The following is a 50,352-nucleotide window of genomic DNA, read 5'->3' as shown; positions in this document are numbered from 1 at the left end:
TCGTAGTACCTGACGATGTCGGTGCCGAAGGCGGCCCTCAGGTCGGGGTACTCGTTGTAGTAGCTCTGGACGTCGAACGCCTCGTTGCCGCGGCGGCCCTCGGCCATGCCGCAGCTGACGAAGTGGCCGATGACGCCCGTGTCATCGAGGAGGACGAGCGACCCGACTGACCTCGAATAGAAGGACCTGACGTCAGCGTTGTGCTCGAGATAGTACTCCGGGCCGTAGACGGCAGAGTAGTCCTTGCCGCCGAGGGACGTGCGCATGCCCTTGATCGACGCGCAGCCGGACGGGTGGCGGCCCTCCCCCTTGCCGAAGGTCGCGTAGTGCTCGTAGTACCTGACGATGTCGGTGCCGAAGGCGGCCCTCAGGTCGGGGTACTCGTTGTAGTAGCTCTGGACGTCGAACGCCTCGTTGCCGCGGCGGCCCTCGGCCATGCCGAAGCTAATGAAGTGCTGGAGGGCCTTGTCCTTATCGTTGTTGGCCCATTTAGCGACATCAGGATTATTCTTTAGGTAATAGTCAGCATCAAATACAGCGGAGTAATCCATCCAACTAGAACGCGGGAATTGAGCAATAATCGCATCGGCGTCCGCTTCGCCCAGACGTTTGCAACCGGCATCACTAAAATAATTCCAAGCATCGCCCGAATTAGAGATAAAGCCATGTTCAATCAAGATACCCGGAATCCCTTGCTCGCGCGCACAGCGAATAACGGCAAACTCATCACCGAGCTCCATCTGGAATACACCACGGTAGGTTAAGCCAAGAGCATGCAGGTTATTCATTACTTTCTGAGCGAGCTCAACAGACGCCTGGGTATAGCTCGTGCCATTGGCCGTAGGCGCGTAAACCTCAGCACCATGCGCCGCAGAACTACCAGAGTTAATGTGAAAGCTCACAAAAGCTTGTGCGCCCTGCTTTACGCATCGCTGAACGCGGTACAGATAATCGTTGCTGCCGTAAGATCCACTTTGCTCTCGAGACATCACAACCTTAAAACCGTATCGCTCAAGTTTGGCCTTGCAGGCAACAGCAATCTTCCAAGTTAGATCTGCCTCGCTCTTCCCATTGCCTTGAGCGCCGGGATCAACGCCGCCATGACCAGGATCAAGAGCAATAACATACGCACCGTTCACAGCAGTATCAGTAAGAGAGAGAGATTGCACCCCATTTGAGGCGTTAAGCGCATCGCCAATCGTGGCAGCCTGAATCGCATCGCCAGAATCGTCTGAATAGTAGACAGACGAATTGACACTGCCTTCGACGAGGTCATCGTCCACAGTGGCATTCGCATCAATGTCGAACGCATATCCGCATTGCATCAAATCGACACTGTGCTCCGTGGCATCGCCTTGCAGATGATAGGAGATCGAAATCAAATCATATCCGCACTCAGCATAATCCTTACCGAACTGAAATGCGGCAGCATTACCACTGACGGCCGTCGCACTAACAGAAAGGGAATGCCCAGTCGTGGATTCCAATTCAAGAGTCGCATCTGTGAGTACATCGGAATCGTTAGGGGTAGCAAAAGCAATCACCTGGTCCACACCGACTGGAAGCTGCGGATAGGCGATATAGAGGTACTGATACGAATCGGTTAAAACGTCGCCGTTCCCATCCGCCACAACGGAAGAGTCATTTTCTTCTGCGGCAAGATTGACAGAGTCGCCCTGATTCTTATTGGAGGGCGAGGAGGTAGGGTCGTTAGTCGAGTATGAATTGCTCTCAGAATCCGCGACTTCAGCAGTTGAATCCTGCTGAACAGGCTCCCCATTGGTTGCATAGGCAGTGGCAACCGGCCCGATCAACGGATTGAGTCCAATAACTAACGCTGCAACGAATGTCGCAAGAAGTTGCAGATGACGTTTCATGCCAGCCCCCGTCAGGAACAAGTTCAAATGATGCTCACAAGATTATATTACAGGTGAAACCCGAGGGAACTGCTGCGTCAAGTACCCAACAGTTACCGGAGCACAAAGAACCTAAAACGCTCATGTATCGATCCCTAAATCGACGTTAGCGCCCCGTCCTCAGCCACAGGACCTCCCTGGTGCCAACCCTTCTCGGCATATGGAACCTCCTCGTTCTCACGACTACATGGCAGTTCGAGCGCAACGGGAGGCCCGTTTAAACATACTTTGTAATCATTCCAAAATTCGAATCGAACAAATCTGTTCTTGATAACAAGATTTCATATCCAGGATCAAAACATGGTTGAGGGAATAGGTTATTTTGAGAAAGAAGTTCTCCGCTACCAAGCCATTTGGCGATGTAGTCCAATCGTATTTTTGCTATGCCTATCAACTGTGAGGCTACATCGTAAAAATTAGGGTTATTGCCATCGGGTCCTCTCCTACGCAGGACATAGGCATGCTGCGCATGCGGCCTAAGGAAGATAGAAGGGAGGGATCTTCTTAAATCAATAAACTCGAATCCATTGCCTCGATATAGCCCGTTACCCATCGGAGACTTAATTTCCGGCACGCACACCATTAACAAATAACCGAAACCTATTGGATCGTTATCCCCTCTAGCAATGTTTGATAGCAAATCATAGTTATCCAAATACCTACTCTTATAATGAGTATAGATTTCTATAGATTTAATAGTTTCCGACTCGTATAAACTCATCCATAAAGCAATCCAATGATTGTCAACCAAATCAATAAAATGAGTGCTTATGCCGTAGTGCTGCAGCGCTCCCTCAATAACAGAAGGATTTGAGTTACAACCAGCAGGAAGATTGAACTGTTTATTCAAAAGCGAGTCTGACATTATTGTATCAACAAGCGACTTGAGGTTATGCAGGCACTTATCGGAGTATTTCTTACCGCGCATCAAGGAGGGAGTTAGACTTCCATACAGTCGATTTTGACCTCGATATAAAACTTTCCCAACATCCTTATTCATAAATTTAGAATAACCGATCAAACGGTTTAAACCATGAATACTAGATATCTCATAAACCGGTATATCAAGCTCTCGATCAGCATCAGAATATGTTTCCATCTTGACAAACCGTACACCGGAAATTGTAAGTTTACTATTTATAATTGCCGGCCTGTTATTGCCCTCGTTTAATTCCGACGTCATTTTCAACTCCCTAAAAACAGATTTAGAAAAATGGCAACTTCAGCAACCGGCGTCACTAAACAAATAGCTAAATAAGACCGCAGAAGCCATTGCCATGAACACGCTTGCCAATGAGCCCAGCAAATAAACCTCAGCAAAATCCTTATCACTTTCCAGCTGCTTAAAGCGCGCAATACTTTTTGCGGTAAAAATAAATGCTATAGCCGAATATTGGCTCATCAGAGAAAGCGCCGCGACAATCAGCCTTTCAAATATTCCAATCCACTTGCCTGAATGTGCGGTTGTCGTATCCGCCGACTGCTCAACACCCGGGTTTCGAAGAAATTGGAGCACCTTTGCAATAACAATGCTACAAGGGCGTCCACAAAAGCACAGTGTCGAAATCCAAGAGAGCTCCGCTCCACGGGCGCCCAAGAGATTCAAAGCAATTGGCCGCATGGCCCACAAATGGCAACATAGAACGCTCAATATGAGCAGAATTATAATGTGCAGCACTTGATCGGCCAGAAAACTACCGACCGGCGAAAGGTCAAGTCTTGCAAACGCTCTTCTCAGGCTGCCATCGATAATCCAATGTGAAAGGGCAAATACTGTAAAGGACGCAGCAATGGCGGTTGCACTCGCCTCAAACAGAAGAGCTACTGTTGCTGCGGCGCCGGCCGCGTAAACTAAGCAGTGCATGGCAAGGGCAATTCTGCTGCATTCCTTCTCGCCTGCCATCTTATTCGACTGAAAATAAAAGTCGAACAGCATATGAAACAGAAGGAAACACCCGAATACCCTCATGCCATCTCCAGCTCATTAAGGAAATGAACGGCGAAAGCAGCCAGCTCTCTTTCTTTTACAACATTCGCGAGTCTAAGGCTTTTCTCGAGCCCCTGCCTCGTCTTCCCCATCGCAACGCCCATTTGCCCCGCAAGCCCTACATGACTAGCCCTGATGCTATCTACGTTGAGGTTGAGCGAGCTGCCCAACGCCACTGGCGCGCAATCGATCGGATTGCTTTTAGCGCCATACTTTTTGCCTATACGTGTTTCGAAGAGCTCAGTATACCTTTTGCTCAAAGTCGCGTCTGTGCCCTCGTGCAGCATTAGCGGCCGCAGTAACTCAACAACCTCGCAGTAATTACGCTGCGACTCGTTTCTGCGATCGATTATTTCCAGACAGCCCGCCGCGCACAGCTCTTTCTCACGCGAAACACCCGAAGCATCAATGATCTTCAAATTACTGTACTTATCTTTTTCGGACGCAGCAATTGCTCTGCGTGCACGATGGTATGCCGACCCGTCTTGCTCCGTCGACAATGCAGACTGCATCCGAGTTTTCCATTCTCCAACTCCGATACCGCCCCTAAGATCAACCGTCTGGACGAGTATCTTAATAAATCTATATGCCAAGAAAGCGCCAGCCGTACTACGAAATAGGCCCTGCAATTCATCGCCCGCACTAAACATTAGCGGCATTTCGAGCTCAGTTTTAAACAGCTCGTTTGTGCAGTCCATAGCGTTCGCAAGATCTTCCTGCGCGCTTTGCCTCCTACTGTCCGAAAGACATCTCGAATGTCTCATATCAACCATGAGGGCCGAATAGCTATTGTTCATCAGGCTTCCTTTCCTCATGGCGATTATAGCAACTATTTTAGTTGCTTTCGCTCATTTGCAACGGTTTTAGTTTCTTCATGGCGGATGCAACTGAAATCGTTGCATTGTAATAGGCTATAATTCTTCCAAATCGCCTAGAGAAAGTGTTTGAATGCTGACCGTAATCGTGCCTACTTACAATGCCGAGCCGTATCTTTCTCAGGCTATAGGCAGCCTATTAAAGGAAAAGAAAATCGAACTGGAAATCCTCGCCATCAACGACGGATCTACTGATAACTCCCTCGCCATTATGCAAGATTTCGCTGCGCTCGACTCACGCGTTCGAGTGATCGATAAGGCAAACCAGGGCTACGGCGCAACCTGCAATCTGGGCATTCGCGAGGCAAAGGGCGACTGGATTGCCATCCTCGAGCCCGATGACTGGATCGAGCCCGGAATGTACTCCGACATGCTTGCCTTTGCCAAGCGCGAATTTGGCGATCCGAACAAGCTCGATATTATTGAGACCCCGTATTGGATCATTCGCAACCCCGATACCCCCCAAGAGGTCAAACTACATTGCGCATATCGCGGTCGCATTAAACCGCCTCGGCAACCGTTCACCATTCACGACGCTCCACACCTGCTGGCCCATCATCCGTCCATTTGGTCGGCAATCTATCGTCGCGACTTCCTGTTGCAAAACAATATCTGGTTTAAGGAAATCCCCGGTGCGGGCTGGGCCGATAATCCATTCCTTGTCGAAACGCTCTGCCAGGCAAAGGCGATCGCTTACTGGCCCAAGTCGTATTACTGCTACCGCGAGGAAACACCCGAAAAGGCGTCCGCTCTGGCCAAGCGTGACCCCTTGATGCCGTTTAATCGCTGGAACGATATGGTCGATATTCTTGAGCGGCTCAACGTCACCGACCCCGCCGTTTGGACACCCCAAATCACACGTGGCTTCACCTATATGGGCATCATGATTGAGCACACCGGAATTGAAGGGCACCCCGAAATCGAGCAGGCCATCCACAAGATGTTCGAACGCATGCCGCAAGAGCTGGTATTTGCCAATTCTCGCGTTACTCCCGCGGCCAAAAAGCTCTATTCCGAGTATATGGGTATCGCCAACCCTAAAATCAGCTACTGCGCATACGCCAAGGACCTCGTGGGCGAGGGCTTGTATAACGTATGGAACAAGGGGCCCAAGCAAACTCTAAAAATGATCACATCGCACTTTAGCTCATACAACGCACGCGCTGGAAAATAGTCTGATGGGCAGCAAAGCAAGCAGAAATACCTCCATCGAGGCGCTGCGCATGGTAGCGGTCGCCGGTATCGCGGTGTTCCATACCTTTCAGTGGACCTTCCAAGCCGTCTGCACCAGCCTACCGGAATACGCGCCGCTCGCTGTGTTCCCTTACTCCGGCGCGCTCGGCTTTATCAACCTGCTGGGCTGCTGGGCCAACGAGGTCTTCTTTATGATCTCGGGATACTTCCTTATTCCCTCGGCGGTACGCGCCCTCCAAAACGGTTCATCCGCGCAGGGTCTCACGCTTAAATCGCTTGATCGCCTCAAAAAGATCGTCTTGCCCACGCTCTTTTATTGCGCCACCTGCCTGTTTGTTTCGATGTACGTCTATCCCCTACCAGAAATCTCGCTGCATGAGATTGGCTGGCTCACGTTGGGCATCGAGTTTATCTGGGTCTACGCCGTCTCCGTATTGTTTGTCCCAGTGATTGCGCTGATACGACAGCGAATCGGCAGCAAAAGAGCCCCGTTTGTCGTAGCCCTTCTTGTGCTCGCAACATTTGGAATCAACTGCTACATCGCGGCGACGGCAAACGAAGCGGCCGGTATCATTCTGTGGCGCAAACTCATGAGCGCAGTTACCTACCTGGTCGCGTTTATTGCAGCTGGAGAAATGCACTTTGTCCTCGAATGCCACGGCAACGCATCCGGCGCTCAAAAATCCAAGATCGTACTCATCGGACTCGTTGCCACCACCATCGCGCTCGAGCTTCTGCTATCGGCAAATAGCCAGTACGACGCGCTCTGGAAGCTCTCCTTCAAGTCCACTTCCGTCATATCCTTTATCTTGGCCGCCGCATCCGTTGCCGCCGCAGCGCTCCATCAGCCGCGCCACGAAACCTCAGCCGCAGACAAGACAATCGTGTCTCTCGCCGCAGGAACACTCGCTTTCTACGCCGTACAATCGTTTACCTGCAATGTCTGGCGCCCCATCTTCGACAAGGCAATCTACACCATGGCGACAGGCATCCAAACGGGAGAGCCCCGTCCAGCCGCCGCCATTTTGCTCGGAATCCTTATGAGCCTTTGCCTCGCGCTTGCCCTACTCCTCGTGGATATCGTACGCAGGGCCGTAGTCGAGGCCATCAAGGCCCACATGAACAGCTAGACGTCCTTCTGACTCCTCAGACCACGAAGCGCGCTTACACCTGAAACAAATAAAATCGCAAAGACAATCGCCCAATTCTTGCAGCCAAATACCGGAATATGAACGATCGCATGGTCATGCATAACAACGAAATAACCCAGAACAACAACCAGAGGCAGTGCCATGAGCAGCGACTGGATCAACACCTTTCGACGACGACCGCCTTGCGCGCCGCCCCGTATCGAGCAAACGAGCACGGCAACCCAAATCGCCAATACGGCAGCAAACGAAACAAGACAAACGACGTTCGAGATCATCGCATAACCAGCTGTTGAGCAAATGGCAAACAGCTGCGGGCTCATGTAATAAAACGCCTTCAAAATCTGAGGCCAGTCAGCCTGGGGCAACAGTGACGAAGTCCCATGCGCAGACCAAAGGCCCATCTCGCCCAGAACGTTCGAAAAGACCTCGTCCCAGCCCAGCACAAATGCCGCGACAACCCATTTCATCGCCCAGGTAAACACAAACGAAAGCCCAAACCCAAAGAGCGCCTGCAGCATCGTGACGACGCAACGCTTGGGGCGCTCACCCTTGGGGAGCGCAATGAAGGCGAAAAAGCAATGCAGGGCGACAACTGCGGCAGGAATCGTTAAAAAGTCAAGAAACGAAAACACGGCGCCCGTCGCTATCGACCAAAGGACAAGGCGGCTTGTGAAAACCCGTGCGTTCGGGGCCGAGCCCAAACGAAGGCTCATGCAAGACATCATGATGAGCGCCACAAAGAACGAGATGCACAGCAGCAGATCACCGATAAAATTGAAAAACAGGTTGGTCGAGAACAACAGGATTGCAAGGAACCCCAACGTCAATGGCTTTGAAATTCGCTTCCGCAAGGCAACGTAAGCGCAAGCGGAGCCGGCAATCGCCAGAGCGGCCGCAGGCACCACGACAACGTCGATACCACCAATAAACAGGCAGACATTCGTAAGTAGCTGCCATCCATGCCAATACCGGTAGTACTGCTGATGCGTAATCCCGCCGGCTTTCGTAACGTCATCGATCTCGGCAACAGTCATCGTCTTAAACGGAGAACCTTGGTCCTTTTGCTGTGCGACTTCAATGATAAAGCGATTGTTATCAAAGCAAACAGGACCAGCTGCAACACGGTGGTCGTAGATATACATGTCAGACAACAGGGCAGAGGACTCCGAACCCTGCGCATGTGACTCGACAACGGGCCTCGGCAGGCAATTCGCCGCGGTATTGCTCAGGACAAATGCGACCTGAAAAACCAAAAACAGCAACATGACCTTGACGGGAAGGCTATCGGCAAAGGAAGCTAAACGAGTTTTATTCACAGGGCATCCAAACAGAAAGATCGCGTCCACAGGAATCGGCACCTATGTAATACCACAATGCGCGCTTGCAATCTCGCCGCGCACTCACGTCAACCAGGCGTGTAGCAAACGTTCTTGGTGATTAGCGGAACATTACACGCGGGCGCCCGCCTACGCTTACAATAGTCGTGTCCCATGGGACACGTTGTTTATTCCGCAGGGCCGATATGCTGCCCACGCGAAAGGATATTCTCGTTCATGACTTCTACCCTCCCCGCCCCCATCGACAAGCTCGCCATCGTCGTCGTCACCTATAAGCGCCAGGAGCTTCTGGCCAACCTGTTCGACTCCATGACCGAGCTCACGGCCGCGCCGTGGCGTATCGTGATCGTCGACAACGAGAATTCGCGCGAGACCGAAGCCATGTGTGCCGCATTCAACGAGCGCCTCGCCAACCTGTGGGGCATCGACGCCGATCAGCCCGACGCGCAGGGCGGCACCGACCGCGTCATCTACGCCCCGCAGCTCGAAAACGGCGGCGGCGCGGGCGGCTTCTCCGCCGGAACCAAGTGCGCCTACGATCTGGGCGCCCAGTGGTTTTGGGTGATGGACGACGACGTGCTCGTCATCCCGGAGGGCATCGAGCGCCTGGCCAAGTGGACCGACCGCTACGACGTCATCCAGGGTTCGCGCCTGGACTTTGACGGCGGTGCCTTCTTTTGGCAGTATCAGCTCATCCTTTCGCTTGGCATCCCCAACCCCATCGCTAAGTGGGACCTGGGCCCCGAGGGCTACCGCGCCATGAACCAGTTGTGCTTTGAGGGAGGCCTGTTCTCACGCCGTGTTGTCGACAAGATCGGCCTGCCCGACGCTCGTTTCTTTATCTACGGCGACGATGCCTGCTATGGCTATGTCGCCAGCCAACACTTCCCTGCCGTCGTAGTCGCCGATGTGGTACTCAAGCGCGCCCGCGCCGTCTCCAACTGGGATATCGCCGGTAAGCGTCAGCTCAATTCCACCAGTGACACCAATCGCTACTACATCATGCGTAACCGCGGCTACTTGGCCCGCTACATGCAGATCTACGGTGATTACCACCCCATTTTGTTCCGTTTGGGCAATGTGGCGACCTTCTGCAAGGAGTTTATCCGCCTTGCCGCCGTCGACAAGTGCTTTAAGACCGGCATTCCGGCGCTGCGCCGTGGCATGAAGGATGCCCGCAAGATCGTACGCGACCCCAACTGGAAGCCCATGCCGCCCATGAAGGAAACCGAGTAAAGCCGGCCCTCCTATAACTTCTGACATGCGACGGCAACTCGTTGCCCATCAAAGCCAAACCCCCAGCGCATGCGGCCCACGGCAGGACGCGGCACGCGAATGTCGTCGAGACCGCTCCGCTCGATATCGAGCAATGCCTGCACTGACAGAAGCTCTAGGCCCAACGCATCGACATCGGGGTCGTACAGCATGCTGACCGAGATCAGCGGGCGGCTATCCAATATGCCAAGTGTATCCGCCGCATCAAAGGTATTGGCGGTCGGAAACACCTGGAAACCCCCAAGCTCCGAACCGTGCGCTCGTTTTGTAACGGGGTCGGCATACCCAGGCAACCCAAAACAAAGACCCTGCAGTGCCAAACGAAAAGCCAGCAGCAAATCCGACTCGTCTCCATTGACGCCCAAGTCATTAATAATTACGCCCAAAGCTCGCCTAACTGCACGCTCGTCTCCGCGGCAAAGACCCTCTTGGAAATCATCGATAGCCTCGGCACTCTCGGCAGCGCACTCGAACCATTCGACAATCACAAGACGCAGCGCATACCGGAGCTCGTTATTGGGAAGGCGCAGGGCGCGGGGCAGACTGCCGTCCGCCTGGCGATCAGTCGCATCTGTCGTCAGGAGTCCACTCAAATACAAATCGGTCCAAATACCTTCCGCTGTCCCGGCATCAGGCTTCACGGCGTCTATGCACAGCGGCGCCTCAACACAGCCATACGGATTAAGCAAATCAAACATTGCCGCAAGCCATCTCAAATCCCAGGCGCCCACAGTCTCGTTCAGACAATCGGCATAGCAACATACATCAAAGCGCGTTGGCGGCAGGCAGCCCCGAGCCAAGAACTCAACCACACGAGCCGGGTTCGAACAATAGAACCCGCCAAACCGGTAGCCTTCGAACCATTCACGCGCGCAAGCCAGTCTGTCGCTCTGACCAGTGTAATCTAGCAGCGCCCTGTTTTCGGCATCCGAAAAACCAAACCGACGATCGCACCAGCTCGATAAGGGCGAAGCCAAACAATACGGGCAGTTGCGATGCGCAAATGCCGCCTGTGCGGGGCCGGGTCGCTCCCCCATCAAGCAAACCAGCCGCAAAGAATCGACCGAGGAGACAATGCCCTCAAAGAGCAGGCGGTCAAGCAACTCGATAAAGCACGAGCCATAGGCGGCCTGCACCTGCATATGATTCGTAAACGCCGCGTCATACCCATCAACCAGCAGCACAACCTGTTCATCACATGCCATACGGAGGAGCTCGATTAACACGCCAAGAGCCGAATCGATTTCATCAGAACCGGCAACACCGCGCGCTACGCGCTCGATATGGCGCACGTCGCCGCGCGCTAAATCGGGAACTTCCAGCAGCGGCAACAGACGAGCGCACTCACGAGCGACGACATCGCGCATGGTGGCCTCGACATCGGCGCCTCGATAGGAGGAAGTGGAAAAATCCAAAGCAATGACCGGATAGCGTGCATACTCATCACGATAGATGCCATCTTCTGCGTCCCATATTTGGCTACCGATGAACAGATTCACGCTCGACGAGCCGGGCACAGGACGCTCCAGATAACATTTGAGCATGGAGAGGTTCATACTCTTGCCAAAACCATGAGGCCGACAACAGAGCGCCACAGTCGATTCGCAATCTAAGATATCGGCAATAAACATGGTCTTATCAACTAAAACACAATGATCGGCGGCGTCGGCAAAATCATGAATATCAATCGGCAGAACGGCATTTCCGCCGGGATTGAGCAACTTCACGTCAAAGGTGTTATCAATATCATACATTGCCTGTTCAGACACCGTTTTATCTCCCCTTTTAGAACAACGATGCCATTTTAGCGACCATCTTGATAACAATTTTATTGTTCAACAAATGATTCGGGTAACGGTAGAAATGACTCCATAAGGGGGGCATAACAAAACGATTCGCAACAAATAGGGGTCCGGTGCTATCGCATCGGGCCCCTATTTGAATCGCTAAGGCAAAACGCTCGCTGAGAGCCTACTTTTGGGCGTCTTTCTCCGCAGCGTCTTTGTTTTGCTGGTCAAGTTTATGCTTACCGCTCACAATAGACGTAGCGCCCAATGTGGCCAAGCTCGCGCTGGCAAGGCTCGCCATCAAAATCAAGTCACCCGTCTTGGGCATGCTGCCCTTAGAGGACTGAGTCGTCGTGGCTGAGGCAGTCACAACCTTGGTTTTACCCTGGTTCTGATCGGCGGCATCATCAACCAGGCCCTTGGACCCATTGTTATCCGCCTGCTTGCCATCCTTACCAAGGCGGGGATCCTTCGATTCCGCACCGTCTGATTCCGTGCCCTTGTCGGAATCGGACCCCTTAGAACCCTCGTCCTTCGAATCGCCCTTAGCGTACTCGGTCTGTTCCGTAGCGCCCTCGTCGGATCCATCCTTCTTGGAAGACGATCCGCTGTTGATGCCAGACATCAGCGAGAAGCCAAACATGGAGCCAAGCTGTTCGCTCGCAGAGGGTTTGTCATTCGTCGACGAGTCGCTCGAACCGGCAGTCGATCCACCGGCGGAAGAACCAGACCCTGCCGCAGCATCTGCGGAATTCGAAGGCGAGGCAGACCCCGCGCTGCCGGCCGAAGCGACATCGCCATTTCCATCGCTTGCTCCGGCATCGTTCGAAGGAGTATCGACGGTATCCTCGTCAGCACCATTGGTATCGGCACTAGACCCAGAGGGAGCAACGGGAGCGGCGGGCGCCGGAGTCACGGGCACGGGCTCGGGCTCGGGCTCAGGCTCGGGCTCGGGCTCAGGCTCAGGTTGAGGCTCGACCGGCGGCGTCGCCGCGGCCTCGTCCTCGGTAATATAGACCAGGCAATCCTTAAGCTCGTTCTTGTAACGGTTCTTCCAGCCCTCGTGATATTGCGGCTGGCTCGAGTACTTACGGGCAACGTTATTGACCACGCTGCTGGAAAGCGCCGTCACAAATTCACGGTCGGTCATATCGTTTGTAAGATTTGCCCAGCGGAAAAAGTCCTGGCAGCCATAGGTGCCGCACATGTTGGTGATGCTCCACACCATACCCTTGACGCAATCGGCGCGGCCAGAGATATCAATACCAAGCGCGCTCTTGAGCCAGGCCTCGGTCACCGCGTAATAGGAGTTGTATGCATATGAATCTTGCAGCGCCGAGAACTCAGCCGGATCGGCGTTATAGGCGCCTTGGAAGGCATCCTGCGCAATGCGACCCAGCTCCGTCAGCTGACCGTTCGAATACATGGGGTTGCTTGCGTTGGAGATATCGCCCCCGCGGTCAATTGCAGACTTAAGCATGCCGTACTTGGCAGGATTGTAGTTATAGACCTGCTTCATAAACGGGATGAGCGACCAGCGTCGATCGAACTGGTAGTAACCGAGAGCGTTGTAACCATCGCCGTACGAAAAGCCCTGGTTATAGTTGCCGTGGCTCTCATACTTGGTAAAGTACTTCATCTCGCTGGTCACATTGACAAACGAGACACCTTGGACCGACCTCAGCACGCCCGAGAAAGACTGCTGGGTATAAAGACCCTTATCGATATCGGTGGCATCCGAGGCAACGCCCGGCGTGGGCTCATCCGCAGCAGCGGGCGCGGGCGCGGCAACGGCGCCAAACGAAAGAGCCAGCGTCAATCCGGCAACAATCGCGGAATGCTTGGGCTGCATAAGATCCTCCTTGCATTGGTGTAGTTAAAGTGCAGTTTGCAAAGATAGATTTAAGTATCGCAGCAAGACCGATGTCGTACAACAACAACTCGACAAACGATAACGCCCTCCGCGAAATCTTAAGGAATTGTGCTCGAGTTACAGCTTGATATCGAAGTTAATCTCGGGCACGGCCGCCAAGTCGGCCAACGTCACGCCGTCGACGTACTTTTCAATCACGTCGTCCAGACCGCGCCAGAACTTCACAGTCGAGCACAGATCGCTGCGAGTGCAGTTGTTATCGATGCCATCGCATGCGACGGGCGCCGTGCTGCCCTCGACAGCACGCAATATATCGCCGGCTCGCACCTCGGCCGGGTCCACGGCCATCATGTAGCCGCCGCCCTTGCCGCGCACACTCTTGAGCAGGCCCGCCTTCATAAGCGGACGGACCAGCTGCTCCAAATACTTTTGCGAAATATGCTCACGGTCGGCAATCTCGCGCAGGGCGATTTTGCCCTCGGCGTCACCGAGCGCCGCGATATAAATCATCAAACGGAGGGCATAGCGGCCCTTAGAAGAAATGAGCATACCTACCCTCCCGGTGCGCTTGAGAAAAAATCATCAGCAGAGTTTGCCCCAGATGCCAAGCGTGTGGGACAGACGATCCCGACTATTATGTCCCACATCTGAAAAGTCGAGTGGATTAGTCGGGTTTTCCCTTGACTAACGCCGAACCCATAGTAACTTTATTCCGAGAAGATTCCTAGGGTTTAGTACACCTATGAGTACACCATATACAGAGAGGGACAGCATGAGCGCAAATCCGCTGCTTTCCATCGAAGGTCTGACCGCCTCCGTGGACGAGAAGACCATCCTCCACAACGTCAACCTCAACGTCGCCGCCGGCGAGACCCATGTGCTGATGGGACCCAACGGCGCCGGCAAGTCCACCCTCGGCCACCTGGTCATGGGCGATCCCGTCTATACCGTGCAGAACGGGCGCATCGTCTTTGACGGCCAGGACATCACCGAGCTCACCACCGACAAGCGTTCGCGCGCCGGCCTGTTCCTGAGCTTCCAGGCTCCGGTCGAGATCCCGGGCGTGCCGCTGTCGAGCTTTTTGCGCGCCAGCATCGCCGGCCGCCCCGGCCTGGAGATGAAGGGCAAGGAATTCCGCCGTCGCGTCAAGGAGCTCGCGGCCGAGCTCAACATGGACACCGCCTACCTCAACCGTGAGCTGGGCGTAGGCTTCTCGGGCGGCGAGAAAAAGAAGGTCGAGATGCTCCAGCTTCTGCTGCTGCAGCCCAAACTCGCCATCCTGGACGAGACCGACTCCGGCCTGGACGTCGACGCCCTGTCCACCGTCAGCCACGGCATGGACGCCTACCGCAAGAGCTGCAACGGTTCCATGCTCATCATCACGCACAACACGCGCATCCTGGAGCACCTGGATGTCGACCGCGTCCACGTTATGGTCAAGGGCCACATCGTGCGCGAGGACGACGCCTCGCTGATCCCCTGGATCGACAAGAACGGCTTTGAGACCTTCGAGCGCGAGGCCGCCGAGCAGCGCGCCCAGGCCGAGGCAGCCGCTGCCGAGCAGCAGGCGTAAAGGGGCGACGCAATGACCAAGAACCGCACCGAGGTCGCGGACATCGACCGCAGCCTCTACGACTTCACCTATGGCGAGGAGGGATTCGAGCGTCTCGACGCCGGCATCACGCCCGACATCGTGCGCGAGATCAGCGCCAAGAAGGACGAGCCGCAGTGGATGCTCGACCTGCGCCTCAAGTCCCTCGAGATCTTCAACCGTTTTCCCGACCCGACGTGGGGCCCCTCCATCGAGGGCCTGGACATGGACAACATCGTCACCTACGTCAAGCCCAACACCGACCAAAAGCACGACTGGGAGTCGGTGCCCGACGACATCAAGAACACCTTTGAGCGCCTGGGCATCCCCGAGGCCGAGCGCAGCTACCTGGCGGGCGTCGGTGCGCAGTACGACTCCGAGCTCGTCTACCACAACATGCAGGACACGGCGTCCAAGATGGGCATCGTCTACTCCGGCATCGAGGAGGCCCTGCACGACCCGCGGTGGGAGCCGCTCATCCACGAGAAGTTTATGACGCTCATCCCGCCCACCGACCACAAGTTTGCGGCCCTGCATGGCGCCGTATGGTCGGGCGGCTCGTTTGTCTACGTGCCCAAGGGCACCAAGCTCGATTTTCCGCTGCAGAGCTACTTCCGCCTCAACGCCAAGGGCGCCGGCCAGTTTGAGCACACGCTCATCATCGTCGAGGACGACGCCGACCTGCACTTTATCGAGGGCTGCTCCGCACCCAAGTACAACGTGGCAAACCTCCACGCCGGCGCTGTGGAGCTCTTTGTGGGCAAGCGCGCACACCTGCGCTATTCGACCATCGAGAACTGGTCCAAGAACATGTACAACCTCAACACCAAGCGTGCACGCGTGGATGAGGACGGCGACATCGAGTGGATCAGCGGCTCCTTCGGCAGCCACGTGGGCTACCTCTACCCCATGAGTGTGCTCAACGGCCGCCGCGCCCGCTCGAGCTTTACCGGCATCACCTTTGCCGGCGCCGGCCAGAACCTCGATACCGGCTGCAAAGTCGTGCTCAACGCGCCCGAGACCTCGGCAACCGTCGAGACCAAGGGCATCTCCAAGAGCGGTGGCATCCAGACCTTCCGCAGCTCTATCGTGGCCACGCCCAAGGCCGAGGGCTCCAAGGCAACCGTGAGCTGCCAGTCGCTCATGCTCGACGACCAAAGCCGCTCCGACACCATCCCCGCCATGGACATCCGCGCCAAGAACGTCGACATCGGCCACGAGGCCACCATCGGCCGCATCGGCGACGACAAGGTGTTCTACCTGATGAGCCGCGGCATCTCGGAGGAAGAGGCCCGCACCATGATCGTCAACGGCTTTGCCAACCCGGTCTCCAAGGAGCTGCCGCTGGAGTACGCCGTCGAGATGAACAACCTGATCAAGCTCGAGATGGAAGGAGCGATCGGATAATGAAACAGACCATCAACACGCCGAACGCATTTACGTCATCCGAGCTTCTGCAGTGCGACGTATCGGGAGCGACGAGCCCGACGACGCGTACTAAAGGTACGCGAGGAGGGTCGGAGCCCCGAGACGGCGTGCTGCAGGAGATCGGGGGCGTCAACGCGATGCCGGCCGCCACATGGGGCTGGCTCAAGATGAACCAGACTAAGCTCGAGCTTTCGGACGAGCTTGCCGCCGCTCCCGCCGAGGCCATTGAGGTCGAAGGCCTGGACGAGCAGATCCATGGCGCGGCCGACGCCTTCGACGCCGCCATGGAGGCCATGGCCGAGCGCTTCCCCGAGCGACGCACCTCAGCCCCCGGCGACGCCGCCGACCGCGCCCGCATCACACCCGAGACCGAGCTCGACGTGCCTGCCACTTCCGTCTACCAGGCCGGCGCTATCAAGCTCGAGGAGGAGCTCTCCCCCGCCGAGGCCTTCGAGACCGGCATGGGCGAGGCCGCCTACACCTATCTGGCCGACCATGCCACCAAGCGTATCGTCATCGACGTGCCCGCCTACGGCCGTGCCACGGTCACCGTGCGCGTGAGCGGCGTCGATGCCGCGGCTGCCATCGCCGCCATCGATGTCGTCGCCCGCCCGCAGGCAACGCTCGACCTCCAGATCGCCCTGGACTCCCCCGTTACCGGCGAGGGCGTCGTGGGCTCCGTGCTGCGCGTGTGTGCTCACGAGTACGCCACCGTCAACGTTGCCTGTACGCAGACGCTCGACGACAGCTGGATCGCGCTCGACGACACCGGCCTGTTCCTGGACGAGGGCGCGCGCGTCAACGTGCAGCACACCGTACTGGGTGCTGGCGCCAGCGCCACCGGCCTTGCCGGCGACCTGCTGGGCGATACCGCCAAGGTGACCATCGATACCGATTACCTGGGCGCCCGCCAGCAGGTGCGCGACTTTAACTACGAGCTGCGCCACCGCGGCCGCAAGACCGAGTGCGAAATCGATGCCAACGGCGTGCTGACCGGCACGTCCAAGAAGGTCTACCGCGGCACCATCGACCTCGTGCACGGCTGCAAGGGTGCTGTCGGCACCGAGCGCGAGACGGTGCTCTTGGCCAACAAGGGCGTCGACAACAAGACCGTTCCCGTCATCCTCTGCGACGAGGACGACGTCGCCGGCAACCATGGCGCCACCATCGGCCACGTCCGCGACGAGCAGCTGTTCTACCTCGCCTGCCGCGGCCTTGACCAAAATGCCGCCGAGGACCTGTTCATCCGTGCCAAGCTGGAGGACGCCGCACTTTCCGCCGCCGACGAGCGCATCCGCGCCGCCGTCGTCCGCTTGGGCAATAACCTGATCGATAACTTTGAGGAGGAGCTCGCATGATTGACACCGAGCACGTTAAATGCGATACCTGTACTGCCCCCGAGCCCATGGAATTCGACGCCAGCGACGAGGCCTCGCGCGGCTGGCCTACCGTCGACATCGAGACCAACCCCTACAAGGCGCAGTTCCCGCTGTTCCAACAGCACCCCGAGATCGCCTTCCTCGATAGTGCCGCCACCGCGCAGCGCCCCGCCTGTGTGCTCGACGCCGAGCGCGATTTCTACCAGCGCATGAACGCCAACCCCCTGCGCGGCCTGTACTCGCTGTCCGTCGAGGCCACCGAGGCCATCGCGAAGGTGCGCCAGCAGATCGCCGACCTCATCGGCGCCTCCCAGGCTAATGAGATCGTCTTCACCCGCAACACGAGCGAGTCGCTCAACCTGGTCGCCAAGAGCTTTGCGCCCACGGTGCTCGAGCCCGGTGACGAGGTCGTCATCACCATCATGGAGCACCACTCCAACCTGATTCCGTGGCAGCAGGTCTGCCGCGAGACCGGCGCCAAGCTCGTCTACCTCTACCCCACCAAGACCGGTCAGCTCACGACTGAGGAGGTTCTATCCAAGGTGGGCCCCAAGACCAAGATTCTGGCCGTGGGTCAGATCTCTAACGTGCTGGGCGTCGAGAACCCGGTCAAGAATCTCGGCAAGCTCGTGCACAAGTACGGCGGCTATCTGGTCGTCGACGGCGCGCAGTCGCTGCCGCACATGCCGGTCAACGTGGCCGATCTGGGCGCCGACTTCTTTGCCTTTAGCGCGCACAAGGCCATGGGCCCCATGGGCATCGGCGTGCTGTGGGGCAAGATGGATCTGCTCAACGCCATGCCGCCCATGCTTACCGGTGGCGAGATGATCGATTCGGTCACCGAGCAGGACGCCGTCTGGACGCCCGTCCCCGAGAAGTTCGAGGCCGGTACGCAGGACGCCGCCGGTATCTTCGCCACGGGCGCGGCGCTTGATTACCTGGTCAACACGGTGGGCTACGAAAACATCCAGGCCCGTGAGCAGGCACTCGTCCACTACCTGATGGGCGAGCTCATGCAGCTCGACTTTGTCCAGATCATCGGCTCCATCTATTGGGACAACCACCACGGAGTCGTGAGCTTTAACGTCAAGGGCATCCACCCTCACGACGTCGCGAGCATCATGGACATGGACGGCGTCTGCATCCGTGCCGGTCACCACTGCGCGCAGCCGCTGCTCACCTGGCTGGGCGTCGAGAACCTTGCCTGCTGCCGCGCCAGCGTGGCCTTCTACAACGACAAGGCCGATATCGATAAGTTCATCGCCGGCCTGTATCACGTTTGGAGTACGTTCAATGGGTAATCTGTACACCTCCACCACGTTTATGGAGCACAACTCCCACCCCGACTACAAGTACGAGATGGATGCCCCCACGCACGAACACGACGGCATCAACCCCAGCTGCGGCGATGAGCTCACCCTGCAGCTGCGTGTCGAGAACGATGTAATCGAGGAGGCTTCCTTTACCGGGCACGGCTGCGCCATCAGCCAGGCCAGCGCCGACATCATGGCCGACCTCATCACGGGCGAAACGGTCGAGGAGGCTCGTCGTCTGGCAGAGCTTTTCCTCGCCATGATCCGTGGCGAGGAGCTCTCCGAGGAAGACTTGGAAGACCTAGACGAGGCCGCTCAGCTCCAGGACATCTCACACATGCCCGCCCGCGTCAAATGCGCCGAACTCGCCTGGCGCACCCTCGACGGCATGCTCGAGGGTCAGGCTAACCAGTAACGGATGCCCCGAATCCAAGGTTTTTGATTGCCGAGCCGCCCGATACGGGCGGCTCGGCTTTTTCATAACGAGCGCACGCGCAGCCACGCTTCCGGCGCCCAATCTGTCATTTATCGCACGGCCAACCGCAAGCACAAGCGTTTTTCACAGTACATAAGGCTTGCCACAGGGCCACGGGGCACGCCGAGCAAAGCGCCAGGCACCGTCCTACTAGGCTCCGGCTCGCCTCCTGCCTGCCGCAGACGGGTCCCATAGGGTGCGGCGTGCATTTTTGCGAGTATTCAGCACGCCAAGCTATGTGCATACAAATCACGAGCATAAATTAGCGCCTTCGGGCGCGTATATATTGCGTTTTAGAACAGGCATTACGGTCTACGGGGACGCAAACGCGTGCTTCGGGGCGTATTGGCAGACAAATAATTGTCTCGGGGCCCACAAGTTGCAAGGTTATAGTAGTTCCGACAGCACTACGATGCTGAAAACTCCGCTTTTTGCACGGCGTGGACGGGGGTAGGCACGGGCAAAACCGGACTGAGCTATTGTTTTATGCAAGACGGCAATCATTCTATGCATATTTAGAAGTGTAGCTAACGTCCAAGCATTTAGAATGATGGCCCCAGTGGGCAGACAGCCCTATCCCAGGCTGTCATCAGTCCGCACCGCCGTTCGAGCACGGGCGCGCACAATACGAGAAGCGGTACTTTTGCTTATCCCCGTATACCGCTCAATCTGGCGCACCGTAAAACCAGCATCGTGCAAGCCAAGAATAACGATATTGCGCTGCGCCGGCGGCGCCGCTTTAACCCCCTGGAGCGCAACCCCGCATCCCTTCGCCAACTCGTCGGCAAAGGCGCGCCGCTCCAACTCCATCTCTACCAAATCGCGCATCACCGGATCGCCGCCGTCGGGCGTCGAAAGCGAATAGGCAATAAAGGCTTTGGCAGAACCAAAAAGCTCAAGCACGCAAGAAGGATCGGAAAATCCCCTCCTAGCATCTGCCTCGTCACCGTCGTAAACGCGCAGATGCTCCGTAAAGCTGCTCCAGGGATACCGCTCAATTAGGTTGATGCCCGCATCCTGCGGATCGGCGTGAACGGAGCGAACAGCCTCCATCACCTGTCGGTCGGTATCGAGCGAGCGGCGCTCAAAACGTTCCCGGAACAGGCAGCCCAAACGCCCAGTACGCTTATTGAACCGACGAGCATACGTCAACAGCAGGCGTTGCATGGCTGCACTCATGTTGTCCTCATAATCCAGAAGTACCAGATCAACATGGTCGCCCATGAGGCACCACGCCACAATCGTTACCTGGGCATCGCGGCAGCAGTCGCGCATCAGCTCCAAAAACTCCCACCGGTCCTCGTCGCTCTCAAAGATCAGCTGACTGCCCATACCGCGGGCACAGACATGGTAAAAACCGGTGATCGTTTTCCAAACACGCTGCATGGCGCTCCCTTCGCCGGGACCTGCTTACCATCCAATACATCACGATTGAAACGTGCCATCAAAACATTCACGCAAAATGGCACCCGTCGACGGTAAAAGGCGGCAAACCGACGGCGAATGGCATCATAACCACAGGCTAGACACCGCAACAGGGGCAAGAACTAACCAATAACTTGACCAGAACTGACCCCCTAAAACGTATCGCATAACCGCAACCAAGCTTGTTAAATCGTTTCAATTGAAAGTTCCGCGCTTCTCGTTACGAAAACTGCGCCGTTCGCCGAATATTCCGTGCATTTCGCGGTATTATAGGGGCTGCATGTCATGTCCCTTTCGAAGGGTCGCCCGGCAATCACCAGCCACGACCTCCAGACGGGACGCCAATACGATAGAGAGGAGAGGCATGCAGTACTCACAGGAAGTGGAGAACATGTGCCCCGTTGCCAAGGGTGCATACCACGGCCCCGCACCCATCCCCGAGGAGGGCAAGTGGGTCCAGGCTAAGGAGATTTCCGACATCTCCGGTCTTACGCACGGTGTGGGTTGGTGCGCACCTCAGCAGGGCGCCTGCAAGCTCACGCTGAACGTCAAGGACGGCATCATCGAGGAGGCCCTCGTTGAGACCATCGGCTGCTCGGGCATGACCCACTCTGCTGCCATGGCTTCCGAGATCCTTCCCGGCAAGACCATCCTCGAGGCCCTCAACACCGACCTCGTCTGCGACGCCATCAACGTTGCTATGCGCGAGATCTTCCTGCAGATCGTTTACGGCCGCAGCCAGACCGCGTTCTCCGAGGGCGGCCTGCCCGTGGGCGCCTCCCTCGACGACCTCGGCAAGGGCCTTCGCTCTCAGGTCGGCACCATGTTCGGCACCAAGGCCAAGGGCGCTCGTTACCTCGAGCTCGCTCAGGGCTACGTCACCCGCATGGCTCTCAACGACAAGAACGAGATCATCGCGTTCGAGTTCCTGAACCTCGGTAAGTTCACCGACGCCGTCAAGGCCGGCAAGACCCCCGAGGAGGCCATCGCTGGCGCCATGGGCCACTATGGTCAGTGGGAGAACGCTGCCAAGTACATCGACCCGCGCACCGACGAGGAGACTCACTCCGTCGCCAGCGTGTTCCCGGTTCACGAGTAGAAAGGGAGGGAAATAACTATGACTGTTACGTTCGAAGGTTACGAGCGCCGCGCTGACAAGATCAACAAGTGCCTCGCCGACAACGGCATCGCCTCCCTCGAGGAAGCTCTGCAGATCTGCACCGACAAGGGCTTCAACCCGCGTGAGATCGTCAACAACACCCAGTCCATCGCCTTCCAGAACGCCGAGTGGGCCTACACCCTCGGTTGCGCTCTCGCTGTCAAGCGTGGCGCCAAGAACGCTTCTGAGGCTGCCGCCATCATCGGCGAGGGCATCCAGGCCTTCACCGTTCCCGGCTCCGTCGCCGAGGACCGCAAGGTCGGTCTGGGCCACGGCAACCTGGGCGCTATGCTGCTCTCCGACGACACTGAGTGCTTCGCCTTCCTGGCCGGCCACGAGTCCTTCGCTGCCGCTGAGGGCGCTATCGGCCTGGCTCTGAACGCCAACAAGGCTCGCAAGAAGCCGCTGCGCGTTATCCTCAACGGTCTGGGCAAGGACGCCGCCCAGATCATCGCCCGCATCAACGGCTTCACCTACGTGAAGACCCAGTTCGACTACTACACGGGCGAGCTCAAGGTCGTCGAGACCATCCCCTACTCCGATGGTCCCCGTGCTGCCGTTAACTGCTACGGCTCCGACGACGTCCGTGAGGGCGTTGCCATCATGTGGCACGAGAACGTCGACATCTCGATCACCGGTAACTCCACCAACCCCACGCGCTTCCAGCACCCCGTCGCTGGCACCTACAAGAAGGAGCGCATCGAGGCTGGCAAGAAGTACTTCTCCGTCGCCTCTGGTGGCGGCACTGGCCGTACCCTGCACCCGGACAACATGGGCGCCGGCCCTGCCTCCTACGGCATGACCGACACCATGGGCCGTATGCACTCCGACGCCCAGTTCGCCGGTTCTTCCTCCGTGCCTGCACACGTCGACATGATGGGTCTCATCGGCATGGGCAACAACCCCATGGTCGGTGCTACCGTCGCCTGCGCTGTCGCCGTCGAGGAGGCCCTCAAGGCCTAATCGCGCCCGCGCGATGCTCATATAGTTGAGCTTCGGAGCCGCTATCCACCCGGGTAGCGGCTCTTTTTGTCTGCACTGCCGCAGGGTTGCTAATGCCGATATATCGGTTGGGGCGAAATACGAGATGTGATGAGATGGAGCGTCAGAGCGTCCATAACGCCCATCTGCCATAGTTGCCCTTTACCGATTTACCGAGTCTTTTCGGCATCATTGCCGATCACCCATGCGAAAATGCGCCGGACGAGAAAGGAATCCGATGGAATCGACTGATGTACTGGTAATAGGATCTGGCATTGCGGGCCTTTGTGCCGCCATAGAAGCGGCGCGCGCGGGCACGACCGTTGCCGTCGCAAGCGCCGGCAAGACCATGAGCGGATCGAGCTTTTTCCCGGGCACCTGGGGCCTTGGCCTTATTGGCCCCATCGACGAAGACGACGAACAGGATCTCATCGACACCATCCAAGCCGTCGGCGGCGGTGTCGCCGACCCTACGCTCGTCCAGACGTTCGTCCACGGTATTCCCCAGGCCATCCAATGGCTCGAGCAGGATCTAGGTGTTGAGCTCCAGCGTCCGCAAAGCGCTGAGAGCGCTCAGCAAAAGCAGTTTATCCCCTGCTTTGACCATAAGACGCGCAATTGGCGCGGCCTCACCCGCAAGCCCCTTGAGGACGCGTGTGCGGCCCAGATCGAGTCTCTCGGCATTCGCCTGCTCCCCCGCCACGAGCTAATCGACCTTGTTGAGGACACGACCGGAAAGATTATCGGCGCCGTACTCTACGACCGCACAAACAAACATCTCGTACCTATGGCAGCCAAGGTCACCATCATCGCTGCGGGCGGCACGGGTGGCCTGTTCGAGCGCAGTCTCACTTCCGCCGACGTGCTCAGCTCCTCGCAGGCCATCGCGCTGGCACACGGCGCAACGCTCACTAATATAGAGTTCATGCAGATGATGCCGGGCTTCATCGAGCCCAAGCGCAACCTTGTCTTTAACGAGAAGACCTGGCGCTACGTACATGTAGACCAGCCGGTCGATATCGCCGATGACAAGCTGGACGATCTACTTGAGCAACGCTCCGGATATGGTCCCTTCACCTCGCGCTTGGCCTCCCGCGCCATCGATCTTGCCATCGATCAAGCGGGTGCCGAAGGTCTGGCGCTCCACTACGACTTCCCCCGCGAGGACGTCCCCGAGTTTGTGCAGACCTTTGCCACCTGGCTACAAGACGAGCACGGCATCGCGCCGACCGACGAGATGCGTGTGGCGATGTATGCCCACGCCGCCAATGGCGGCATCAAAATCGACAAGACCGCGTACACGGGCGTTGAGGGCCTCTATGCCTGCGGCGAGGCGACAGGCGGCATGCACGGGGCCGATCGCATTGGTGGCCTGTCAAGCGCCAACGGCATCGTGTTTGGGCGCATCGCGGGCGCCTCGGCAGCCCAAGCAGCACAGAATGCACCTGAGGTGGCCCCAAAGGCGGATGTCGCCCTCCCCCAGCATGGCATTGCCACAACAGACGCCGAGCGCCTGACCCGCGGCCTTAAGCACACGATGAGCACCTACTGCATGATCAACCGCACCGAAGGGGGCCTATCCAAGGCACTACACGAGCTTGAGGGCTTGAAGACGGAGGCAACGACCTTGAGCACACAGAAAGCTCAGGACAGCGAAATCGCAGCCCTCGCCCGCCTGCAATCGCAGATTCAACTAGCACAGGAAATGGTCAAAGCCATGCGCAAGCGAACCGAAAGCCTCGGATCGCACTATCGAGCGGACTAAACTGGACACTCATCTAAAGCAGAACACAACTAATCGATATCTATGGGCCCCGTGAGCTCAAGGTGGCACGGGGTCCATTCGTGTCCGCACGGCAGCGTATCCTTATTCTGAATAGGCAGGCAAAGCCCGCACAGACAATAGACCAGCGGGGAGGAGATATGGACAGTCGTGATATCGAGAAGTGGCGTGTCAAACTTGATAGCTCCGCCAATGTGGAAGACGGCGTTGAGTATTGGCTCGCACGCGATTTAATGGAACCCATGGGGTACACTCGATGGGAGAACTTCGCCGAAGTTGTTAAGAGGGCGAAAGTCTCGTGCGAAACAAACAAAACTCCAGTTGATTCCCATTTTCGTGATACCACGAAAATGGTAACAGCCGGTGTCGCCGCTCGCGCGGTTAAAGACTACAAACTTACTCGCTATGCATGCTATTTAATCGCACAGAACGGAGATTCAAACAAGCCAGAGATCGCGCTCGCCCAGGCATACTTTGCCGTGCAGACGCGCCGCCAAGAGCTCATAGAACAGCGCTTCGCAGAGATTCAGCGCTTGCAGGCGCGCCACTCGCTATCCGATTCAGAGAAACAGCTCTCGGGTATTGCGTTCAAACACGGCGTGGACTCCAAAGGATTCGCGATCATCAAGTCGAAGGGCGATGAAGCGTTATTCGGCGGCAGAAGCACGGCGGAAATGAAGCAGCAGCTCGGCGTACCCAAGAGCGCGGCATTGGCGGACAGATTAGCCGATGTCCTCATCAAAGCAAAGGACCTTACGAACTCGATGACGGCCTTCAACACCGAGGAACACGACCTGTACGGTCTGGACCAGATCAAGCAAGAGCACGTCGAGAATAACACAAGCGTACGTGGCAGCCTCATCGACCGTGGAATTGTCCCCGAGAATCTACCGCCTGCCGAGGATACAAAGAAGCTCGAACGTCGCGTGAAAGCAGACGAGAAAAAACTCAAGGAGGGCACAGACGGATTCACCGACCCCCAGGGCAGGCTCGACTTGTAAAGCGTCTGTGCCCTTTCGGGTTCGACCCCATGCGAGGTCAACAAAAAAGCGACTAGCCGAAGCCAGTCGCTTTAACATGCTTTGGTGGGCCGTCAGGGGGTCAGCCTGCTGCGCAGGCGGCTGCTGCGGCGCTTCGCGCCTTGCGCGCTGCGCTGGTAAATGCTCACGCATTTCCTCAGCTCCGCGCCCTTTCGGGTTCGACCCCATGCGAGGTCAACAAAAAAGACGGCCAACTTTCGCTGACCGTCTTAACATGCTTTGGTGGGCCGTCAGGGGGTCAGCCTGCTGCGCAGGCGGCCGCTGCGGCGCTTCGCGCCTTGCGCGCTGCGCTGGCAAACGCTTACGCGTTTCCTCAGCTCCGCGCCCTTTCGGGTTCGACCCCATGCGAGGTCAACAAAAAAGACGGCCAACTTTCGCTGACCGTCTTAACATGCTTTGGTGGGCCGTCAGGGGGTCGAACCCTGGACCTTGGGATTAAGAGTCCCCTGCTCTACCAACTGAGCTAACGACCCAAAGCTAAAGTCCGTAGTAGCGGACTTTAGTGGAGATATCGTGTGGTGGGCCGTCAGGGGGTCGAACCCTGGACCTTGGGATTAAGAGTCCCCTGCTCTACCAACTGAGCTAACGACCCGATATCAACACGAAGCAAGAACTGGGGTGGGTAAAGGGACTCGAACCCTCGACCTACGGGACCACAACCCGTCGCTCTAGCCAACTGAGCTACACCCACCGTGTCCTGTGCGCTTCGCGCTCGACTATTATTGCAAGGAACGCCACGCGACGCAAGCCCCAATTTTCAAGAATTTTGAAAAGAGTTTTTCGGATCCATTTCGAGCAAATCCCACCGGTTCCATAGGAGTAAACTTGCCCCACCCCGATGTTCGAAAGGACAAGCATGAAAGAACTCTCCAATCGCACGGCAACGTTTACCGATTCGGTCATCCGCCGCATGACGCGCATCTCCGATATGTACGGCGCCGTCAACCTCTCGCAGGGCTTCCCCGACTTTGATCCCCCAGCGCAGCTGCTCAAGAGCCTGAACACCATCGCCACCGATCCCAAACCGCTCTACCACCAGTACTCCATCACCTGGGGCTCCCAGGCCATGCGCGAGGCGCTTGCCGCCAAACAGGAGCACTTTATGGGCATACCGATCGACCCCAACCAGAACATCGTGGTCACTTGCGGCTCCACCGAGGCCATGATGGCTGCCATGATGACGGCCACCAACCCCGGCGACAAGGTCGTCATCTTCTCGCCGTTCTACGAGAACTACGGCGCCGACACAATCCTTTCGGGTGCCGAGCCCATCTACGTGCCGCTCAACCCGCCCACATTCGACTTTGACCGCGAGACACTCGAGGCGGCCTTCCGCGACAACGACCCCAAGGCCATCGTCCTGTGCAACCCTTCCAATCCCTGCGGCAAGGTCTTTACGCGCGATGAGCTCACCTTTATCGCCGATCTCTGCAAAAAGTACGACGCCTACTGCATCACCGACGAGGTGTACGAGCACATCGTCTACGCGCCCCACGAGCACGTCTATATGGCCACGCTGCCCGGCATGTTCGACCGCACCATCAGCTGCAGTTCGCTATCCAAGACGTACTCCATCACCGGCTGGCGTCTGGGCTACACCATCGCCCCGGCCCAGATTACCGAGCGCATCAAGAAGGTCCACGACTTCCTCACCGTGGGTGCCGCCGCTCCCCTACAGGAAGCCGTCGTCACCGCCCTCAACTTCGACGACAGCTATTACCAGGAGGTCCTCGATCTCTACACAGCCAAGCGCGATCTGTTCTGTCAGGGGCTCGATAGCATCGGTCTTGAGCATAACGTGCCGCAGGGCGCCTACTACGTCATGATGGACATCTCTGAGTTTGGCTATGACAGCGACCTCGACTTCTGCGAGGACCTCGCGTCTAAGGTGGGCGTGGGCGCCGTGCCCGGATCGAGCTTCTTCCGGGAGCCCGTCAACCATCTGATTCGCCTCCACTTTGCCAAGCGAGACGAGACGCTTAACGCGGCACTGGAGAACCTCAAGTCGCTACGCGATAAAATCAAGCCGCGCGGGTAAGGACGGCCCGGCAACTAAAGCACCCAAAGAAGCCCCGCACCGCACGCGCGTTGTGGGGCTTCTTTTTATAGCGCTTTCTTAATTTGTTTAAAGCGCTATACTTTAGTCACGGAGCAACTCGTCCCAGGGGGAGGAATACTATGGCAGAGCAGCAGCTTATCGGAGCGCTCGAGGCCGGCGGCACCAAGATGGTCTGTGCCACGGGCTATGCAGACGGTACGGTTCTGGAGCGTGAGCAGATCGCAACCACGACCCCGCAGGAGACCGTTGAGGCCGTCAACGCATGGTTTGCAAACAAGGGCATCGCCGCGCTGGGCATCGGCGCCTTTGGCCCCACCGCAGTCAACCCTGCCTCGCCCCAATACGGCAAGATCTTGGAGACGCCCAAGACGGCATGGCGCTACTTTGACCTGCTGGGCACCATCCAAAACGAGCTCAATATTCCCTGTGGCTACGACACCGACGTCAACGTCGCCTGCCTGGGCGAGGTCACCTTTGGTTGCGCCCAGGGCCTCACCGACGTGGTGTATCTGACCATCGGCACCGGTGTGGGCGCCGGCGTGCTCTCGGGCGGCCAGCTCGTGCACGGCATGATGCATCCCGAGGCAGGGCACATCCTGGTCACGCGCGATCCGCGCGACACCATCGGCGAGCACAGCGGCTGTCCTTTCCACGACAACTGCCTCGAGGGCCTCATCGCCGGCCCCGGCATTAAAAAGCGCTGGGATGGCAAAAGCGCCGGAGACATGGCCGATGACCCGGAGGCCATGGGCCTGCTCGCAGGCTACCTGGCACAGGCGCTCATGACCTACACGCTGTGCTATGCGCCGCAAAAGATCATCATCGGCGGCGGCGTGGCCGACCACACCCCCATCGTGCCGCTCGCCCGCAAAAAGTGCGCCGAGATGCTCAACGGCTATATCGTCACGCCCGAGGTCAACGACATCGATACCTACATTGTCAACAACAGCCTCGAGGGTAAGCAGGGCATCATGGGCTGTCTGGCCCTTGGCGCACAGGCGCTCCAGTAAAGGGTGCACCAACGACACACGGTATTGCCGGGCCCGTATAACGCGCAGACAACGCTATCGCGCCCTGCAGGGCCCCCAAACGCACAAGGCCGCTAGGACCAAGCAAAACGTCCTAGGCGGCCTTTCTGGTGCATACAAGCGATCGGAGGAGATATCGGAGCACAACGCCGGTAGCCGCTCCGCAGCAGTCAATCATCACGTCGGTGATCATACCGGCGCGCCCCGGCACAAATAACTGAATCGTCTCGTCGATTGAGGGGACCAGCAACAGAAAAACCACCGTGGGAAGCAGTCTGTCAAAAGTGCGTCGACCCTCGATATCAAAGGCATGTGTCACCAAAACACCAAGCACCATATACTCGGTAAAGTGTGCGCACTTGCGGACGACAAAGTTGGTTACCCATTCATACGGCAGGCTCAAGCTATGCAATAGCCCGCGGACGTCCTCCATGATCGCCAGGCTCAGTGAGCCGGACCCCGTGCCGGGAACCAGTGAATTGCCCCAGATCAGCAACACCATGACGCAGGCCGCAACCGCCCACTTACGATCGATCTTAATCATGCAGAACTAGGCCTCGGCACGAAGCGGCGTAAAACTGGCGGTACCGCCCTCGATAACACTCAAATAGGCACGGCCCGTACGCTTGGCGGTAGAGGACTGCAGGCGCTCGATCTCTTCCTCAAGGATCTGATTGACGCGCTCGTGGCGACGGTTTTCCATAACGCCGGCGGCGATAGCCTCGGCGCGCTCGATACTCTCGCGCGAGATACGCGCGGTATCCTCGGGAAACACGGAGCTGTGGCGGCCGACATAGACGGGAGCAACAGACACAGGCGAGGCCGCAGGCGTGGGCATCGGCGCGGGAGCGGGCTCGGCGACCTCGGCCATGATCGCCATAGCGGCGGCCCACATGTTCTCGTGGCCCGAATAATCGGCCATGGGGATATCTTCCTCGAGGGAGGCATCGGGGAGACTGTCGGCATCCACGCGATTCTGGGCATCGATAGAGGCAGTGATGGCGGCGGGCTCGTCCAAATCGGCGAGATCCACACCCTTGGCATCGGAAATGATGGGCATGCTGGCGAGCTTGGCGTTGTACGGCACCGCCTCCGCGGCCTGCATTTGGGCCGAAGCGCCCCAAAGCGAGCTTTCGGCAGCACGACGAGCGGCGATGGTCTCCTCGTCGACAACCAGGGGCTCATCGGCAAAGGGGTCGGCGACAGGAGCCGGCTGAGCTGCGCCCTGCTGGCCGGTCGAAGCGGCCGCCGCGGCAGAGGCGTACGCAGCCGACGAAGCACCGTTATAGGCGGCATTGTTGGCAGCGTTGGCCACAAGCGCCACGAAAGCTGCAGTGCTGCCCGCAGGGGCGGCATGAGAGCCCGAGACGGCACGTGCGGCAGCAGCGATGTCGTCTCGGTTATAGGAGCCAGTCTTTTCACCGTTTGTGAGCTCGTCAATTGCGACCTGGTAGACATCGCGCGAGCGAGCGGGATCGCAGCTAACCGGCGAATCGTCGTCGAGCATGCTATCGATCATAGCCCAGGCATCGGCCTCGTCCATGGCGTTGGCGGCACGGGCGATGGTCGGAACGCCATCATCGGCATGACGGCGCTGAAACGCGCCGGTCAGACCGGAGAGAAGCGAAGAGGATTGACCCTGCTCGTCCAAAGTGACAGGAGCAGCAGCCCGGGGAGCGGCCTCCTCTTGCTGAACGGGAATAGAGGCGGTCTTGAACTCGTTGTAGGTCCGACTAAACTGAGCGGCGCCGCCCACGGCATCGGGCTCAAACAGGCGGCCATCGTGCTCCGCACGATACTCAGAGATACCCAGCGAGGCGGCATAGATACCCACGCCGGCCACTGCGCCCACGGCAAAGGGAACAGCACCCGCGACGACCGTCTCGTTGATTGACGAAAACGGCAGTGTAGCGGCATACACGACCACGGGTGCGGCAAGGCCGATCCCGCAGGAAAGTCCGGCAAGGACTGCTCGTTGTGTTGCATCAGAAGAAGCCATGAGCTCTCCCCATCTTCCAGCACCCAAATCGCATCATTCAGTTGGCTGCGCGAGAGAAGATGAAGCGGGGCCTGAGCCCCAAAGCAACGGTATAAGGTTCGTTTCATCTGCGTTTTCCGTCGCGAAGCTTAACTGCTATTATGCGAAACCCCCTTGGGGATTGCAAGCGACGAAGCGGAATTGAAACGGGAAAATCGCTGCTTGCCGGTCGTGAGGTCAATAATCGTTGGCGAGCGGCTATACGAAAAGGGCCAGGATCTAAACCCCGGCCCTTCTGGCATGTCTATGGTTGCTGTCGCGTGCAGCGGACGGACTAGAACATCTGCTCGTAATCGCTGTGCTTTTTGGCCGAACGCACCAGGAACTCCTGGTTGGTATTAGTGCCCTTAAGGCCCTTGATAAACGACGCGGCCGCGCGCTCGGTATTGTTCATGCCGGCGAGGATGCGGCGCAGGCCAAAGACAAACGGGCGCATTTGCTCGTCGACCAACAGGTCCTCGTTGCGCGTGCCCGAGGCAACGGGGTCGATGGCCGGGAAGATACGGCGGTCGGCCAGATCGCGATCGAGCTTGAGCTCCATGTTGCCGGTGCCCTTGAACTCCTCAAAGATGACCTCGTCCATCTTGGATCCGGTATCGATAAGGGCGGAAGCAAGGATGGTGAGTGAGCCGCCGTTTTCGATATTGCGGGCAGCACCCAGGAAGCGTTTAGGCGGATACAGGGCCGCCGAATCGACGCCGCCCGAAAGGATGCGGCCCGAGGCGGGCGCCGCCAGGTTGTACGCACGGGCAAGACGCGTGATGGAGTCGAGAACCACCACGACGTCGCCGCCCAACTCCACGATGCGCTTGGCGCGCTCGATGACGAGCTCGGCCACGCGGGTATGGTTGTCGGCGGGCATATCGAAGGTGGAGGCCACGACCTCGCCCTCAATGGAGCGCTGCATATCGGTGACCTCTTCGGGGCGCTCGTCGACGAGCAGGCAGATGAGGTGCACTTCGGGATTGTTGATCGAGATAGACTGGCAGATCTTCTTGAGAATCGTGGTCTTACCGGCCTTGGGCGGTGACACGATCAGGCCACGCTGACCCTTGCCGATCGGCGACACGATATCGATGGCGCGACCGGTAATGGAATCCTTGCCATGCTCCATGCGCAGCGGCTCATTGGGGTAGACCGGAGTGAGGTCGCCAAACTTGGGGCGATTGCGAATCTGCTCGGGGTCCAAACCGTTGACGGTCGTGATTTTGGCGAGACCGGCACGCTTGTCGCCGCCGCGCGAGGGACGAAGCGAACCCTCGATCACGTCGCCCGTGCGCAGACGCGCGGAGCGGATGAGGTAGGCGGGCACGAAGGCGTCGTCATTGGACTTCATGTAGCCGTGGGCATGGATGATGCCGGAGCTGTCCGGGCGAATCTGCAGGATGCCCTTAATATCGCGGAAGCCCTCGGCCTTCGCGGCTGTGGTGTAGATCTCTTCGACGAGCTCGGCCTTCTTCTTGCCGGTCGTCTCAATCTCGAACTCCTTGGCCTTCTCGCGCAGCTCGGCGACCTTCATGGCCGCGAGCTCCTCGCGCGAAAGCGTTGGCTCGGTCGGAGCTGCGTTGCGCTCCTTGTTGCGCTGTTTGCGATCGCGCTGACGGCTGCGGCGGTCGTTGTTACGATCATCCTTGCGCTCGCTGCGCTCATCGTTACGCTTGTGCTGACGACGGTTGGGGCGGGAACCCTCTTCCGCCTCAGCGCTCTCGACGGCAGGCGTCGTGGGCGCATCGGCGGTCGCCGGGGTCTCGCCGTCCGACTTAGCGTCGGACTCGGGCTGTTGCTCAGCATCCCCCTGCTGTTCGGCAGACTTGGTCTTGGAAGATTTCTTGCGCGTGCGCTTGGGCTTCTCGCCTGCCGACCGATCGGCGCCCTCCGTCTCGGGAGTCGTGTCGACACTCGCCTCGGTAGACTCAGCTACCGCAGATTCGGCGCCGGACTTCGCCTCTGCCTTAGCTGGGCGTTTGGCTGCGGTGTGACGGCTGCGCCCGGGACGAACGTCGGCAGGCTCGGCAGCGGCAGAAACAGCGACCTCAGGAACATCAGCACCCTCGGCCGAAACCACGACTGCCGCTGTAGGCTCGACGAACGCCGGGGCATCTTGGACAGAAGCCGCGGCAGCGGCCGCCTTCTCCGCCTCGACAAATGCCTTGGGCTTGCGGCCGCGGCGATGCGGGCGCAAAGCAGGATCGACGACAAATGCACCGCCGGCCTCGGCAGGCACGACAGACTCAGCAGAGGAAGCGTCCTCCTCCGCCGCAGAGCGAACCGGGGTCTCGGCGGCATCGGACGAAGCCTGCTCGGCAGCCTGCTGGACCTTGGCCGCCGTGCGACGGCGCGTGCGCGGAGCCGGCTTTTCTGCTACCTGCTCGGGAGCCGGAGCCGAAGGCGCCTCGGGGGCGGACGGAGCCGCGAGTTCGGTCAGAGCCGCGGCATCGCGCTCGGCGGCACGACGGCGAGCACGAACAACCTGGGCTTCGCTGATCTGCGCAAGCGCGCGGGCCTGCGCAACCTCATCTGAAAGCGGCGCCGAAACCTCGGCGGAAACCGGACGCTTGGCACGCGTCGTGCGCGTGGTGCGGCGTTTGGGCTTTGCAGCCTCATCACCATCCGCAGCGGGCTTGGCCACACGACGCGTGCGCTTGGGCTTCACGGGCGCAGCCTCCTCCCCGGCAGCAGGCGCGACGGGAACAGGGTTCTCACTCGAAGCCGAGACAGCGTTCTGGTGTGTCTCGGGGACCGACGCCTGCGACGGTGCGGGTTTCGCGATCTGGTCCAACGCAACCGGTGCAGTGGAAGTGGTTTGTGCCGTGCTTATTTCATTTTCTTGCTGTTGATCAGACACAGTGTTTGCTCAACTTTCTTTTAAAGCCCTGTGATCACATGCTCCCTGCATAAACCTTCAGGGCGGCTAAACAGTCTAGCTCCGTTCAAAACACAACGGACATCATTGATCTGTATCGAGATGATTGCGTCAAATACGCAGCGTTAGTGTAACACAACCGCCACCACCTGCAACTTAGTCATTGGACGTTCTTATACAACTGGTCAAAAGGGACACTCTCCCTCAAAAGCGCTTCCTCTGTCGCACCAGAAGAGTGAAGCCGTGGCATCCGGAATAGCCGCGCCACGAATCGCGCCTATCTACTACGTTTGACCCGCGACCCCTGACCATCCCCTCGATCTTCCTAAAATCGCAAGCCCGCTACCTGCGGTTTTAATATCGTACTTTTCGGCATGGTTCGGGGTATGCGACTAAACGTAGTAGATAAGCCCGATTCGTGGCGGACGGTTTCGCACCGCTCTCCCACCGGACAAAAATGATCCGTTTTCCTCCGTCCCCAAGGGGTCGTTTTCAAAACGATCGCGGATTACGGTGCAAGAACGGCGTAAGCCAACCATACCCTGCATTTTTAATATTCGGCAAGCCGTCTACCTGCGATTTTATTTTCGCTGCTGTTGCTATGGTCGCCAGGCAGCGATTCAGCCCCGTAAACCGGTATAGTTGCGTTTTTGTAGCATTTTTCAACACGCCAAAAAGCCCCGCCAAACGCAAAAAGCCCGACCTCCGCATGGAGATCGGGCTTATAGGGCTCAGCAAAGCCAAACCTACACGGTCAAACGACCCGTAGATTACATCTGCTCGGGTGCAGAAACGCCAACCAGAGTGAGCACCAGGGCGAGCGTCACGCGGACGGCGTCGCAAGCGGCCAGACGGGCGCGCGAAAGCTCGGGATCGACGGGACGGCCCTCGCTCGGAAGCACCTGGCAGGCAGCGTAGAAGCTGTGGAAGTCGCCGGCGAGCTCCTCGGCAAAGTGCGTCAGACGGAACGGGGCACGGTCGCGAGCGCAGCTAGCGATGAGGTCGGTGAGCTCGTTGAGCTTACGCGAAAGGGCAAGCTCGGTGGGGTCGGTCAGCAGCGAGTAGTCGACGTTCTCGCCGATGGCCTTAGCGGCGACGGCCTTCATGCCCATCTCGTCAGCCTGCTCGGGCGTAACGTCAGCGGCACGGCGCAGAATGGAGCACACACGAGCGTGAGCGTACTGCACGTAGTAGACCGGGTTGGAGTTATCACGCTTCTTAACGGCCTCGATATCGAAGTCGACCATCTGGTTGGAGCTCTTGGAGATGAGCGTGTAACGGGCGGCGTCGGAGCCGACCTCGTCAACAAGCTCCTGCAGGGTCACCATGGTGCCCTTGCGCTTGGACATACGGACGGGCTTGCCGTTGCGCAGCAGGTTGACGAGCTGGCCCAGCAGAACCTCGAACTTGCCGGGATAGCCAAGAGCGTCGCAGACACAGCGGACGCGGTCGATGTAGCCATGGTGGTCGGCGCCCCAGATGTCGATGACGTGGTCGACGCGCTGGAACTTATCCCAGTGATAGGCGACGTCGGAGGCGAAGTAGGTGTACTCGCCGTCGGACTTGATCAGGACGCGGTCCTTGTCGTCGCCCAGGTCGGTGGAGCGGAACCACAGAGCGCCGTCCTTGGTGTAGAGGTAGCCCATCTTGTCGAGCTTCTCGAAAGCGCGGTCGACGGCGGAGGTGCCGGCGGTCTCGCCCTCGGTGTCCTTCACGTACAGCGAGCGCTCGGAGAACCAACGATCGAAGTCGCAGTTGACGGCGTGGCAGAGGTTGCGCATGTTGTCGACCATCTTTACGTAGCCGCGCTCGCGGAAGCTCTCCATACGCTCCTGCGGATCGGCGTCGACCCACTTGTCACCGTCGGTGCGCCAAAACTCGGCGGCCTCGTCGATGATGTAGTCGCCGCCGTAGGAATCCTTGCCCAGAGTCTCGGCAAAGTTGTCCTGATACGGATGGGTCTCGGGATGCTCGTCGTTCTCGTCGGCAACAAAGGCATCGCGGTCGGCAATCAGCAGCTTGTGAGCCTCGTCGATATCCACGCCCTGCTTGGCGATGATGTCGGCAAGCTGCATATAGCGCGTGCTGATGGAGTTGCCGAAGGTGTTCATCTGAGAGCCGTGGTCGTTGATATAGAACTCACGCTGGATATCGTAACCGGCATGGTCCATAACACGGCAGAGGGAGTCGCCCAGAGCGGCCCAACGGCCATGGCCAATATGCATGGGGCCGACGGGGTTGGCGGAGACAAACTCGACCTGGGTCTTCAGGCCGCCGCCGACGTTGGACTTAGCGAAGTCCATACCCTTCTCGCGAGCCTCGCCGAAGATGGCGTTCTTGACGGCGACGGAGAGGTAGAAGTTGATGAAGCCAGGGCCGGCGATCTCGACCTTCTCGATCGCGGGATCCTCGGGCATATGGGCAACGACGGCCTCGGCAATCTTGCGCGGGGCGCAGTGAGCCAGCTTGGCGGACTTCAGGGCCATGGTGGAGGTCCACTCGCCATGAGAAGTGTCAGCCGGTCGCTCGATAGCGCAATCGTCAAGTTCAAATGCGGAAAGGTCGCCGGCCTCCTGGGCCGCAGCAAGCGCAGCGCGTACCAGCTCTTCAATCTTCTCGGGCATAGATCCTCCTTGTGTTAAAGCCCCCGAGCTCTTGGTCACTCGTAGGGCAAAAGCCAGAGTTTGCAGCACTCTATCACAAGCGATAACTACTGTCGCAGGGTAAAGTCAATCGATATTGCATATGCACAAAATTGACCACAGTTGTCGCAAGGCCATTCAAAGATGGCGGTCTGCCTGCTGGTTGTGCACCCGCCGAAAATGCATAAACATCTGCATGGGCAGCTCAGAATATCGAATACTCTTACCTATCGGATTTGTGTGCTTTTCCTGCATAAAGTAAGGGTTTGCGCACGTCAGCGTGGTATTCTAGACATACGTAAATTCGTATAAGTTGGAGGTAGCATGTTCTCAATCGGTCAACACGTCATTCATCCGGGTCAGGGAGTCTGCACCGTCGTCGGTTTTAGGGAAGACACACCGCAGCCCATGCTGTTGCTCGAGACCAAGCAGGGACATGCGCAGACGATCCTCATGTACCCCGTGGCGCAGGCCGACCGTCTGCATGCCGCCATCTCCCAGCAAGATGCCGAGCACCTACTGAGCCATTACGACGAGCTGGAGTGCGACACCTTTACCGAGCGCAACAGCTCGCTCGAGGAGACGCACTTTAAGCAGCAGCTCAAGCTGGGTGCGCCCGAGACGGTCCGCGTGGCAAAAACAATGATGCACCGTATTCGCCAGGCCGAGGAAGCAGATAAAAAACCCAGCTCTTACTACATGCGCGTACTCAAGGAAGCCAAGCGCCGCTCCATCGAGGAGATTGCCGTGGCCTTGGGCGTCACCGAGGAGGACGCCGAAGCCCGCCTAGCCCAAGCCGCCCTCAACTAACCTGCCAAAAAGGGACAGGTTTATTTTGGCAGGTTTTATCTGGCCAAACGTCAACAAACAATTGGTAAATGGTCGGGTGCTCCGTTTTGTTTGTAAGCCCCGGCCATTTTTCTATTGCCGCGAAAATGCGTGAAGCCCATTTGTGATGACATCACGCGAGGGCCGTCCAGATCGACGCAACCAACGCCCGCATCCGCAACAAGCGCACCCGTCTTGCTCAATTACCATTAAAAAGCATCAATTTGAAAACGCAATAACATTTCGGCAGGTAGCAGCTATAGTCGGTAAACTGAATCTCGACAACCGAAGCCTCCGAATGAGGTATCTTCAGCCCATCCAAGCTAAAGGAGGGGCCATGCCGAGAAAACCTCGTTCAAAGTCACCAACCGGTTATTTCCACGTCACGTTGCGTGGAAACGGAGGGCAATTGCTGTTTGACGATGCCGAGGACCGAATCGCCATGTTTCAGATCCTCGATGCAATCCTCCCCAAACACAATATCGAGCTTATCGCTTGGTGCCTTATGGGAAACCATATTCATTTGGCACGGCAATCGTGCAGAGTGTCGCAGGATGTGCTCCGACGGAAATCAAATCCGTCTCCAAGCCACTTCGCAATGAGGCGATTCTCGCGCTTCGAAAACAGGGGCTAACCGTTAAGCAGGTTCAGCTACTGACAGGACTCGGAACATGGATTATCAAGAACGCGTCCTAGCGTCGCGTTTACCGAGTTACGGATACGGCGAAGCGCAGCTGCCTGCCGCGAGGCGCCGCCATTCGCCAACGTCACCAGGTCAAACAGAAAACGCTTCCGCTGAATAACGTTCAACGGGAGCGTTTTCCCAGATAAAACCTACCAAAATAAACCTGTCCCTTTTTGGCAGGTTAGGCCTGGAAGGTGTCGCGGTCGGGCGCGAAGGACTGCATGGCCGCGATGGTGCGGTCGAAAAGCTCGGGGAGCTCCCAGCCCAGCATCTCGGCGCCCTGCGAAATCACGTCGCGCGAGCAGCCGGCGGCAAAGCGCTTGTCCTTGAACTTCTTCTTGAGCGACTTGGTCGTAAAGTCCATGACGCTCTTGCTCGGACGCATGATCACGGCAGCCCCAATCAGGCCGGTAAGTTCGTCGCAGGCAAACAGGATCTTTTCCATCTGCAGCTCGGGCTTGGGCAGCGAGGTGTTGAAGTCCGAGGTATGCGTCTGGATGGCGCGGATGAGCTCGGGCGATGCACCCTCGCCCTCGAGGATCTCGGCCGCATAGATGGTGTGGTTCACGGGGTCGTCCTCATGCTCCTCCCAATCCAAGTCGTGCAGCAGTCCGACGATGCCCCAAAACTCCTCGTTCTCGGGGTCGAACTCGCGCGCAAAGTAGCGCATGGTGCCCTCGACCGTCTCACCATGGGTGATGTGGAACGGATCTTTGTTGTGCTCGTTGAGCAGTTCGAACGCACGGTCGCGGGTGATTCCGGCGGAAAGCGTCTGAGACATGGCAATACCTCCAGGTGAGTCGGTGCTAAGACACGGTGTCACTATCGTATATCGCCGCGGCTCAAGCCGAAAGGCAGAAAAGGCATACGGAGAAAAAAGCCGGGCGAACGCGTCGCCCGGCAAAACCGCAGATAAAACCTGCCAAAATAAACCTGTCCCTTTTTGGTAGGTTTAGGGGCGGACCTGGCCGGTGCCGCGGAGCTTGTATTTGTAGGTGGTGAGGGCCTCGGCGGCAAAGGGGCCGCGGGCGTGGAGCTTTTGGGTCGAAATGCCGATCTCGGCGCCCAGGCCAAACTCGCCGCCGTCGGTAAAGCGCGTGCTGGCGTTGGCATACACGGCCGAGGCATCGATCTCATCCAAAAAGCGCTCGCAGGCGTCCGCGTCCTCGGCGATGATGGCCTCGGAATGCATAGTGCCATAGCGGTTGATGTGCGCGATGGCCTCGTCCTCGTTCGCCACGACCTTTACGCTCATCTCGAGCGCCAGGTACTCGCGGCCCCAGTCCTCCTCGGTCGCGACCACGTAGTCATCGCCCTCGGCAAGACCGGCGGCGGCGCATGCGGCACACGCGGCCCCGTCGCCGTGAATCAGCACGCCGTGGTCGTGCAGCACGGCCACGACCGCCGGCAAAAACGAATCTGCCACGACGCGGTCCACAAGCAGCGACTCGGCGGCGTTGCACACACCCACGCGCTGGGTCTTAGCATTGACGATAATGTTGAGCGCTTTATCAAAGTCGGCCGACTCATGCACGTAGATGTGGCAGTTTCCCGTGCCCGTCTCGATAACCGGCACAAGCGACTCGCGCACGCAGCGCTGGATCAGGCCCGCACCGCCACGCGGAATAAGCACGTCGACGATGCCGCGAAGCTTCATGAGCTCGCCGGTGGCCTCGCGATCGGTGGACTCGATCATCGAGATAGCCTCGCGCGGGAAACCCTTGGCCTCGAGCGCATCGGCCAGCAGTTCGGCAATCATGGCGCACGAGTGATAGGCCAGCGAACCGCCGCGCAGAATACAGGCGTTGCCGGTGCGGATGCAGATGCCCGCGGCATCGGCCGTCACGTTGGGACGCGCCTCATACACCATGGCGACCAGGCCCAGCGGCACGCTCACGCGGGTGAGGTCCACACCACTTGCAAGTACGCGGTGGTCGAGCACGCGGCCGACGGGATCGGGCAGCTCAGCGAGCTTCTCCAGGCCGGCGGCCATGCCCTCGACGCGCTCGGGCGTCAGCAGCAGACGGTCGAGGAGCCCCGCCGAGGTGCCCGCATCGCGCGCAGCGGACATATCGAGCTCGTTGGCGGCGACGATGGAATCGACGCCATCGCGCAGCGCCGCGGCCATGGCGCGCACGGCCTCCTGGCGCTGCTCGTCGCTCGCCGTGGCAAGCGAGGCCGACGCTGCCTTGGCGGCAACGGCAAGATCGTGGACATACGTGGCTATATCGACCGACATGGACGGCCCTTTCTCTTAGTAGTTTGCCAACCATGGTAGCCGATTTGTGCATGCCCTCGCGCATGGCGGTAGAATTGGTCAACCCGAAACACCGCAACGAACGGAAGTACCGCATGGCCCTCATCACTTCGTACCACGTCCCCGGCCTCTATGTCGAGGACCACAGCATCGACGTCCCCTTGGATTGGCGCGGCCTGGAGCCAATGCTTTTGGCCTTCGGCAGCACCATGCGCCGCGGCGCCATGCCGGCGCCCATTGCCGGCGCACCCGAGAGCATCAAGCTTTTCTACCGCGTGGTTTGCGCTCCCGACCGTATCAACGACGACCTGCCACTCCTCCTCTTTTTGCAGGGCGGCCCCGGCGGTGAGAGCCCGCGTCCGCTGTCGCCCACAAGCGACGGCTGGATCGAGGAGGCCGTCAAGCACTTCCGCGTCGTCCTGCCCGACCAGCGCGGTACCGGGCGCAGCAGCTGTGTAGACGGGCGCACGATTGCCGCACTGGGCGAGCGCGCCGAGGCGGCAGGCTCCGATGCGGCCCGCTCACAGGCGGACTTCCTCAAGCGCCACCTCGCCAGCTCCATCGTGCGCGACTTTGAGTACCTGCGCCTGGTGGGCTTTGGCGGCAAGCCCTGGGTCACACTCGGCCAGAGCTACGGCGGCTTTTTGACGTTGAGCTATCTGTCGCTCTTCCCCGAGGGCGTGGCGGCGAGCTTTACCTGCGGTGGCATTCCGCACGTGCCGGCGAGTGCCAGCGAGGTCTACGCGCACACCTTCCCGCGTATGGCGGCCAAGACTCAGCAGTATTACGACCGGTACCCCGCCGACGTCGAGCGCGTGGCGGCCCTGGCAGATGCCCTCGAGGATCAAAAGCCCGCGCTGCCCGACGGCTCGCCGATGACGGTCGAGCGCCTGCAGCTCATGGGCAGCGACTTTGGCATGAAGCCGAGCTTTGAGCGCATGCACTGGATTATCGACCACGCGTTTGTTAATGGCGACGGTACGCTGAACTGCGGCTCCTCGGTATCCGACAGCTTTTTGATGCGCGCCTTCGAGCGCACCAACACGCGCACGAATCCGCTGTACTGGACGCTACAGGAATTCATCTACGCCGATGGCGACACGATGCCCATTGGCTGGGCAGCCGCCGAGGAAAAGGCCCATCGTGCCGAGTTCGACACCCTCGCGCGCCCACTCATGTTTACCGGCGAGGCCATGTTCCCGTGGATGTTTGAGCAGATGCCCGAGCTCAAGCCCTTCAAGCCCGCCATGGACCTGCTGATGGAAGACACCAGCTGGGACAAGATCTACGACCCGCAGCGCCTGGCCTGCAACGAGGTGCCGCTCCAAGCCGCGGTGTATTTCGACGACATGTACGTGGATTCGGGCCTGCAGCTCGACACGCTCAGCCGCGTGGGCAACTCACATGCCTGGGTGACGAACGAGTTCGAGCACGACGGCCTGCACGGCAGCGTGGTGTTCAAGCACCTCTTCGACGAGGCCCTCAACCGCGGAGACCTGCGCCAGATCTTCTAGCAAAGGAGTGTCCCCCATCAGCCGGCACATAAGAAACGTCCCCAAGTGCCGGCACGAGAAAGACAGCGCTGCGGGAAACGATCCGCAGCGCTGTCTTTCTTTATGCAAAGACGATCAAGTTGTCTCGGTGGATCGCGGGCTTCTCGGCCAAGTCTGCCAGCAAGCGGTTGCCGGCAATCTGGTCTTGGCGGCGTCCGGCTGCAAGCTCCAGCACGTCCGAATCGGCCTCGGCGATACCGCGCGCGACAACCATGCCGCTCGGGTCGCACACGTCGAGCACATCGCCCTCGGCAAACGTGCCATCGACCTCGCGAATACCCACTGCAAGCAGGGAGGAACCGCGGCTGACCAGCGCTTTCGCGGCGCCGTCATCGACCGTCACCGAGCCATGCGCCTTGTCGCCCAGTGCAATCCACAGCTTGCGAGGCGCAATGTCCAGGCGCTCCGCCGGCGGATCGAACAACGTACCCACGCTCTCGCCGCGGGCAAGGCGCACGAGCGCATCGGGCTCCTCGCCCGAGCAAATCACGCTCTGAATCCCTGCCGTCATCAGGATGCGGCTCGCGCGGATCTTGGTAATCATGCCGCCTGTGCCAACCGATGTGGAAGAATCGCCCGCCGAGGCAATGATCTTGGCATCGATCCTATGCACGACTGGGACGAACTCGGCCGTGGGGTCCTCGTGCGGATTGGCGGTATAGAGGCCATCGATGTCCGAGAGCGTCACGCACAGGTCGGCAGAAACCAGGCAGCCCACAAGCGCCGCCAGCGTGTCGTTGTCGCCAAACTTGATTTCGTCGACGGTAACGGTGTCGTTCTCGTTAACGACCGGCACCACGCCCAGTTCCACCAGACGCAGCAGCGCGTCGCGCGCGTGCAGATAGGACGTGCGACGGGCCGTGTCGTGACGCGTGAGCAGCACGAGCGAGGTAAGCAGGTCGCGCGCATGGAACTCCTCGTCGTAGGCCGACGAGATGATGCACTGACCGGCCGAGGCGCAGGCCTGCAGGCTCGGCAGGTCACCGACCGGTTTGCGGTCAAAGCCCAGCACGGGATAGCCACAGGCAATGGCGCCCGAACTCACCACGACCAGACGCCAGCCGAGTTTGCGCAGGGCAGCAGCCTGATCGGCAAGCCCGCCGATAAAGGCGCGGTTGACCTTGCCATCGGCGCCCACCACCGTGGACGAACCGATCTTTACCACCATCGTTTTATAAGAAGTCGTCATACGTCAAACCAATCAACTGTTGAGGGTTCGGGCGAGCTGACGGCCGAGGGAACGTAATTCCACCCTACACCCAACAAAATTAGCGAGCCCAGGGGAAAGCAGAAGCCGCGGCCATGTTCTTGCGCACGAGGTCGTCGCGCACCTGCGCCAGGCCCTGCTCCATGCCCACCACATAGGTCTGCGGGTACAGGAAGCGCTTGTAGACCGGATCCAGATGGTCCAGCGCCCAAGCGCAACGCTCGCGTGCGGCCTCGATGCTCTCGCGCGGGGCAACAGCACTGCCATCGCGCACGATCGGCGCCAGCAGCTCGCGATACTCAAGCTCGGACACGTCGGTCACCAGGGCGGCATCGTTCACGGCCACGAGGGTATTGCCGCGCGCGGCGCCCTCCCCCGCCAGATGGTCCTCGTCATAGATCATGTCGCAGACCGGGCCGCCAAAGCCGTCGTAATAGCGGCGCACGCGCTGCACGCCCGGAATCGTGCGCTTGTAGGGCTGCTCGGAGAGCTTGACCACCGGCGTCCACGGGTCCGCCTCGCTCGCACGGCGGGCGGAAAGCTTGTACACGCCGCCCAGTGCCGGTTGGTCGTAGCAGGTCGCGAGCTTAGTGCCCACGCCAAAGCTATCGATGGGCGCGCCCTGGTCGAGCAGCGACTGAATCGTGTATTCATCCAGATCGTTAGAAACCGAGATCCCCACATAGGGCAGGCCCTCGGCATCAAAACGGCCGCGGACATACTTGGACAGCTTGGCCAGGTCGCCTGAGTCGATGCGAATGGCCGACAGGCGCTCGCCCACCGCCTCCATCTCCTTGGCAACCGTAATGGCATGCTCGCAGCCCTCGCGCACGTCGTAAGTGTCAATGAGCAGCGTGCAGTTCTTGGGGCTCGACTTGGCAAAGGCACGGAAAGCCTCGAGCTCGGAATCGAAGCTCATCACCCAGCTGTGCGCATGCGTGCCAAAGACGGGAATACCGTAGCGGCGACCGGCGAGCACATTGGACGTAGAGGAACAGCCGGCAACGTAACTCGCGCGCGCGACGGCCAGGCCGCCATCGGGACCCTGGGCGCGGCGAAGGCCAAACTCGGCCACGGGACGGCCGTCCGCCGCCAACACCACGCGCGCCGTCTTGGTGGCGACAAGCGTCTGGAAGCCGACGATGTTGAGCAGCGCCGTCTCGAGCAGCTGGCACTCAAGCGCGGGGCCGGTGACGCGCACCATGGGCTCGCGCGGAAAGACGAGCTCGCCCTCGGGGACGGCGTCGATGTTTACATGCGCACGAAAACCGCGCAGGTAGTCGAGGAATTCAGGCTTGAACATCGCGCCGCCGGCCGGGGCCTGGAGCGATGCGAGGTAGTCGATATCCTCGGGCGTAAAGCGAAGGTTCTCGACCAGCTCGGGCAGCTCAGCGGTGCCGCACATGACGGCGTAGGCGCTGCCAAACGGATGGTCACGGTAAAACGCGGTAAAACAGCCCTGCTCATTGGCCTTGCCGCTCTCCCACAGGCCCTGGGCCATAGTGAGCTCGTACAGATCGGTGAGCATTGCGATGTCGGTGGGATGCGAGATGTCGGTCAAAGCCATGGGGCGACCTTTCGGATGCGTTGTGCAGAGGTTGAGGGTTGGACGAGAGCAGAGCATGCGGACATGACGCCCGATGCAAATCGGTTAGAGCAGGCCCATGCTGGTCATGATCGTGTAGCCCATAAAGACGACAAACGCGACCAAGGCGAGCGCGATGATGATCTTTTGAGCCGGAGCCATACCGGGGATCTCGCCCTCGGCCGTGGGCTCCTTAGAAGTGACCATGCGCTGGGCAAACGTCATCTCGTCACGGCTCGGCTTGGAATCGACGGGCTTGGGACGAGTGGGTTTCTTAGGCTGAGGCTTGGGTGCAGCAGGCGCAGGCTTCGCAGCAGCGGGCCTGGGCGCGGGCGCGGGCCTGCACTCGGATGCGGCGCTCGCGGCAGCCTCCTCGGCCTTCGCATGCTCGGCACGCAGGGCGGCCAGCTCCTCACGCTCGCGCCGGGCCTCTTCCTGGGCCTCGCGGCGGGCCTTCTCAGCGCGGAGCTCTTCCAACTCGGCGCGCTCCTCGTCGGACAATGGTTGGGAATCAAGCTCGGCCATAGTGCAGCCCTTTCTTTTTAAAAAAAGCCGCCGACACAATGTCAGCGGCTTATCAAATCCAAGGGTGGAGACGAAGGGAGTCGAACCCTCGGCCTCTGCCATGCGACGGCAGCGCTCTCCCAACTGAGCTACGTCCCCAGGACAAGTTGATATTTTACCTACGGCTCGCCAACTGTCAACGCCCAATAACCAGTCTTTTTGGGACGGGGCTTTTTTGACTACTTTTCGGATGGTAGCTCGACCCCCACCGGGAGCAGTCTTTTTGGGACGGGGCTTTTTAGCTACCCAGGCAGATAGCGAAAACGATTTGGACGATTAACGGCAGGGGCAGCTAAAATAGCCCCGTCCCAAAAAGACTGCTCAAAAGAGCTACTTTGCGCTGGTGAGGACGCCAGTGGTGTCGAACGCTGGGGTAAAGCTCTCGTCTACCGCGCCGCCCTCTTGCCAGAACATCGTCGTAAAGCCCAGGTCGTCGGCATGGTCGAGCACCCGCTCGTACTCCTCGCGCGTCACGGCTCGCGCCAAGTCGCCGCCCTGCTCACGCATGAGCGCATTGGGCGTGTACTGGTTCATGACCGAGATCGGCACATCACCCACCGTCTGCCACACCAGGTCTAGCACGCGACACGAATCGTCCGCATGCCCCGGCAACACCAGGTGACGCACGATCATGCCGCGCTTCATGAGCCCGTCCTCGTCCACCAGCTCTCCCCCACGGCGCTCAATCTCGCGCGCCATTTGCGCCAAACCCGACACGGCCACACGCGGGTAGTCCTTAATGTGGGAGAGCGACTGCGCAAGCCCCGCATCGGCATATTTAAAGTCGGTAAGCCACACATCGACCAGATCGCCGAGCGCCGCCACGGCACTCGCGCTCTCATAACCGCTTGTGTTGTAGACGATTGGGATGACCAGTCCGCGCGCCCGTGCCGCGGCAATCGCAGCCGGCAGCAGGTGCGCGTAGTGCGTCGCCGTCACCAAGTTAATATTGTTCGCGCCCTGGTCCTGCAGCTCCAACATAATCTCGACCAGGCGCTCGGGCATAATCTCAAGCCCAAAATTGCCCGTCGAGATCTCGTGGTTCTGGCAATAGACGCATTTGAGCGAGCAGCCGCTGAAGAAGATCGTGCCCGAACCGGCCTCGCCCGAGATAGGCGGCTCCTCCCACATATGAAGCGCCGCACGGGCCACCTTGAGTGTGTCGTTAGCACCGCATACGCCGCGCGCACCCTCATCGCGCGCCGCACCGCAACGCCGCGGACACAAATGGCAGGCGGGCGAAAAAAGTTCGGTCAACGACGTCGGCATAAAAACATGCTCCAAAACAACGATTCAGCAGCTCAAACGCAAAAGGACCAACCGCGCAGACGGCTCGAGCCCAAGGCGCCGTAATCGTCCGACACGATTTTTGTAATGTCAAGACTGGAATCGATAAAGTGCAGCTTTATGATGTAGGTATTCCGCCCCCCGCGGAGCAACTGGGTGAACCGTCGCGTTTATTTAGGGAGCCCACACAGTCGTACGTAGTACAGGTATCCTTCGTTGTTAAGGACGCTGGAACGGTCGATGAGGGCACCCACCTGTTTTAGGTGGGTTCATTTTCGTAACGTGGGGGGTGGTTTTCTTTTGCCGATTTTGCCAAAAATTGCCATCGCAGATCCCGTATGACACCCAACGGCACTCGGTAGAACCCCCGCCACCATCCCAATATCTGGTAAGCGCGTGATTATCGATCGGCGCGATTCCCCGCACCCCCTTTGGTCGAGTATCATGGGTCAGCTATACCCTTTGCGGCATGGCATCCTTTGACCTTTTCCTTCGACGCTTGGCGGTTTTTGATACATGGCTTCATCCACGAGCTACATACCGTTCCTTTGCGTGGCAGCCGCGGCATATATCACGACCTTCCTCACGGTGCCCCTGGTTAAACGTCTGGCAATCAAGCTCGACGCCGTTGACTATCCTTCAAAACGCCGTATCAACACCAAGCCCATCCCGCGCTTGGGAGGTACGGCGGTCTTTTTGGGCCTGGTCGTTGCCTGCATCGTTCAGATTATGGGCACCTGGCATCTGGGCTGGCCGCCCGTCTTGGTCCCGCATCCGCGCCTGCACATTAGCTACCCCATGCTGGCGCTTTCTTTTACCGTCATTTTTGCGACCGGCGCGATCGACGACGTCTTCCAGCTTAAGCCCAAGCAAAAGCTCGCCGGCCAGGTCCTCGCCGCGCTCATCGCCTGCGTGGGTGGCCTAAAAATCGGCGTCATCGTCAACCCGGTTGCCCCCGGCGAGATCATGCTCGGCTGGCTCGCCTATCCCATCACCGTGGTCTACCTGGTGGCGTTCACCAATATCATCAACCTCATCGACGGCCTTGACGGCCTGGCCACAGGCATCTGCGGCATCGCATCGTTCACGATGTTCTCGATGGCCGTTCTCTCGGGCCGCATCGATGCCGCCGCGCTCTCCATCGCGTTGTTTGGCGCCTGCCTGGCCTTCTTGCGCTACAACTTCAACCCCGCGAGCATCTTTCTGGGCGACTCGGGGTCGCTGCTGCTGGGCTTTGCGCTGGGCTCCATTTCGCTGCTTAATGTGAGCCGCACCGCCGCGCTCACCTCGCTTATCATTCCGCTCATCGTTGCCGGTGTGCCCATCATCGACACGTTTAGCGCCATCGTGCGCCGCAAGCGCGCCCACATTAGCATTGGGCAGGCCGACAAAGGCCACATCCACCACCGCCTCATTCAAGAGGGCTATAACCAAAAGCAGGCTGTGCTGCTTATCTATGCCTGGTGTATCCTGCTTTCGGCCGGTGCGGCCGCCATCAACCAGGTCGAAGTCCCCATGCGCGTGCTCATCTTTACCGTCCTTGGCATTGGCTCGGCAGCCTTCGCCAAGCACCTGCACCTGTTTGAGCCCGTGCTACGCCACCATTACAACAAGCGCACGCACGAAGACGAGCTGATAACCCCCGACGACCCCGCCTTTAAGCAGGAGGAGCAAGCGGCCGAGGAGCGTAAGGGAGAGCGCCACCACAGGCATTAAGGTTTGCTGCAGAAGGTCGCTCTGCCTACCGTCGGCCGCTCGTGACCGCGCCTCGACCGCCACGCATGTCTCGCCTTACCACCCCCTTGCCCACTTTCGCCCGCCCCTCTCAATAAACGCGTTATCATCTTGACCCATGAACATACGTTAGGAGCAATCATGCCAAACGAGAACAGCTACGAAGTCGCGCTGCAAAAGAGCAACGCCATTCGCGAGGGCCTGGCCAAGACGCCCGAGAAGTTCACCATGCTTACCGGCGACCGCCCCACCGGCCGTCTGCACCTAGGCCACTACTTTGGCACCCTCAAGGGCCGCGTGGAGTTGCAGAATATGGGCGCCAAGACCAACGTGCTCATTGCCGACTACCAGGTCATCACCGACCGCGACACCACCGAGCACATCCAGGACAACGTGTATAACATGGTCATGGACTACCTTGCCTGCGGCATCGACCCCGACAAGACCATGATCTACACGCACTCCGCCGTGCCCGCCGCCAACCAGCTCATGCTGCCGTTCCTGTCGCTGGTCTCCGAGGCCGAGCTGGCGCGCAACCCCACCGTCAAGGCCGAGATGGAGGCCTCGGGCCACGAGCTCACCGGCCTTCTGCTCACCTATCCGGTACACCAGGCTTGCGACATCCTGTTCTGCAAGGGTAACGTTGTGCCCGTCGGTCGCGACCAGCTGCCGCACATCGAGCTCACCCGTACCATCGCCCGCCGCTTTAACAACCGCTACGGCAAGGTGTTCCCCGAGGTCGACGCGCTGCTGTCCGAGACCCCGCTGCTGCCCGGCCTGGACGGCCGCAAGATGAGCAAGAGCTACGGCAACGCCATCAATATCTCGATGACCGCCGAGGAGACGGCCAAGCGCATCAAGAAGAGCCAGACCGACTCCGAACGCATGATTACGTTTGATCCCGAGAACCGCCCCGGCGTGTCCGGCCTGCTTTCGACCGCCGCCATCTGCACCGGCCGTTCCGAGGTCGAGATTGCCGAGGAGATTGGCATGGGTGGCTCCGGCCAGCTCAAGAAGTACGTGACCGAGGCCGTCAACGGGTACTTCGCACCGATCCGCGAGCGTCGCCAGCGCTACGAGAACGACCTGGACTATGTGAAGGACGTGCTGCACGAGGGCAACCGTCGCGCCAACGAGATTGCCGAGCAGACGCTGGCAGAGGTTCGGGACGCCATGGGCATGGTGTACTAGTCGAGAGCAATAAACAACACTCAAACTAAACCGCCGCGATTGGCACAATCCTCGTTGCGGCGGTTTTGTTTTCTTCAGAGGTCGTCGCCGAGATATTCAGCCGCTTGGCAGAACCCCTAAGTCGCAAGCACCTTGAGGCTATATCCTGTTAAGCAATGACACCCTATTGTTTAACATGCGGCAACTTTTACGGCAGACCCGACCGACCGGAAGGAGTCCCATGAGCTCAGTTGCGTTTTGTACCTGCAACGACCGGAAATGCCCATTTAACCCTGTCAACCACGAGAAGGGCTGCACACCGTGTATCGCTAAGAATCTGCACGAGCACGAGATTCCAACGTGCCTGTTCAACGCGATTTCTCCCGATCGGCTTGAGGCCGATAAAGACGAGTGGTCGTGGCAAGCGTTCGCGCGGCATGTAGAAGCATATCTGGGAAGCGACAGCCCAAGAATCCCCGCAGGCGAAGAAGCGCCGCAGGGATTTACCAAGATCGGTTGCTGTAAGCGGGACTAACAATCAAAGTTAGTGCCCCCCTAAAACCAAACGTCAGTACCTCATTATGGGATAACAGACCTGATGGGTTTGCCCCATGCTTACAGGAAAGCGCCCGCCGACCATGGCAGCCGACGGGCGCTTTCCTGAAGTACACCGTTGAATCGCACAGAGGGGAGGAATGCGAATCAAACTCAACAGGGCAGGCTTTTTCATCGCCTACGGCCTGCTCCGTTGTTGAATACAATATAGTTCGCCTTTGTTTACTTTACAGCGTCAAATCGTGCCGCCATACCTTCTCCATAAGTTAGCCAAGGTAAACCTACCAAATAGGGACTGATTTATTTTGGCAGGTTTTTTCTGGGGAAA

38 protein-coding genes and 4 tRNA genes are annotated in these 50,352 nt (G+C 58.8%); 19 read left to right on the top strand and 23 right to left on the bottom strand.

Features of this window, described 5'->3' with window-relative positions; genetic code table 11:
- The 4 genes from ACTQ0H_RS02970 to ACTQ0H_RS02955 form a co-directional block, all read right to left on the bottom strand.
- On the bottom strand, positions 1 to 1,877 hold a 1,877-nt coding region (locus tag ACTQ0H_RS02970), incomplete at its 3' end, for an N-acetylmuramoyl-L-alanine amidase (RefSeq protein WP_441547782.1).
- Positions 1,878 to 2,133: 256 nt separating this feature from the next.
- Complete coding sequence (locus ACTQ0H_RS02965) at positions 2,134 to 3,099, bottom strand: FRG domain-containing protein (RefSeq protein ID WP_441547781.1); 966 nt, start codon at positions 3,097 to 3,099, stop codon at positions 2,134 to 2,136.
- A 39-nt stretch (positions 3,100 to 3,138) separates the two neighbouring features.
- Positions 3,139 to 3,885: a DUF3307 domain-containing protein gene (locus tag ACTQ0H_RS02960; RefSeq protein ID WP_441547780.1), complete on the bottom strand. Its 747-nt coding sequence runs from the start codon at positions 3,883 to 3,885 to the stop codon at positions 3,139 to 3,141.
- Entirely contained in the window at positions 3,882 to 4,700 is an 819-nt protein-coding gene (locus ACTQ0H_RS02955; RefSeq protein ID WP_441547779.1) for a SatD family protein, read from the bottom strand. Before ACTQ0H_RS02955 ends, ACTQ0H_RS02960 begins: the two co-directional genes overlap by 4 nt.
- Positions 4,701 to 4,851: 151 nt before the next feature.
- Here ACTQ0H_RS02955 and ACTQ0H_RS02950 point away from each other — a divergent pair, with 151 nt between their 5' ends.
- Together ACTQ0H_RS02950 and ACTQ0H_RS02945 are read left to right on the top strand one after the other, a co-directional pair.
- Positions 4,852 to 5,952 (top strand): glycosyltransferase family 2 protein, encoded by a 1,101-nt coding sequence (locus tag ACTQ0H_RS02950; RefSeq protein ID WP_441547778.1) that lies wholly within the window; start codon positions 4,852 to 4,854, stop codon positions 5,950 to 5,952.
- A 4-nt stretch (positions 5,953 to 5,956) separates the two neighbouring features.
- On the top strand, positions 5,957 to 7,102 hold the full coding sequence (locus ACTQ0H_RS02945; RefSeq protein WP_441547777.1) for an acyltransferase family protein: 1,146 nt from the start codon (positions 5,957 to 5,959) through the stop codon (positions 7,100 to 7,102).
- Here ACTQ0H_RS02945 and ACTQ0H_RS02940 read toward each other — a convergent pair.
- Complete coding sequence (locus ACTQ0H_RS02940; protein WP_441071008.1) at positions 7,099 to 8,469, bottom strand: hypothetical protein; 1,371 nt, start codon at positions 8,467 to 8,469, stop codon at positions 7,099 to 7,101. The genes ACTQ0H_RS02945 and ACTQ0H_RS02940 overlap by 4 nt on opposite strands.
- A gap of 207 nt (positions 8,470 to 8,676) precedes the next feature.
- Here ACTQ0H_RS02940 and ACTQ0H_RS02935 point away from each other — a divergent pair, with 207 nt between their 5' ends.
- Positions 8,677 to 9,696: a glycosyltransferase gene (locus tag ACTQ0H_RS02935; RefSeq protein ID WP_427795378.1), complete on the top strand. Its 1,020-nt coding sequence runs from the start codon at positions 8,677 to 8,679 to the stop codon at positions 9,694 to 9,696.
- Positions 9,697 to 9,707: 11 nt separating this feature from the next.
- Here ACTQ0H_RS02935 and ACTQ0H_RS02930 read toward each other — a convergent pair whose 3' ends face one another.
- The 3 genes from ACTQ0H_RS02930 to ACTQ0H_RS02920 all read right to left on the bottom strand — a co-directional run bounded on the left by ACTQ0H_RS02930 (position 9,708) and on the right by ACTQ0H_RS02920 (position 13,944).
- Entirely contained in the window at positions 9,708 to 11,504 is a 1,797-nt protein-coding gene (locus ACTQ0H_RS02930) for an AAA family ATPase (RefSeq protein ID WP_441547776.1), read from the bottom strand.
- A gap of 202 nt (positions 11,505 to 11,706) precedes the next feature.
- Positions 11,707 to 13,374 carry a hypothetical protein gene (locus ACTQ0H_RS02925; RefSeq protein ID WP_441547775.1) on the bottom strand — a complete coding sequence of 556 codons (1,668 nt, stop codon included), beginning with the start codon at positions 13,372 to 13,374 and terminating at the stop codon, positions 11,707 to 11,709.
- Between the two features lie 138 nt (positions 13,375 to 13,512).
- Positions 13,513 to 13,944, bottom strand: a complete 432-nt coding sequence (locus ACTQ0H_RS02920; protein ID WP_154518293.1) for an RrF2 family transcriptional regulator — start codon at positions 13,942 to 13,944, stop codon at positions 13,513 to 13,515.
- Between the two features lie 223 nt (positions 13,945 to 14,167).
- On the opposite strand from ACTQ0H_RS02920, the gene sufC reads away from it, so the two are divergent.
- The 5 genes from sufC to sufU are packed head-to-tail and all read left to right on the top strand — an operon-like array spanning position 14,168 to position 19,521.
- Positions 14,168 to 14,968 (top strand): Fe-S cluster assembly ATPase SufC, encoded by an 801-nt coding sequence (sufC, locus tag ACTQ0H_RS02915; RefSeq protein WP_427794569.1) that lies wholly within the window; start codon positions 14,168 to 14,170, stop codon positions 14,966 to 14,968.
- A gap of 12 nt (positions 14,969 to 14,980) precedes the next feature.
- Positions 14,981 to 16,393: a Fe-S cluster assembly protein SufB gene (gene sufB, locus ACTQ0H_RS02910; protein ID WP_427794570.1), complete on the top strand. Its 1,413-nt coding sequence runs from the start codon at positions 14,981 to 14,983 to the stop codon at positions 16,391 to 16,393.
- Complete coding sequence (locus tag ACTQ0H_RS02905) at positions 16,393 to 17,772, top strand: SufB/SufD family protein (protein ID WP_441547774.1); 1,380 nt, start codon at positions 16,393 to 16,395, stop codon at positions 17,770 to 17,772. Before sufB ends, ACTQ0H_RS02905 begins: the two co-directional genes overlap by 1 nt.
- Positions 17,769 to 19,094, top strand: a complete 1,326-nt coding sequence (locus ACTQ0H_RS02900) for an aminotransferase class V-fold PLP-dependent enzyme (protein WP_441538868.1) — start codon at positions 17,769 to 17,771, stop codon at positions 19,092 to 19,094. The genes ACTQ0H_RS02905 and ACTQ0H_RS02900 overlap by 4 nt, the downstream gene beginning before the upstream one ends.
- Positions 19,087 to 19,521 carry a Fe-S cluster assembly sulfur transfer protein SufU gene (gene sufU, locus ACTQ0H_RS02895; RefSeq protein WP_441044703.1) on the top strand — a complete coding sequence of 145 codons (435 nt, stop codon included), beginning with the start codon at positions 19,087 to 19,089 and terminating at the stop codon, positions 19,519 to 19,521. Before ACTQ0H_RS02900 ends, sufU begins: the two co-directional genes overlap by 8 nt.
- A gap of 633 nt (positions 19,522 to 20,154) precedes the next feature.
- On the opposite strand, the gene ACTQ0H_RS02890 is transcribed toward sufU, so the two are convergent.
- Positions 20,155 to 20,967, bottom strand: a complete 813-nt coding sequence (locus ACTQ0H_RS02890; protein ID WP_441547773.1) for a transposase — start codon at positions 20,965 to 20,967, stop codon at positions 20,155 to 20,157.
- A 403-nt stretch (positions 20,968 to 21,370) separates the two neighbouring features.
- Between ACTQ0H_RS02890 and ACTQ0H_RS02885 the strand changes: the two genes are divergently transcribed.
- The 4 genes from ACTQ0H_RS02885 to dinD all read left to right on the top strand — a co-directional run bounded on the left by ACTQ0H_RS02885 (position 21,371) and on the right by dinD (position 25,930).
- Positions 21,371 to 22,105 carry an iron-sulfur cluster assembly scaffold protein gene (locus ACTQ0H_RS02885; RefSeq protein WP_006235554.1) on the top strand — a complete coding sequence of 245 codons (735 nt, stop codon included), beginning with the start codon at positions 21,371 to 21,373 and terminating at the stop codon, positions 22,103 to 22,105.
- A gap of 18 nt (positions 22,106 to 22,123) precedes the next feature.
- Positions 22,124 to 23,128 (top strand): GGGtGRT protein, encoded by a 1,005-nt coding sequence (locus ACTQ0H_RS02880; protein ID WP_154518278.1) that lies wholly within the window; start codon positions 22,124 to 22,126, stop codon positions 23,126 to 23,128.
- 256 nt (positions 23,129 to 23,384) lie between these two features.
- Entirely contained in the window at positions 23,385 to 24,911 is a 1,527-nt protein-coding gene (locus tag ACTQ0H_RS02875) for an FAD-dependent oxidoreductase (RefSeq protein WP_441547772.1), read from the top strand.
- Positions 24,912 to 25,069: 158 nt separating this feature from the next.
- A complete protein-coding gene (gene dinD / locus ACTQ0H_RS02870; RefSeq protein ID WP_441547771.1) occupies positions 25,070 to 25,930 on the top strand; it encodes a DNA damage-inducible protein D in 861 nt (286 codons plus the stop codon).
- A gap of 436 nt (positions 25,931 to 26,366) precedes the next feature.
- Here dinD and ACTQ0H_RS02865 read toward each other — a convergent pair.
- The 3 genes from ACTQ0H_RS02865 to ACTQ0H_RS02855 all read right to left on the bottom strand — a co-directional run bounded on the left by ACTQ0H_RS02865 (position 26,367) and on the right by ACTQ0H_RS02855 (position 26,660).
- A tRNA-Lys gene (locus ACTQ0H_RS02865) sits at positions 26,367 to 26,442 on the bottom strand.
- Between the two features lie 43 nt (positions 26,443 to 26,485).
- Positions 26,486 to 26,561: transfer RNA gene (locus tag ACTQ0H_RS02860), tRNA-Lys, on the bottom strand.
- Positions 26,562 to 26,583: 22 nt separating this feature from the next.
- A tRNA-His gene (locus tag ACTQ0H_RS02855) sits at positions 26,584 to 26,660 on the bottom strand.
- A gap of 165 nt (positions 26,661 to 26,825) precedes the next feature.
- Between ACTQ0H_RS02855 and ACTQ0H_RS02850 the strand changes: the two genes are divergently transcribed.
- Positions 26,826 to 28,007, top strand: a complete 1,182-nt coding sequence (locus ACTQ0H_RS02850; RefSeq protein WP_441547770.1) for a pyridoxal phosphate-dependent aminotransferase — start codon at positions 26,826 to 26,828, stop codon at positions 28,005 to 28,007.
- Between the two features lie 140 nt (positions 28,008 to 28,147).
- Complete coding sequence (locus ACTQ0H_RS02845) at positions 28,148 to 29,038, top strand: ROK family protein (RefSeq protein ID WP_441547769.1); 891 nt, start codon at positions 28,148 to 28,150, stop codon at positions 29,036 to 29,038.
- 112 nt (positions 29,039 to 29,150) lie between these two features.
- Here ACTQ0H_RS02845 and ACTQ0H_RS02840 read toward each other — a convergent pair whose 3' ends face one another.
- The 4 genes from ACTQ0H_RS02840 to argS all read right to left on the bottom strand — a co-directional run bounded on the left by ACTQ0H_RS02840 (position 29,151) and on the right by argS (position 36,581).
- Positions 29,151 to 29,600: a VanZ family protein gene (locus ACTQ0H_RS02840; RefSeq protein WP_441547768.1), complete on the bottom strand. Its 450-nt coding sequence runs from the start codon at positions 29,598 to 29,600 to the stop codon at positions 29,151 to 29,153.
- A gap of 6 nt (positions 29,601 to 29,606) precedes the next feature.
- Entirely contained in the window at positions 29,607 to 31,055 is a 1,449-nt protein-coding gene (locus ACTQ0H_RS02835) for a hypothetical protein (RefSeq protein ID WP_441547767.1), read from the bottom strand.
- Between the two features lie 313 nt (positions 31,056 to 31,368).
- Complete coding sequence (rho, locus tag ACTQ0H_RS02830) at positions 31,369 to 33,939, bottom strand: transcription termination factor Rho (protein ID WP_441547766.1); 2,571 nt, start codon at positions 33,937 to 33,939, stop codon at positions 31,369 to 31,371.
- Positions 33,940 to 34,727: 788 nt separating this feature from the next.
- Positions 34,728 to 36,581 carry an arginine--tRNA ligase gene (gene argS / locus ACTQ0H_RS02825; protein WP_427727932.1) on the bottom strand — a complete coding sequence of 618 codons (1,854 nt, stop codon included), beginning with the start codon at positions 36,579 to 36,581 and terminating at the stop codon, positions 34,728 to 34,730.
- Positions 36,582 to 36,923: 342 nt separating this feature from the next.
- On the opposite strand from argS, the gene ACTQ0H_RS02820 reads away from it, so the two are divergent.
- Positions 36,924 to 37,409 (top strand): CarD family transcriptional regulator, encoded by a 486-nt coding sequence (locus tag ACTQ0H_RS02820; protein WP_154518254.1) that lies wholly within the window; start codon positions 36,924 to 36,926, stop codon positions 37,407 to 37,409.
- A gap of 884 nt (positions 37,410 to 38,293) precedes the next feature.
- On the opposite strand, the gene ACTQ0H_RS02815 is transcribed toward ACTQ0H_RS02820, so the two are convergent.
- Positions 38,294 to 38,893, bottom strand: coding sequence for an HD domain-containing protein (locus ACTQ0H_RS02815; protein ID WP_427718831.1), 600 nt, complete (start codon positions 38,891 to 38,893; stop codon positions 38,294 to 38,296).
- 171 nt (positions 38,894 to 39,064) lie between these two features.
- Positions 39,065 to 40,351: a glutamate-5-semialdehyde dehydrogenase gene (locus ACTQ0H_RS02810; RefSeq protein WP_441547765.1), complete on the bottom strand. Its 1,287-nt coding sequence runs from the start codon at positions 40,349 to 40,351 to the stop codon at positions 39,065 to 39,067.
- A gap of 113 nt (positions 40,352 to 40,464) precedes the next feature.
- Between ACTQ0H_RS02810 and ACTQ0H_RS02805 the strand changes: the two genes are divergently transcribed.
- On the top strand, positions 40,465 to 41,883 hold the full coding sequence (locus tag ACTQ0H_RS02805; protein WP_441547764.1) for an alpha/beta fold hydrolase: 1,419 nt from the start codon (positions 40,465 to 40,467) through the stop codon (positions 41,881 to 41,883).
- Between the two features lie 100 nt (positions 41,884 to 41,983).
- Here ACTQ0H_RS02805 and proB read toward each other — a convergent pair whose 3' ends face one another.
- The 5 genes from proB to ACTQ0H_RS02780 form a co-directional block, all read right to left on the bottom strand.
- Complete coding sequence (gene proB / locus ACTQ0H_RS02800; RefSeq protein ID WP_441014792.1) at positions 41,984 to 43,111, bottom strand: glutamate 5-kinase; 1,128 nt, start codon at positions 43,109 to 43,111, stop codon at positions 41,984 to 41,986.
- A gap of 79 nt (positions 43,112 to 43,190) precedes the next feature.
- A complete protein-coding gene (locus tag ACTQ0H_RS02795; RefSeq protein WP_441547763.1) occupies positions 43,191 to 44,696 on the bottom strand; it encodes a nicotinate phosphoribosyltransferase in 1,506 nt (501 codons plus the stop codon).
- An 84-nt stretch (positions 44,697 to 44,780) separates the two neighbouring features.
- Positions 44,781 to 45,239: a hypothetical protein gene (locus tag ACTQ0H_RS02790; protein WP_441547762.1), complete on the bottom strand. Its 459-nt coding sequence runs from the start codon at positions 45,237 to 45,239 to the stop codon at positions 44,781 to 44,783.
- Between the two features lie 65 nt (positions 45,240 to 45,304).
- Positions 45,305 to 45,377 (bottom strand) — tRNA-Ala (locus ACTQ0H_RS02785).
- Between the two features lie 231 nt (positions 45,378 to 45,608).
- Positions 45,609 to 46,547: a radical SAM protein gene (locus ACTQ0H_RS02780; RefSeq protein WP_441547761.1), complete on the bottom strand. Its 939-nt coding sequence runs from the start codon at positions 46,545 to 46,547 to the stop codon at positions 45,609 to 45,611.
- Between the two features lie 534 nt (positions 46,548 to 47,081).
- Here ACTQ0H_RS02780 and ACTQ0H_RS02775 point away from each other — a divergent pair.
- The 3 genes from ACTQ0H_RS02775 (at position 47,082) to ACTQ0H_RS02765 (ending at position 50,004) form a co-directional block, all read left to right on the top strand.
- Entirely contained in the window at positions 47,082 to 48,281 is a 1,200-nt protein-coding gene (locus tag ACTQ0H_RS02775; RefSeq protein ID WP_441547760.1) for an MraY family glycosyltransferase, read from the top strand.
- Positions 48,282 to 48,440: 159 nt separating this feature from the next.
- Positions 48,441 to 49,490 (top strand): tryptophan--tRNA ligase, encoded by a 1,050-nt coding sequence (gene trpS / locus ACTQ0H_RS02770; protein WP_441547759.1) that lies wholly within the window; start codon positions 48,441 to 48,443, stop codon positions 49,488 to 49,490.
- A 220-nt stretch (positions 49,491 to 49,710) separates the two neighbouring features.
- Positions 49,711 to 50,004: a DUF6485 family protein gene (locus tag ACTQ0H_RS02765; RefSeq protein WP_195838532.1), complete on the top strand. Its 294-nt coding sequence runs from the start codon at positions 49,711 to 49,713 to the stop codon at positions 50,002 to 50,004.
- Positions 50,005 to 50,352 lie beyond the last annotated feature (348 nt).

This window comes from Collinsella sp. LCP21S3_A3 (assembly GCF_052118905.1).
Lineage (GTDB): Bacteria > Actinomycetota > Coriobacteriia > Coriobacteriales > Coriobacteriaceae > Collinsella.
Note: the sequence above shows the minus strand (reverse complement) of the source record. Positions and strands in the feature narration are given on the sequence as shown.

Coding starts and splice junctions, on each gene's coding strand:
- ACTQ0H_RS02820 (WP_154518254.1), top strand. CDS start 36,924: ATGTTCTCAATCGGTCAACACGTCATTCATCCGGGTCAGGGAGTCTGC.
- ACTQ0H_RS02950 (WP_441547778.1), top strand. CDS start 4,852: ATGCTGACCGTAATCGTGCCTACTTACAATGCCGAGCCGTATCTTTCT.
- proB (WP_441014792.1), bottom strand. CDS start 43,111: ATGACGACTTCTTATAAAACGATGGTGGTAAAGATCGGTTCGTCCACG.
- ACTQ0H_RS02835 (WP_441547767.1), bottom strand. CDS start 31,055: ATGGCTTCTTCTGATGCAACACAACGAGCAGTCCTTGCCGGACTTTCC.
- ACTQ0H_RS02890 (WP_441547773.1), bottom strand. CDS start 20,967: ATGCAGCGTGTTTGGAAAACGATCACCGGTTTTTACCATGTCTGTGCC.
- dinD (WP_441547771.1), top strand. CDS start 25,070: ATGGACAGTCGTGATATCGAGAAGTGGCGTGTCAAACTTGATAGCTCC.
- ACTQ0H_RS02905 (WP_441547774.1), top strand. CDS start 16,393: ATGAAACAGACCATCAACACGCCGAACGCATTTACGTCATCCGAGCTT.
- ACTQ0H_RS02935 (WP_427795378.1), top strand. CDS start 8,677: ATGACTTCTACCCTCCCCGCCCCCATCGACAAGCTCGCCATCGTCGTC.
- ACTQ0H_RS02805 (WP_441547764.1), top strand. CDS start 40,465: ATGGCCCTCATCACTTCGTACCACGTCCCCGGCCTCTATGTCGAGGAC.
- ACTQ0H_RS02810 (WP_441547765.1), bottom strand. CDS start 40,351: ATGTCGGTCGATATAGCCACGTATGTCCACGATCTTGCCGTTGCCGCC.
- ACTQ0H_RS02960 (WP_441547780.1), bottom strand. CDS start 3,885: ATGAGGGTATTCGGGTGTTTCCTTCTGTTTCATATGCTGTTCGACTTT.
- ACTQ0H_RS02850 (WP_441547770.1), top strand. CDS start 26,826: ATGAAAGAACTCTCCAATCGCACGGCAACGTTTACCGATTCGGTCATC.
- argS (WP_427727932.1), bottom strand. CDS start 36,581: ATGCCCGAGAAGATTGAAGAGCTGGTACGCGCTGCGCTTGCTGCGGCC.
- ACTQ0H_RS02845 (WP_441547769.1), top strand. CDS start 28,148: ATGGCAGAGCAGCAGCTTATCGGAGCGCTCGAGGCCGGCGGCACCAAG.
- ACTQ0H_RS02920 (WP_154518293.1), bottom strand. CDS start 13,944: ATGCTCATTTCTTCTAAGGGCCGCTATGCCCTCCGTTTGATGATTTAT.
- trpS (WP_441547759.1), top strand. CDS start 48,441: ATGCCAAACGAGAACAGCTACGAAGTCGCGCTGCAAAAGAGCAACGCC.
- ACTQ0H_RS02765 (WP_195838532.1), top strand. CDS start 49,711: ATGAGCTCAGTTGCGTTTTGTACCTGCAACGACCGGAAATGCCCATTT.
- ACTQ0H_RS02880 (WP_154518278.1), top strand. CDS start 22,124: ATGACTGTTACGTTCGAAGGTTACGAGCGCCGCGCTGACAAGATCAAC.
- ACTQ0H_RS02775 (WP_441547760.1), top strand. CDS start 47,082: ATGGCTTCATCCACGAGCTACATACCGTTCCTTTGCGTGGCAGCCGCG.
- sufU (WP_441044703.1), top strand. CDS start 19,087: ATGGGTAATCTGTACACCTCCACCACGTTTATGGAGCACAACTCCCAC.
- ACTQ0H_RS02790 (WP_441547762.1), bottom strand. CDS start 45,239: ATGGCCGAGCTTGATTCCCAACCATTGTCCGACGAGGAGCGCGCCGAG.
- ACTQ0H_RS02780 (WP_441547761.1), bottom strand. CDS start 46,547: ATGCCGACGTCGTTGACCGAACTTTTTTCGCCCGCCTGCCATTTGTGT.
- sufC (WP_427794569.1), top strand. CDS start 14,168: ATGAGCGCAAATCCGCTGCTTTCCATCGAAGGTCTGACCGCCTCCGTG.
- ACTQ0H_RS02965 (WP_441547781.1), bottom strand. CDS start 3,099: ATGACGTCGGAATTAAACGAGGGCAATAACAGGCCGGCAATTATAAAT.
- ACTQ0H_RS02925 (WP_441547775.1), bottom strand. CDS start 13,374: ATGCAGCCCAAGCATTCCGCGATTGTTGCCGGATTGACGCTGGCTCTT.
- ACTQ0H_RS02900 (WP_441538868.1), top strand. CDS start 17,769: ATGATTGACACCGAGCACGTTAAATGCGATACCTGTACTGCCCCCGAG.
- sufB (WP_427794570.1), top strand. CDS start 14,981: ATGACCAAGAACCGCACCGAGGTCGCGGACATCGACCGCAGCCTCTAC.
- ACTQ0H_RS02875 (WP_441547772.1), top strand. CDS start 23,385: ATGGAATCGACTGATGTACTGGTAATAGGATCTGGCATTGCGGGCCTT.
- ACTQ0H_RS02955 (WP_441547779.1), bottom strand. CDS start 4,700: ATGAACAATAGCTATTCGGCCCTCATGGTTGATATGAGACATTCGAGA.
- ACTQ0H_RS02795 (WP_441547763.1), bottom strand. CDS start 44,696: ATGGCTTTGACCGACATCTCGCATCCCACCGACATCGCAATGCTCACC.
- ACTQ0H_RS02945 (WP_441547777.1), top strand. CDS start 5,957: ATGGGCAGCAAAGCAAGCAGAAATACCTCCATCGAGGCGCTGCGCATG.
- ACTQ0H_RS02885 (WP_006235554.1), top strand. CDS start 21,371: ATGCAGTACTCACAGGAAGTGGAGAACATGTGCCCCGTTGCCAAGGGT.
- ACTQ0H_RS02815 (WP_427718831.1), bottom strand. CDS start 38,893: ATGTCTCAGACGCTTTCCGCCGGAATCACCCGCGACCGTGCGTTCGAA.
- ACTQ0H_RS02840 (WP_441547768.1), bottom strand. CDS start 29,600: ATGATTAAGATCGATCGTAAGTGGGCGGTTGCGGCCTGCGTCATGGTG.